Source organism: Spirosoma utsteinense (assembly GCF_014282275.1).
Lineage (GTDB): Bacteria > Bacteroidota > Bacteroidia > Cytophagales > Spirosomataceae > Spirosoma > Spirosoma utsteinense.
Genome location: NZ_VFIA01000013.1, coordinates 1 through 57671 on the forward strand (window position 1 = coordinate 1; position 57671 = coordinate 57671).

Below are 57671 nucleotides of genomic sequence, written 5' to 3' on the forward strand. Positions count from 1 at the left end.
GCAACGTTTGCGGGCTGTTCTTGAAGCGTTATTCACGGGTCGGCAGACAGTCATCGAGTTGACTTGCTTTCCCTACATTCTGAATGCGTCTTTATGATTTTGAATTAGTATTATATAAAGGCTTCTCTCTAATATGAATTACATCTTTTTGTTTGCTTACATCAACTCTAAATTTATCCTTATCTAAGGAAAGTAAATCTAAAATGGGCTCATGATGATCAGACTTTATAAAGGGCATATGCTTATTGACTCTTGTCATCCATCTCTGGAGATCCATGTAACTATAAACCAAATCTTCGAAAGAACTAAATCCTTTTTTAATTATATAATTATCAACATACAATACAAGTTCGGTCGACATTAAATACCTAAAAGTTAGTAGAATCTTTATAAATTTATATGCATCATCCGTCCTATAAAAAAATTCATATTGTCTTATTAAAATTGGCCAAGCCGACCATTGGAATGCTATTTCTTTGTACTGCTCGGGCAATTTAGCATTCATAGTAGGCGCAATATCATTCGCTGTTTGAAGATCAAACCATACATATGCTTTCAATATTATCAGATCCCATAATTCAGGCAAACTTTCACTTTCTACCTTTCTTTCATTATTTAATTCATATGTAATAAAGCGAAAAGTAGTAATCTGTGAAAATACCTTGGGAATGATTCTAGATCCGTTTTTATAGTTAGTTGCATACGATAGAAGTCTTTCAATTATTGGCTTTTTAATTTTTAGATTTTTCAACAACATGTCTAACATTTTAATCTGATCAGCTTCATTACCTAAAACGTATAACAAAAAGTTAATATAACAAAGATGTGGTATTACCGTCTTTTCTGATGGTATACCTTTTAAAATAGTTTCTACATCATCTGGCATAACTTCTTCAAAGAGTTCGCGATATCTAATATTTGAAGCTAAAAGCATTTTCACAATACATTATTTTTTAAGGTGTGAATTTAATAATCCTCTTATAGAACCTTGAGTAGGTACATTAAGTAGACCGACTTGCTGAGCACCCACCGTTGCCAAAGTTATGAATCAATCGGCCACTCTGTTTGGCAAAGATTAACAGGCAACAACCATTACATGCTTATTCACCCACCTAGTAAATCATTGCGTTATCTAAACCACAGGTGTCCGCGCCTGTCCGGTATTCCCCGCGTATGCGCAGGTCGGTGAGGTTTTGCAATACTGTCTGTATGTCTGCTTTGGTAGCCGGGGATGATCCTTTTTTCCAACCGCTGAGTTCATTCATCCGAACGGAATAACTCGTCCAGGTGGTGCCGGGATGGTGGTTCGTGTTGTACCGAAGCGTGTCGATCCCATTCGTCAGCAGGATGTCATTCCCATCGAGCGGGGCATCGGTCGCCAGCTGCTTCAGGTCGAAGCGCAGGGTCCGGTTATAGCTTTTCCGGGCTTCTGTGACGAAGGCCTGGGAGGCAATGAAATACCAGAACGTCGTGAACTGGTCGAAGGCATAAATGTAGCCGTCCCGATTGCCGCCCGCCTTGCTGTGAACAGGAGCGCTACCCACTTCTGGCTGAATAACGTTGACCCGCCACCCCTGATCGTTTACATCGAATCGATTGACGTAGGGCCAGGGCAGCGATTGCTCGTTGTACTCGGAACATCCTGTCAGCATGGCCCCTGCTACCCCAATCGGGAGCAACCATTTATAAAAGGCAAACTTTTCCAGCTTTGAGAACATTGCCATCGCCACCTGTTATTTTTTGGGCCTACTCCTATCAAATATAGCGCGAAGGATGGGGTTTTTTGGCCACGTAGCGGTCAGCTTGTTGCGTACCTACGGCACGCGGGCCGCTCAACGGGGGCCATTTAGCTACCGACGCTACGCTGTGTAAGCCCTACGGGCTAACTCAAACAGCCTCTCAATCGACGGTCTCGAACTCGTGTTCGAACGGGCCGCTACCTGGCTGGCTACCGTTGCGGGGGCCGGAATAAACCCCCATCACGACCGATCCGTACACTCAGTTATACACCATCACGGCTAACTTCTTCCGCGCTGGCGGGTAGTAGTAGTTTGTGTTTATAAACCTAACGGTACGACAAATGAGCGATCAGAAAGGATTGGACGATGTAAGCCTGACCATTCATGCGGTCAATATCAGCGTTGAGGATGATTTCCGGGACAGAGTAGGCCAGGCACTGGTAAAATTACGGCGCTATTACAGCGGAGATGTAATTACGGCCGACGTGTTCCTGCGCGAAGAAGCCCACGGAGGACCTGATTCTAAATCCCTGCGCATCAGTTTCGGTGTTCCCGGCACGATTATGTTTGCTGAAGACAATGGCGAAAACTGGGATGCCCTGCTGAACACGGTGACGGGCAAACTCAAACACCAGCTGGAACGACATTTCACCAACTCCCAGAATAGCTACCGGCAGTCCTAAGTGATAGGGTCGCCAGTAGCCGCAGCCACTCCAGTCGGGGTGGCTTTTTTTGTGTCTGGGCCGTGGCGTTGGTTGGCCTGCTCAGCTACTTCCGGGAGACAGACAATAAGAATGAGTATATTTCCATTTTTCAGAAAGCGATCTTCAGGGCCTACCCATGAAATCCGGCCAGCACCCATCACTGGTGTGGAGCGACCAAAGACCCACTAAACCTCTAGAATAAGGTCTTGAAGCTAAATTTTCCCCTACCCTCGCCGGTGTAACAGCCAAAGCCGACTGAATAACTGCCGGTTACCAAAGCCATTTTAATCCGTATATATGCTTACGTAGGCAGGGTTTCTCAACCAATACCTATATTTACCCGTTGACGGCGGGGAGACCCGCTTCCGGCATCTGGAACTGACCGATTTGAGTGCTGACTACCGTTTTTCTACCCTTTATCTCTATCCCATGTTATGATCAACTATATGGCTCAACGGGCACCCGCGCTTCTGCAAAGCATACTGGACGCATCCCAGCAGGCGGTGACCGTTTACCAGGCCGAGCGCAGTCCGGAAGGAATCCTGATTGATCTACAGTTGCGCATGCTCAACGCATCGGCCGAACGACTTATGGGGTATTCAGCCAGCGAAGCCGTAGGTAAACGTATCGGCAAGCTGCTGCCACACCTGGTCGACACCGATTTGTTCGACCGCTACCAACAGGTCATAGAAACCGGCCAGTCGTCCCACTTCGAATTTGAATACACCCGCCCCGACCGCCCCGGCTCCTGCTGGTGCGATGTGTCGGCCGTACCGATGGAAGACAGTGTCGTGGTGACCTACAACGACATCACCCGCAACAAAGCCAATGCCGCAGCTGCCCGGCTGGTCACGGTCTTTGAGCAGGCTTTCAACGCAGCCCTGCATGGGATCACCGTGCTGGAAGCCATCCACGATGAGCAGGACCAGCTTACCGATTTCCGGTTCATCCTGATCAACCCGGCCGGGCTTCGGATGAGCGGATACACGCGGGAATACCTGTTGCAGCGTACGATATGGGAGGTTTACCCGGCTACCGGCATCAATGGGTTATTTGCGGAATATGCCCGCGTTTACCAGACGGGGCAACCCTATACCACCCAGCATTACTATCCTGAATACGATATCTGGCGGGATGTTCACATTACCCCCGTACCGGGCGGGATCATGCTTACCTACACCGACAGCACCGCCCACCACAAACTCGTTCAGACAAGCCAGCAACAAACTGCGCTGTTGCATTCTCTTCTCGATGGATCAAAGCAGGCCATCCTGGGCTTTGCGTCCGTACGGGAGGCAGGAGGACTGATTTCCGACTTCCGGTGCATCCTCCAGAATAAAACCAGCCGCCAGTGGACAGGACGCCCGGATGCGGAGATCATCGGCCAGACTTTACCGGCCTTTTTCCCCCAGTTGCACGCCGATGGGCTCCTGCCCCACTACGTTGCTGTCGTGGATACCGGCACGCCCTTTCAGCACGAAATGGAAAAAGACTGGGGAAATGGGTTGGGCTGGTATTCCTTTCTGGTCGTTAAACATACCGACGGTATTCTGCTCACGGTAACGGATAAAACAAGCGAGAGACAGGCGCAGCTGCGTTTACAGGAGCAGGCTCTGTTGCTTCAGTCGATTACCGATAATACACCGGCGGGTCTGGTCCTGTGGGAAGCCGTCCGCGATGATACGCCCGAGCGAAACGTGACCGACTTCCGATACCGGCTGAGCAACTTACTCAACACCTACGTGACGGGACACACGGCCAAAGACCTGCTGGGTAATGATTTGCTGGCGTCGTTTCCGCGTTTCAGGGGTACTCCGCTGGAAACCGCCCTCCGTGATACCCTCCGGACGGGACTTACCCAGCGCATGCTTTTCACCGACTATACCGACCCGCCGGGCGGCTGGTACGATGCCCAGTTTAGCCCGGTAGGCGATAAAGGGACCGCCGACTTGGTGTTGATGACGTACATGGATGTAACCCACCAGCACCAGACCCAGCTGATGCAGAAGCAGCAGGCCGATTTGTTTCAGCTGACGCTCAACGCCCAGCCCGCCGGGGTCATTCTCTATAAACCGGTTCGGGAGCCGTCAACGGGTGACGGGCCGGGACCCATCATTGATTTCACCATCGAACTGGTCAACGAAGCGGAGGTCCGCATGACCGGGCTTAGCGTAAATGAACTGGTCGGGCACCGGATGCTGCTGCGCTTTCCAAGTCCGGAAGGCCATGCTTTTTTTGAACAGGTTCGCCAGGTTGCTCAGACCGGGCAGCCCGAAAAATCGGTCATGGCTTATTTCAGCGACGGCATTAAGGGGTGGTTCCAGACGTCGTTAATCCCCCATCTGGATCAGGTTCTATTTACCTTCCTGGATGTATCGGAGCTAAAATACCAGCAGCAGACGCTGGAGATGGCGAATCTGGACCTGAAGCGCAGCAACGAGAACCTCCGCCAGTTCGCCTACATCGCCAGCCATGATCTGCAGGAGCCCCTGCGCAAAATTCAGTCCTTCGGCAGTATACTGGCAGCCAGCCATCAGTCGAGTCTCGACGAAGCGGGTCAGCAGTTGATTAAGCGGATGCAGACCAGCGCCGAACGCATGTCGATGCTGATCAAGGACCTGCTCACCTACTCCCGGCTGCCCACCCATCAGGCCCCGTCCCATCGCCTGCCCCTGGCCGATCTGGTAACCCAGGTGCTCGATGATCTGGCGCTGACGATTGAGGAAACCGGTGCCTGTATCGAAGTCGGTGAGCTGCCGGAAGTGGCCGGGGACCGCACCCAGCTGGAACTGCTGCTGGGCAACCTGCTGGGCAACGCACTCAAATTCCGACGTCCGGGGGAAGCGCCCCATATCCGGGTATCGGCCCGGCTGCTGTCTGCTGCCGCCCTACCCGCCGGTATCATCTCGCCCACCAGCGGCACGAGTCGCCAGTATACAGAGATAGTGGTGGCCGACAACGGCATTGGGTTCGATGAGAAATACCTTGACCGTATTTTTGAGGTCTTCCAGCGGCTTCATAACAAAAAAGAGTATATGGGTTCCGGCATTGGGCTGTCCATCTGCCGCAAAGTCGTTCAAAACCATAACGGCGGGATTATCGCCAGCAGCGAGCCGGGCAAGGGAGCGACCTTCCGGATATACCTGCCCCTCGACAAACGCTGACCTGTCCGTTTCTGCCTGCCACCCCTCCCTATAATGAAACCAACCGCGAATAAGATGGAGCACTCTACCCTACAAACCACCCCGTCCTTTTCCAGCCCGAACTTGCTCGACTGGCTGGAGCAACAAACGAATGAACAACTCAATGAAGCCCCGTTTGGCATTGTACGTATGAGCCGCGAGGGCGTCGTCGTTGCTTACTGCAAATCGGAATCGCACATCACCGGCATTTCGACGGGCTACGCCGTGGGCAAGTATTACTTTACCCAAATTGCTCCCTGCGCCAATAATATGATGGTGGCCGCCCGCTATGGACAGCCCGATCTGGACGAAGAACTCGATTATATCCTGACGTACGTATGTGACCCGGTCAAAGTGCGGCTTCGGCTGCTTAAATCGACGCAGAGCCAGTATCAATATTTTCTGGTCAACCGCAAATCGTTTAGCTGATGGTACCCGACCCCCAACAGCAGGTTCAGAAACTGATGCGGTTCATGCACCACGCCCCGCTGGCCATGGTTGAAACCGATCTCCGGGGCACGCTGCTTCAGGTGAACCCGAAGGCATTACAACTCATGATGCCCATGGCGGCTTACCTGGGCCTACCCGGCGATAACCTGCTCGATACGCTGACCGGCTTTTTACCGGCTGTCGGGCAGGCCGTCGCCCGCTTTGATAAAGATTCCGGGATGATCATCGATCAGGAACCCTACCGGATCGAATTCCAAATGAACGCACTACCCATCGAACGCTTTTTCAGCCTGACGATCGAGAAACTGGGCGCGGAAATCCTGCTGATTTTTTTCGATGACGTGACCGATTTCCTCCTGAAAGCCGACCAGATCCGCCAGCCGTTATGATCTGGACCACCGCCACCATTCAACGCATTATCCTCGACACGGCAGGCGGTATCCTCCAGACGCCCCATGCCGGGCTCGGCTCAGCGGTTCCGGCCGACCTGGACCTGCACCACGACCTGGGCCTGAACTCCCTGCAACGGATGACGCTGGCCGCTTCGCTGAACGAATTTTTCGGTCTTTTCGGCACCACCGACGATAACTACCTGCTAGCCCATACCAGCCTGGCGCACTGGACAGCCTGCATCCTGCGGGCGAGGCAGCAGGACGACACCAGCCTGACCTTCCGCACCTCGGGTACCAGCGGAGCCGCCCGGGCCATACAGCACCCGATGGCGTCGCTGCTGGGCGAAGCGCATTATCTGGCGAAACTCCTCCCCCGCCCCGCCCTGATCGTCAGCACGGTGCCCGCCCAGCATGTATACGGGCTTATCTGGACGGTTCTTTTACCGGCCATCTGGGCGTGCCCGCTGCGGTTACTGGCGGATGTATCGCCATACGATCCGGGCGCTGATACGCTGATCATTGGAACCCCCTTTACCTGGGAATACATGGAGCGGTCCCTGCGGCCGGGCAGCGTCCTGACCTGCCGGGGCGTTTCCTCAACGGCTCCCCTGCCCCCCGGCCTCTTTACCCGGCTCATCGACAGGGGCATACCCCTGACAGAGGTGTACGGATCGTCTGAAACGGGCGGACTGGCCTACCGTCACCACCCGGACCAGCCGTTTACCTTGTTTCCATACCTGAGCCTGTCAGCCGAAAATCCCGCTCAGATCACGCGCAGCGACACTGGCGCGACCTACCTCCTGCCCGACCGGCTGGAGCAGCTATCACCCAGGCAGATCCGGGTGCTGGGTCGGCTGGACGGGGCCGTCCAGATTGCGGGTGTCAACGTATACCCGGCTCACATCCGGCAGACTATACTCGACTGTCCGCTGGTGCTGACGTGCGACATCTATGCAAAGGCCGACGCGGGAGTTGCTCAATTGTATGGAGCCGTTCAGCTGCGTACCCATACCGAAGCAAACCGGGCGGCCTGCCTGCACTGGATTCGGGCCCGGTTCAGTGCGCCCGAGATACCGAAGCACCTGTACATCTACTGACCTGAATCCGGCGCTGCCGGGCCTGACCTCAGCCTGTTGAGCGCCTTTGTCGTAGGTTGGTCCTAAAAAAAGGGGTCGTTGGTCACAGCCTTCGATGCAGCTATAAACACTGTTATCGTGCACCTGCGAAGCCAGTATCCCCTTAAGGAATGAACCCGTTCCGGGACGGGCAGACACAAAAAACCCGGCATTCAGAAAATACCGGGTTTCAGCACCCACCGTAACTAAGAATTAATTGAGATGTACAAATAAATGCTTCGTAAAGGCAGGGCCGCTACGTTCGTATATAGAAACGACGACGAAAGGCATGTAGCTACCCGATAAAAAGGCAGGCATTTTTCGGTGAAATACCCAGCGTGTGTAATGAACAGTTGTCTTATCGAATTCGGTCGTATGCATTGAATTGCCTGTTTTGTTAGCAACCAGCCGTAAGCCTTTTGCATTTTGACCAACTGACCTGGAATTCGTCACATCGCGGCCTGAGTAACGTTCCGGTTAAATCCATACCGAATGGCATCCCGACTATTTCCGGGCCAACGTGATCACGATCGCGCCAATAGCCATCAGCGCAGCGCCCGCAATGACCTGCCAGTTTATTTTCTCCTTCAGAAAGACGACAGACAGGATGATCGTGAACACCAGCGATACCTTATCCAGCGACGATGTACGGGAGGCAGCACCCAGTTTCAGGGCATGAAAGGAGAGCAGCGACGATATGCAGGTGATAACGCCCGCGATCAGCAGGAACGTCCAGTCGCGCCGTTCAATCGTGGCCAGTTCACCCAGACGCCCCTGCCTGAGTACAACCGACCACGATACAATCAGAATACATACCGATTGAATGGCAAAGGCCACCGTCGAATCGACCTGTTTGATACCCGCTTTGGAAAGCGTAACCACCAGCGAAGTGGCCAGAGCGGCCAGCAATGAAAAGAGAACCCACATGGGATAAAGACTACGTTCGTGATGTGTTGACTACCAATTGAGCAGCAATCCGATTTAATTACCGATTAAACGGATTCGAGGCCTGCCGTTGCCTCTCTCCTATTATCCTACTAAATATGTCCGCTAACTTGGTTTAATAAACCAAGGCCGCTTCATCGCGTTACACCCGGTAGCCGGTTGATCACCTCACCGGTATTTATATACTCAAGTTATTATGAAAGCAGCAGTCTTCCACAAAGTCGGCGACATCCGGTATGAAACCATGGATGATCCCAAGATCGAGGAGTCACGGGATGTTGTCCTGCGCGTCACCTCCACCGCCATTTGCGGTTCTGACCTTCATATTTATGACGGTTTTTTACCCCAGCTACGCAACGAAGTACTCGGCCACGAATTCATGGGTATCGTTGAAGAGGTTGGTTCAGGCGTAACCAATTTAAAGAAAGGTGACCGGGTAGTCGTTCCCTTCACCGTTGCCTGCGGAAATTGCTATTTCTGCCAGCATCACCTGGAGATGCACTGTGAGCACTCCAACCCCGAATTTTACGGGCCGGATGGGGGCCTGCTTTCCGAGAAAGGAGGTGGCCTGTTTGGTTACTCGGATATATACGGCGGCTACAACGGCGGGCAGGCCGAATACGTCCGGGTACCCTTTGCCGACTATGGTCTGCGTCACGTACCCGAAGAACTCAAGGATGAACAGGTTCTGTTTTTATCCGACATTTTTCCAACGGGCTGGAGTTCCATTGAATGGGGTGAGTTGAAAGGGGGCGAAACGGTAGCCATTTTTGGTTCCGGGCCTGTAGGGCTTATGGCTCAGAAATCGGCCTGGATTCAGGGGGCCGGACGCGTTATTGCCATCGACCCGGTGAACTACCGCCTGGAGCGGGCGCGACGGGTCAATAACGTTGAAACCCTGAACCCGAACGAAGTGGATGTCATCGAAGCCATTCGGAGCATGACCGAAGGACGCGGGGCCGATCTGTGCGTCGATGCCGTGGGGATGGAAGCCAGCCGGACTATTCTCGACAAAGCCAAAGCCGTTATCAACCTCGAAAAAGGAACGGTCAGTGTGCTGGAACAATGTTTTCAGGCCGTTCGCCGGGGCGGTATCGTGTCGGTGGTGGGTGTGTACGGCACGCCGTTCGACAACTACCCGGTAGGCCGCATCTTCGATAAAGGCCTCACGGTTCGTTACGGACAGTCATTCGTTCACAAAAATATTGACCACCTGCTCGATCTGGTCGTGCAGGGGAAGGTCGTTCTTGACGACATCGTATCGCACGTGCTCCCGCTAACGGAAATTTCACGGGCCTACGACATCTTCAAGAATAAAGAAGATGATTGCACCAAAGTGATTCTGAAACCCTAAGCTGGGGTACTCACCCCAGCCATTTACCTTAACAACCCAACTATGGAAACGCAACCTAATGGAAAAACAGTCCTGATTACGGGAGCCAGCAGTGGCATCGGCCGTGAATTGACCCGGCTTTTTGCCAAAGACGGCTACAGTCTGGTTCTCGTCGGACGTGATGAAGAGACATTGCAGCAGCACGCCAGTAATTTTTATAACCAATATGGTACCCAGACCACGATTCTCTCCAAAGACCTCTCGGACCCCAAAGCGCCCGACGAGATCTATGCGGAGACGGCCGAAAAAGGACTCGTCATCGACGTGCTGGTGAACGACGCCGGTTTTGGTACCTACGGAAAGTTTGCCACTGATACCGACCTACAGACAGAGCTGGATGTGGTGCAGGTCAACGCCGTAGCGCTCATGCACCTGACCAAACTATTCGTCAAAGACATGGTGAGCCGTAACGACGGTAAAATCCTGATGCTTGGCTCGGAAGTGTCGGTCATTCCCAACCCGATGATGGCGGTGTATGGAGCGAGCAAAGCGTTCATCAAATCGTTTTCGGAAGGCATTCGGAATGAGTTGAAAGGTACCAACGTAACCGTGACGGTACTGATGCCGGGCGCCACGAACACGAATTTCTTCAAAGTCGCCGGTGCCGCCGATGTAAAAGGCGCTGACCCTAATAAAACAGCCGATCCAGCCGCAGTAGCCAAGGAAGGTTACGAGGCTCTGATGAGCGGGAAGGACCATGTGGTGGCTGGCTGGATGAACAAAGCACGGGTAGCCATTTCGCACCTCCTGCCCGATCCGCTACTGGCGGCCCAAACCCGCCGGGACATGACGCCGAAGGAAGAAGCCGACCGTCAGCAAAAGCAGACCATAGCCATTGCCGTAGCAGTCGGTGTAGCCGTCATTGGCGGCATACTGCTCCTGTCCCGTAGCCGGTCGGCCTATTTACCTATCAGCACGTATGATAAGGTCCGGTATCGGTACAAAGCAGGAAAAGCCAACCGTAAAGCCAACCAGGCACTGGCCTCGGTAAGCGACTCGGTCAAGGGTGCTTATCATAACGCAAAAACAGCCGTTGAAGAAACACTGGCTTAATTCGCCTATTAGTATAGTAATTAAGAGTAGTAATAATAAAGCCGGATAAATTGGAATACATTCCAATTTATCCGGCTTTATTATTACTGAAAGTTGGGCTGTATATAGTTATTCAGCCCAACCCGAATAAATAATATGCCCTGAAAGTTTCATTATTTCAAACCTCAGGTAATGGGTGAAGTTGCCATTAATAGCATTGGCTATTTAATTAATGAATAAAATATAATGCATTTTGGCGCTAAATTTTTGAAAGAGTTGATTGATAAACGCTCAATTAGAAATTTATCTGTATTAAAAGATAGAATTTATCGTTTAGCTTTGCACTGTTTTTTACATTAAATTGAAATAAGGTAATGAAAGCAACTGCACTCCGTTTTTTTTCTCCAGAAGACAACAGTGAAACGAAAAAGAAAGTTACGCCTAAATCAGTGACGCTCACAGGCTATGTGTCTGCTGCCGGGAAGTTAGTATTTCCGGATAAAGTAGTAAGCCAGCTGAGTATCAATCCTGAGACAACCCGTTTCAAAATCGGCGTTCAGGAAGGCAAGCGTAAGATCAAATCCCTGTACATCGTTGCTGCCGACGACAATTCGTCGGACTCATTTGAAATGACGAAAGCAGCCAAAGGATACACGATTTCACTCGCGTTGATCCTGCAGAAAAGCGGTATCGATTACGCATCGACTAAATATACATTTACTATTAAAGAGTTTACGTACGAGGACGGTGTATCGGGCTACGAATTACAGTTAGGTGATACAGCGCCCAAGCCTGCCTATACAGGAAAACCACGTGGTCGCAAGCCAAAAAACAGCGAAGTCAACGCCTAATATACAGTATGTCGTTAAGGGCTCCCAGCCGGTAAACGTATTATTCGGCGTCAAAGAAAATGACTAGACTGAAACGCTGAATTTAAATTTGAACTAGTCAACTGTACGCTGTTCTAGAACCCTACGTCATTTGAATTTACCCGCCGATCATATTCGCTTGCTGTTTGGGTTGAAACTTCGGCAGCTCCGACTCGATAAAGGATTATCCGTTAGTGAACTTGCCCAGCAATCGGGCTTGTCCATTTCTTACGTTACCGAGATTGAGAAAGGGCGCAAATACCCCAAAGCCGATAAAATATCGGCTTTGGCTAATGCTATGCAGGTCGATTACGATTCGCTGGTATCCTTAAAACTGAGCAAGAAACTAGAGCCTATTTCAGACTTTTTACGCTCTAAATTCCTGACCGAGATCCCTCTCGAACTTTTTGGTATCGACCCCTCGGATTTACTCGAACTACTCGTTGAGGCACCCGCCAAAGTTAGCGCCATGCTCCGTACGTTTATGGACATTGCCCTGACCTATAACATGAGTGTCGAGCGATTATACCTGACGATGTTGCGGTCCTATCAGGAAATGCATGACAACCATTTTCCGGATATCGAAGCGAATGCCGACCGGTTTCTGGGCGAGTTTGCCGTACAGGGAGGAGTTGTCGATGAAAATCTGCTGACCAACCTGCTGAAGACGCGCTACGATGTTCATATCGAGTCGTTCGACCCGTTGACTCAACCGGAACTGACGGCGCTACGGTCGGTTTACCGCCCTGCCAGGAAGACGCTGCACCTGAACGCCGGTCTGTCGGTAGAACAGCGGGCATTTATTCTGGCACGGGAGGTAGGTTTCCAGTTCATGTCCCTCAAAAGCCGGCCTTATACCTATTCATGGGTAGAAGCGGATTCGTTCGAGCAGATCCTCAACAATTACAAAGCATCTTATTTTGCCGGGGCTATCCTGATCCGGCGTGATAAGCTGGTTGATAAACTGACGGACCTGTTCGCCCGGGAAACCTGGAACAACGATGCGTTTCTGGAACTGATCCACGAATTCGGGGCTACCCCGGAGCGTTTCTTTTACCGGCTGAGCAACGTGCTGCCCAGTTATTTCGGCATCGATCAGTTGTTCTTCTATCGGTTCAATCACACCGCCGGACAAACCACTTTTCAGCTGACAAAGGAGATGCACTTGTCGCGTCAGCAGGGGCCACGCGGTATGGTCGATGAGCATTACTGCCGCCGTTGGATTGCGCTCACCATATTACAGGAACTTCAGTTCCTGCAACAGAACAAAGGGTTCGACGGCACCCTCTGCCGGGCGCAGCTTTCCGAATACGCCGACTCGGGACACCAGTATCTGATTATTTCGGTTGCCCATCCGTTTCAGGCAGCTACTCAGCAGAACATGAGCGTGTCGATGTGTTTCGCCGTTAACGACGCCCTCAAGAGTAAAATGAAGTTTTTGACCCATGTTCCCAACGCTGTCCCGTTCCGGGTCGTAAACGAAGCCTGCGAACGCTGCGGCATTTTCGACTGCCGCGAACGGGTTGCGGCCCCTGCCGTACTGCAAAAGAAACGTCAGTTTGCAGGCATGAAACAGGCGATGGAAAAGCTGAAGTAAGTTTTGCCGGTACTAAAAAAGCGAATGCCATTACTGTCGGGTAATGGCATTCGCTTATTTAGTACTGTACTGCGGACTTCAGTCCGTTCGTGTAAACAGCGGACTGAAGTCTGCGGTACGTAAACCGTTACGCGTTCTGTTTCATCCGGATGATGTTCAGCGCGGCACCCGCTTTGAACCACTCGATCTGGCCTTCGTTATAGGTGTGGTTCACCATGAACTCGTCCACCGAGCCATCGGCATGAGTCAGCACGATTTCGAGCGGACGACCGGGGGCAAACTCGGTCAGGCCGTTGATCTCGATCGTGTCGTCTTCCTGCACCTTGTCGTAATCGGCGGGGTTCGCGAACGTCAGCGCCAGCATTCCCTGCTTTTTCAGGTTGGTCTCGTGAATACGGGCAAATGACCGAACCAGAATAGCCCGAACGCCAAGGAAGCGGGGTTCCATAGCCGCGTGTTCGCGGGAGGAGCCCTCACCGTAGTTTTCGTCACCTACCACGATCGAACCGACACCAGCCGCTTTGTATGCCCGCTGTACGGCTGGTACTTCGCCGTATTCGCCGGTCAGCTGATTTTTTACGCTGTTGGTTTTCTCCGTGTAGTAGTTGACCGCACCAATCAGCATATTGTTCGAGATGTTATCCAGGTGACCGCGGTATTTCAACCACGGGCCAGCCATCGAAATATGGTCGGTCGTACACTTGCCTTTCGCTTTGATCAGCAGTTTCAGGCCGCTCAGGTCTGTACCTTCCCAGGCTTGGAAAGGAGCCAGCAGTTGCAGCCGGTCGGATGTGGGCGATACCAGCACGTTCACGCCGGAACCATCTTCGGCCGGGGCCTGATAACCCGCGTCGTCAACAGCGTAGCCGTTTACAGGCTGCTCGATACCCATAGGCTCGTCGAGTTTTACCTGCTCACCCGCTTCGTTAGTCAGCGTGTCGGTCATTGGGTTGAAGGTCAGGTCACCGGCAATGGCGAAAGCCGTCACGATCTCGGGCGAGGCCACGAAGGCGTGTGTACTGGCGTTCCCGTCGTTGCGCTTGGCGAAGTTCCGGTTGAAGGACGTAATGATGGAGTTTTTCCGGCTTGGGTCATCCATATGGCGCGCCCACTGCCCGATGCAGGGACCGCAGGCATTGGCCAGCACAACTCCGCCCATTTCTTCGAACGTATCCAGCAGGCCATCCCGCTCTGCTGTAAAACGAACCAGTTCCGAACCGGGGGTGATGGTAAACTCGGCCTTCACTTTCAGACCTTTGCTGGTTGCCTGGGCAGCAATGGAAGCCGAGCGGGTCATGTCTTCGTAGCTGGAGTTGGTGCAGGAGCCGATCAGACCGACTTCCAGTTTCTCAGGCCAGTTATTGTCACGAACGGCTTTGGCGAAGTTCGACAGCGGCCAGGCCAGATCGGGGGTGAAAGGACCGTTGATGTGCGGCTCCAGCGTGTTCAGATCAATTTCGATCAGCTGATCGTAGTACGTAGCCGGATCGGCATAGACGCCTTCGTCCGAGCGCAGATCGGCTTTCACCGCATCGGCTGCGTCAGCGATCTCGGCCCGGCCGGTTGCCCGCAGGTAATCTGACATCTTCTCGTCATAGCCGAAGATCGACGTCGTCGCGCCTATTTCAGCGCCCATGTTACAGATCGTGCCTTTACCGGCTGCCGACAGGCTTTCGGCTCCTTCGCCAAAATATTCGACGATGCAGCCCGTACCGCCTTTTACGGTCAGGATACCGGCCACGCGAAGAATAACGTCTTTGGCCGAAGCCCAGCCGCTGAGTTTACCCGTCAGTTTCACGCCGATAAGTTTCGGCATTTTCAATTCCCAGGCCAATCCTGCCATTACGTCGCAGGCATCGGCACCGCCAACGCCAATCGCGATCATACCCAGGCCACCGGCCATCGGCGTGTGCGAATCGGTACCGATCATCATGCCACCCGGAAACGCGTAGTTTTCCAGAACGACCTGGTGAATGATACCGGCACCGGGTTTCCAGAAACCAATACCGTATTTATCAGAAACCGACGCCAGAAAGTCGTAAACCTCTTTGTTTTTGTTTTTGGCAATGTCCAAATCGGCAACCGCCCCGACTTCGGCCTGAATCAGGTGGTCGCAGTGAACGGTAGACGGAACAGCGACCTGCGGCCGACCTGCCTGCATGAACTGCAACAGGGCCATTTGAGCCGTTGCATCCTGCATGGCCACGCGGTCTGGGGCGAAGTCGACATACGCTTTTCCCCGCTCAAAGGACTGCGTGGTAGCGCCCGCGAAAAGGTGACTGTATAAAATCTTTTCCGATAAGGTGAGGGGTTTGCCCACTGCCTGACGGGCTGCTTCGACGCGTTCGCCAAGGTTGGCGTATACGCGCTGAATCATTTCTAAGTCAAAAGCCATAATAAAAAGAGATAACGGTTACTGAACAAGGGTATATATATAAACAACCACCGAAATACAGGAATGGATTCCCGTTCACGGCTCAAAAGTAAAGGTTTCTAGATCGTTTTGGAAATCCTGCTGAGTATGAGCCAAAAACAGGGTAATACAGGACTTCTGAAAGGCCCACTGGCTCTTATTCGCTATTTTTTGTACAACAAAAACGCGTTTGGATCATTATAGGATCATAACCGCATCAACATAAGACCTATTCTAACTGTTAGTTTTGAGATTTGTTGATGCATAGACTCCAACTTTATGATTAAGAAAAATGCACTGCTTTCTGTAGCAGCTTTACTGGTTATGGGCCTGACCCTAACGTCTTGCAGCGAGGATGACGACACGAACCCGGTTGTGGTTGCCCCCGATCAGTACACGGCCACCATCGATGGGAAAAGCGAAAAGCCAACCTCAACAACATCGACAGCCATCGGTGCTTTTAACGGCAAACTGGACGAAACGACCCGGACGTTGAGCTATACGGTAACCTATTCGGGTATGACCCCAACAGCGGGCCACCTGCACCGGATTTCCCGTCCTGACAATACTGGGGATCCGGAAATTTTTTTCCCAAGCCTGACTTCGCCCATTACCGGTTCGACAACGCTGACCCAGGCGAAAATGGATAGCCTGAAAAGCGGTTTCTACTATGCGAACCTGCACTCGGCTGCTTACTCGAACGGCGAGATTCGGGGTGATATCAAGAAGTAATTCACTTCATTAGTGCCCTACCCTCAACAGGCGGTTTTCATCTACGGAGGAAGCCGCCTGTTTGCTTATATCATGGACCATACTATACGAACCTTATTAACGACGCAACTTATAAAGGCCGTATTCGAGGGGACATGCAGCCATGAACCGAACCATCGTGTTGATTATGATAAAAAAAACTGACCCAAACCAGGTCAGTTTTTTAATGCACTTTGATTTGCACCATTATAAAGCACGGGATTGAGTCCTGCTTTATGACTTTTACCACCTGATTTATAGTGGTTATTTCGGCACTCAGCCGGTAAATGCCTGCTGTTGGGCTTGCTTTCACCTTCATCTGCCCAATGGCCCTAGACCAGTCGAGGGTTGGAGTAGTATTATCAGCCTGGTATTGACCTCATTGCATGGGAATAGGAGAAATTTGTAGTATGGGCTCGCACTATGATCGCTATAAGCCTGGTTCAATACCTGGAACCTGTTCAAATCATTTTGTTTATTGACCGATAAAAATATAATGTTTAACTAATCAATGCAACCGATTGCAGATTAAAATTATAGTTTTGCGCTGTAGTTCCATTTCTTTGTCGTTCCCATCTGATTTTGCTCAGATCCTCCTGACCCGGGTGTGCTCTATGCGGTTGGTCGTTCTATCCTTTCAAGCCAACAAGTATACCGATACGGCTGTCTGTATTTCGATTCCAAGCTTTGACAATATTGAAAAACATTGGTGCCTCCTAACGGGTTATGCCCCCTCTTTCCGGGTTGCCGTAGCTGCTTAAAAAGTCCATAAAATCGGTCATTATTAGCGGTTTTACGGTTTTCTGCCGAACGTTGACACGTCACTTGCTGTTATAAATATGTACTCAATATCCTGCTTTCGTTTCATCGTACTTACCCTGGCGGTTTGCGCAAGTCAGTCCTTTTGCGTCTATATTTGAGCCGGACCGTCCCGCAGTCAGCGGTAATGTACCACGAAAGCACCACCCAACCTGAATTTAAAACATGTCGAAAAACTTAGTCATTGTAGAGTCGCCAGCGAAGGCAAAGACCATCGAAGGTTACTTGGGCAAAGACTTCACGGTGAAGTCCAGTTTCGGTCACGTCCGTGATTTACCCAAAGATGGACTCGCTGTCGACGTGACCGATGGCTTCCGACCGTCTTACGAAATCTCGCCGGACAAGAAAAAGCTGGTGAGCGAACTGAAGTCGCTGGCAAAAGCGGCCGACGAAGTATGGCTCGCGACGGATGATGACCGCGAAGGGGAAGCTATTTCATGGCACCTCAAAGAAGCCCTTGGGTTACGCGATAACACCAAACGCATCGTTTTTCGGGAGATTACAAAGAATGCTATCCTGAACGCCATCAAGTCGCCCCGGACGATCGACGTTGACCTGGTGAACGCACAGCAGGCCCGGCGTGTGCTCGACCGACTGGTTGGGTATGAACTCTCGCCGGTGTTGTGGCGTAAGATCAAGGGCGGGCAGAGTTTGTCGGCGGGCCGGGTGCAATCGGTAGCGTTACGGCTGGTAGTCGAACGGGAACGGGAAGTTGATAGTCACCAGTCGAAATCGTCGTTCAAAGTAACGGCCCAGTTTATTGTCGACGGCACGAAAGTGCTGAACGCCGAGCTTCCCAAAAACTTTGCCACATCAGGCGAGGCCCGTGCGTTTTTGCAGCAGTGTATCGGGGCGACCTATACCATCAAGAATCTGGAGACGAAGCCCGCCAAAAAATCACCGGCTCCGCCTTTTACCACCTCTACCCTTCAGCAGGAATCGTCGCGCAAACTCGGTTACTCAGTCGACCGGACCATGCGGATTGCCCAGAACCTGTATGAAGCCGGTAAGATTTCCTACATGCGTACCGACTCGCTGAACCTCTCGCAGGAAGCTGTCGACAAGGCGGTAGCCGAGATCTCGACCGAGTTTGGAGAGAAATACATTCAGACCCGTCATTTCAAGAACAAGAACGAGTCGGCTCAGGAAGCCCACGAAGCCATCCGCCCCACGAATTTCAACGATCGGAATGCCGGGGGTGACCGCGACCAGAAGCGCCTGTACGAACTGATTTGGAAGCGGGCTATTGCTTCCCAGATGGCCGATGCCCAGCTCGAACGGACGACCGTCACCATTAATATCAAGTTCGCCAACGGGGCCACGGCCACGGTTATAACCGAAGCATCGGTAGATGACAGCCCGTTTGCTGATGTAATCGATGCACAAGTTGCTCCAGGTAAAACCATTACGTTCCCGTCGGAACTGGTTGCGCAAGGCGAGGTAATTAAATTCGACGGCTTTCTGCGCGTATATCTCGAATCGAAGGATGATGACGACGACGAAGACGCCAAGGGAATGCTGCCTCCGCTTTCCATTGGCCAGGACCTGAACCTCGGTCAGATGAAGGCTACCGAGAAGTTCACCCGCCCGCAACCCCGCTATGCTGAAGCATCGCTGGTGAAGAAACTGGAAGAAATGGGTATTGGACGCCCATCGACCTACGCCCCAACAATCTCGACGATCGTAAACCGGGGGTATGTAGTGAAGCAGGACAAGCCCGGTCAGGAACGTAAGTTTACGGAGTTCACGCTTCAGAAGGATCGGATCAGCGAGACAAGCGGCAAAGAGAATTTCGGCTCGGAGAAAGCTAAACTGTTCCCGACCAACACGGGTATTGTGGTAAACGATTTTCTGGTCGAGTACTTCCCGGATATTGTCGATTTTAAATTCACCGCCACGGTGGAGAAAGACTTCGATGAGATCGCTGATGGAAAGATGAACTGGCAGACAATGCTTCAGGACTTCTACGGCGATTTCCACAAGAACATCGAAGAAATTCAGGGATCATCGATCGTATCGTTCAAAACAGGGGCCCGCGAGTTGGGACTCGACCCGCGTACGGGCAAAAAAGTATCGGCCCGACTGGGTAAATACGGTGCTTATGCGCAGATCGGCGAAGCTACCGACGAAGAGAAACCGCAGTATGCCAATCTCCGGGACGGCATGTTGATCGAAACGATCTCCCTGGACGATGCGCTCAACCTGTTCTCCCTACCCCGCGAGGTTGGTTTCTTCGAAGACCAGGCCATGACCATCGGTATCGGTAAGTTCGGTCCGTATGTAAAGCATGATGGCAAGTACGTATCGCTCACCAAAGAAGACGATCCGTATACGATCTCCGCTGAGCGGACCATCGAGCTGATCCAGCAGAAACGCGCCGAATCGGTCAGTGAAGCGCTGGGTGAATATGAAGGCACGCTGGTGGCGACTGGTAAGGGCCGTTTCGGACCCTACGTCAAGCACAACGATAAATACATTTCGATTCCCCGCAACGAGCAGCTGGCAACGCTGACCCTCGACCGCGCCATCGAACTGATTCTGGCCAAGCGGCAGGCTGAAGCCAACAAGTACATCAAAGAGTTTCCGGAGAACCCGGCGGTGAAAGTTGTCAACGGGCAATACGGACCTTACCTGGCGGTGGGTAAACGCAACGTCAAAATACCTAAAGATGTTGACCCCGCTCTGCTAACCCTGGAACAGTGTCTGGAAATGGCCGGTGGCGACACAACGCCATCGAAAACGCCAGCCAAGAAGACGGCGGCCAAAGCGCCCGCCAAAACCAAAACCGCTACGGCGAAAACGGCTACGGCTACCCGTAAGCCAGCGGCAAAAGAGAAAGCCGTTGCCAGTAAAAAGAAATAAAACCATTGATCACAGCCGTAGTGTTGTGGTGGAGATATTGTTAGCAGGTTAACGCCTGGTACCCTCTCCACCCCAACACGACGGCTGTAGTTTTACCAGGATCTATTTTGTTAACAGTAAACGTCCATTTTCGTATTTTGTCGGTATGAACATTCGTCGGAAGATAGTTGTCCTGTCAGGAGCGGGTATTAGTGCAGAAAGTGGTATTCCCACCTTTCGGGCCTCCGATGGGTTATGGGAAAATCATCGGATCGAAGACGTAGCCACGCCGGAAGCCTGGGAACGCAACCCCGACCTGGTGCAGGATTTTTACAACCAGCGCCGTAAACAGGCGCTGAGCGTTCAGCCAAACGCGGGTCATCTGGCGCTGGTAAAGCTGGAGGAAGCCTTCGACGTGACGGTCATCACGCAGAACGTAGACAACCTGCATGAAAAAGCCGGCTCAACGCATGTCATTCACCTCCATGGTGAACTGTTCAAATCGCGCAGTACCGTCGATGAGTCGCTGGTATACGACATCGACGGGTGGGAGATCCGGAAAGGCGATGTGTGCGAAAAAGGGGCCCAGCTTCGCCCGCACATCGTCTGGTTTGGCGAGGCCGTTCCGATGATGGACGTAGCGCTGGAGGCAACGGCACAGGCCGACATACTGATCGTTGTTGGCACATCACTAAACGTGTATCCGGCCGCTGGTCTGGCGTATGCGGCCCCGGACGGAGTTCCTCTTTACATCGTCGATCCCAATACCCCTACCATGCACAAACGGGCTAACGTTACCTTCATTACCGAACCGGCTACAATAGGATTGACCGCCCTGGCCGAACAGCTTCTCGCAACGACCTAACTTGGTTAGACAATGCCGATGGTCCTGATCCTGGCGGCATTGGGGACCCTCAGGCTCAGTCCTGACCAATCCATTCGATTGCCGTTAGCAGGGCTCTATCCGTTCGGGACAATATATCGTCACAGGAAGGACGTGCTTCGGTATCGATTGGAACGCCCTGCCCCTGCACCGCTATTCCATCTACCGTATAGACGCCGATTCCGGTAAATCGGGTTCGGTAGTTGCCGGGAAAAGTTACGTAACTCACAACGCCATTCGCTCCGGCCGACTGGCTACCAATAATCCTGGCACGGGGTGCCGTTCGCAAGGCCGCACAAGTCGATTCGGCAGCACTTTGCGTATGGGTGTTGCAGAGGATGGCAACTTTCCCCCGATAATAGCTCGTATTGGTTCGGCCCACATACCGGATAGGGCTGATATTGAACAGACCTGGGCGAGATAAGTCTGGCTTTGTGAAGCGGGCAAACCCGGCTGGAGCGGGATTGAGATACCTCGCTAGCCGCTGGTATGTTCCTTTTGAATAGGTCCGTACATCGAAGATTATTCCTTTCCGATCCCGAAACTGCTTCATCAACCGCTTTACCCCACCTGCGCGTAACCGGCCCATATCAACATAGCCAATTGTTGCGGGAATCTCTTTTGGTCGGGTAGTTTCTGCGCTCTTGTAGCGATAACCGAACGTTTGGAATGGATAACGCTGGACTTCCTTTTGCACCCGTTGACCCTGCCTGAGCAGTTCGAGCGTAACCCCGGCTTGTGTGCCTGCCAGTAACGATGCTGAGATCAGCTGTATATCAACTGACCGGTTTGACCCAGTAGCATAGCGACTACGCTCACCGATAAGTTGGGAAAGAGGCTTTCCATCGATCCGAACAATCCGATCCCCTCGTTCGATACCATTCAGCCGACTCAGGGAGTCATTGTAAAAGCCGGTAACCAGCAACGTATCACCGACAATGGTATGTTGGAAGGGTGGAAACAGATAGGATGGCGTCGACAGTAGCTGGTATTTTTTCGGAACGTAGAGCTCGGCATGACTATCCTGTATGGTAGCGATTAGCTCCCGCAGAGCGAGTTGGTAGGTCAACGTATCGGTTGCCTGCTGGAAGGTAGGCACCAGCTCGGTCAGCACCTGGCTCCAGTCTCTGCCAATCAGGTACTTGCCCGGATAAAAATACTCGATGATATTCCAGTAGCGGATGAGGCCAACCAACCGGTATGTTTCGTTGGGGAAAGCCATCGCGCTGTAGGCAGGCACGTTGAATTCGAGTCGGTTCCGTAACGGATTCCAGTGTACATACCGATTGGAGCGCTGGTTGGGATTCATGGCTACCAGATGCAATTGTTCCCGCAGTGGTGCCGTAAAGAGTGTCGTATCAGCCAGCCAGGTCAAATCCAGATTCTGCCGGAAAACAGAAGCGGATGTGTCAGTCTTGTCACAGCTGATGCAGGGCTTGACTGGCCCCAGGTTCTGAACCAATGTCAGTAGAGACGCCGACAGTGTTTCTCTGGAATCGAGCTGTGGGGCCGCTTCCAGCAGCTGAACCAGTTGCTGATCCCAGTCGCGTCTACCCCTGGCTACTTCGGTGTGGTAATAGTTGAGAAAGCCCCATACTTTGCCGATGACCACCCTGGACTGGGTTGGTGTCAGCGTAGGTCCGGACTGACTCAGCCCAGGGATGGCCAGTATCAATAAGTACAAAATCCAGCGAAAACAGAGCATATAAAGAGCGTTATGAAGCAGATGATGACCAACCTGATCATATCCATAAGCCATAACGACCCCATTTCTCGCGGGTAGGTCACGCCGTTTAAGATGTTTTAACAAAATGCGGTAAAAACCCTGCTCTTATTTCTGCCTGGTGAGGGAAAAGACAAAGCGCCGGAGAAGCCACCTGGCGTTACTGGGTCAACTGGCGCATAAAAAACGTCAGCGCTTCGAGGTGAACGTCAATATCGTTGGGGTAGTCGTGCTTGCCCCCTATTACTTTCAAAAGAACAACTTCGGGTTTCCCTTTTTGCCGATACGTGTAGCGTTCGATGGTTTTTCCGTCGGTAGGGTCAACATCGGGCAAGGACTCGCGGGCGGGATCTCCCTTGTAACGGGCCAGGCCAGCCCAGTAGTTTAAGGTACGCTCTGTAGACCGCACAACGCCCATGTTCATGTTCCTGCCCAAAATCACCGGGCCGCCCTGGTATGGGTTGATTGGGTCAAGGGTTCCATTGATAATCATCATGGCGACCGCTTTGCCCGATGGCTGGCAATCCAGGTTTGTTGAGTCAGGAAGATTGGCGATGATAGCCGTTATCGCCCGGAACGTGGTCGGCATCGTTAGCGCTAGTTTATAGGCCATGTGCCCCCCTCCCGATGTACCTGCGGCAAAGACGCGTGATGGATCGATCTGATAGCGTTTCTGGAAATAACGAATCATACCGTCGAAAAAAGCCTGCTCATTGATATTCTCCAGATTGGCCTGTGCGGGCGACAATTTCCGGCATTCATTCCAGTAGCGCTTATACCCGTCCGGGTAAACAACCAGTACCCGACTGGCATTGGCCTGCTGCTCCATCCGCTCAGTCGACTTCATCATACCCTCTCCCGTTCCGCCTGAACCGTGTAAGACGAACATCAGGCTGGATCGATCAGGGAGTGTAGCGGGCGTGTTGTAGTGAAACACACGATAGTGGCCCTCAATCAGCAGGGAGTCGCTAACCAGCTGAGCCCTGGCAAACGAAGCGCTAAGGCCAGCAAGCAGGCAGACCATCATTGACCTTTTCATTCCTGTTACCATAAAACATACAACCGTTATGATGACCCGTATCCGCAGGCCTGACCGGTGCAGATTGACGAATCAATGGCCCAAGATACTGACAGGACGTCACACCCCGTTTGAATGTCTATGAATTTACGTCCCGGCTGATGAGCGCCGATACGTTATTCGTAACCTTTTTCGCCTATTGGGGTTGAAGAGGGACTCTTTACCGTAGCCGTTGGAAACGGCCTGTTTTATGCAATCTGTACCCACACCCGATTTAGCGGCCAAAACCCGGTTGGCCCACGAGCGGCTCAACGACCATTACGGCATCCAGGCTATTTACGGCCGGGCCGACCCCATGCACGAGCTGGTCGGCACGATTCTCTCCCATCGGACTACCCACGCTAACGAGGTGACGGCTTACCGCACGATGCGCGAGCGGTTCCCAACCTGGGAAGGAGTACGCGACGCCCCCCTCGCCGACCTGATCGACGCGATACAAACGGCCAACTACCCTGAAATAAAAGCGCCTTACATACAAAATATGCTGACGCACCTGATTCGGGAGACCGGGGCAGCCAACATTGATTTCTTACGAGACCTGTCGACCGAAGACGCGATGAAGTGGCTCACCGACCTGCCCGGTATCGGACTCAAGACGGCGACGCTTTTGCTGCTGTTCAATTTCCAGAAACCCGTTTTGCCCGTCGATACCCACGTCCACCGCGTTACCCAGCGCATTGGTGCCATTGGTTCCCGGGTAAGCGCCGAGAAAGCCCATGCCCTGCTGCTCGCCAGTCTACCGGCTGACGCCGGGGTGCTGTTCAACTTCCACAAACACTTTTACTGGCACGGCCAGCGCGTCTGCACCTGGTACTCGCCCAGGTGTGGTGAGTGTGTACTGAGGGATATGTGCGACTTCTATGCTGCTGGCGGTACAACGATTCTCAGCAGTACACCCGTGCGGAAAAAGAAGTAACCCCGCCATTGCGACGTGTCCGGGGACAATCATTCGCAGCGACGGGGTTAAGAAAAGAGGACTGGAGCTAGCTTTTTGCTCCGTATTTCCGTTCGTGGAAACCCTGCGACTGCTCGACCCAGTTATCCCGTTCGATACGACCCGGGAAAAACTCGATGATACCATTCACGGTGTCAACATCTTCTTTCGTAAAATTAGCGATCTGGCGGAACGTGTATATGCCAAGGCTATGCAGTTTACGTTCGAGGAAGGGGCCTATGCCAACGATGTCTTTCAGGTCATCGGCTTCGGCAGCCGTGGCCCGACCAATTCGGTCGAAGTTGACCTCACCAGCCCGGGACGCAATACGATTCAGTACAGCCGCTTCGGTGTTGTTGGCACCAGGTGAATCGAATACCAGCGTCGATGCGGCTACCGGCGCGGCAATTGGCTCTTCGATGCGGCCATGTAAATCCAGCGCCAGGGCATCGGGTTCCGTAGCGGACTGAACGGGAACGTCCTCAAAAACAACCCGTTGGCTGATCGAGATCGGCTCTTCATCAGTTAGTTCAGGGGTATCGTCATGAGAATAAGCCGGGAGTAAGGGGTCGGCCGAGACGAAGGTCACGGGGGGGTCGTTCACCGGCTTTGAAACAGCTACTTCATGGGCGGGCGTTAGTAGCGTATCACGGGCGGGAACAGCCGTTTTTACCGACTTGCGGCATTCATTCAATTCTGCTTCTTTATCAGCAATGGACGAACGTAACGCATTGATCCGGCCACTGAGCACCAGTCGGCCAAGCAACCAGCCTACGAAAGCAGCAAAGGCTAATAGCAACAGTATTTCGGCAAGGGCAACGGGCCGACTCAAAGGATCTAATCCAAACATGATTTTGTCGATTTATGAGTTATGATTAGTCGTATGGGGCGTTGCTTTTGACGGGAGACGGCCAGCAGCAACGCTCTTCTACCGTTTTTTTGCCAATTCAATTGACTGACCGACCCAGTTTTCGCGTTCGATACGACCCGGAAAAAATTCGATCACATCGTTGACCAGGTTAATATCCTCCTGATTGAAGTTCGCGATCTGCCGGAATGTATAGATACCAACGGCGTGAAGTTTCCTTTCGAGAAACGGGCCTACACCCACGATCGCCTTAAGATCGTCGGCTTCGTCGGCCGACGCATAGCCAATACGGTCCAGGTTTAGTTCGCCGGACCGCGCAGCAATGCGGTTCAGGACTACGACCTCTTCAGGGCTGCCTGCTACAGCAAGCGGAGCGGGTGAGCGCAGGCAGTCGTCCAGTTCCCGTACCGTGCCGGCCAGCCCCCCTTCGAGGTGACGGATAGTACGCTGACGGGAAACGTAACCAATGATAAAGCCCAGTGTACCCGCAACAAACAGCATAATCCACTGTTGCAGCTGAGCATCGGGTAAGGCAAGGGGATTCATGTCGAACATGACTTTGGGAGTTTTAACGTTAGGGGTCAGTGGTTATGCTGTACTGAAATAGCCAACCACCCATGGATTGAACTGAGCTTACTGTACGACCACCGTCACGCGCCGGTTGGCTTTGCGGCCCTCCCGGGTGTCATTCGACACTTTCGGGGCGGTTTCTCCTTTAGCATCCACCACGATCTGGTCGGAGTCGATTCCTGATTTCCGTAGCCGGCCTTTGACCTGGTTAGCCCGGTCGCGTGAAAGCTGCAGATTCGTAGCATCCGGTCCGGAGTTATCGGTATGACCCGTCAACCGTAGCTTTTTATCCTTGTGCGTTGAGAGGTATTTGATAGCTTCGGAGAAGAACTTCGATGTTTCGGGCGTTTTTATGTAGGTAGCCTCACCCAATGTAAAGTAAAGATCGATCGGTTCGAACACGGAGGTGTATTTCTCGGCAGCTGCTAACCCAGCTTCGGTAGTGGGGGCATCGGGGGCCAGGACCGGTGGTTTGGCATTAACACTGTCTGTCATTCCCGTTACCGGCGTGATACCCGGTGCCACGCCATCGAATGTGAAGTCGATACCACCATAGAGCGAATCCCCTTTAGACGTAAACGTCATGCCTCCACTCCCATCCTTGCCGGAGCGAGTCTCACCAGCGGTAGACAGCGATACGGCAGGAATACCCTGCTGGATCAGGTATTGCTTCACGCCTTCGGCACGGGCCAGGCCCAGGTTGGCAAAAGAGGTCACGTTCGCTTCATCGGCCCCGTAGAAACCCGTTACGGTCAATGTACGGCCGGGGTTCGCTTTCAAATAAGCGGCCAATGAATCGAGCGAGGTGCCAAGCGTATTCATGTTGGCGTTCGACCCGGAACGGGCAAAACTAAAGTTGCCGGGCAGGTCCAGCTGAAAACGATCCCCATCAGCAATAGTCAGCCCATTGGTTGCCACGCTCATTGGCGTCACATCATCCACAATGACATTGTCAGCTGCGGTTACGGCTGGCTCATCGTTGGCACAAAGCTGCTTGATTTTACAGACATGCCACCAGGTCGAGCCCACCATCCACAGGGCAAGCAGGATGATCCAGGGAGTTTTCGAAGAGAACATAAATTTGAAGGTTAAGTGGTCTGATGCGACTCATAAGCCCGGTTACAGGAATGCCCGACAGGTCGAATCGCCAACCCGCCGACCGCCCAAAAATACAAGTAAGCGATACAAATACAAGAGCATCAGCTTTTTTGGGCGGTGAGTGGTTATGGCTTCCTATCCGAAACTCAGGAACTTAGGACGCAGGCTATCTAAACAAGTATCGGTCTGTTTATCTTTGTTTTTTTTAGACCCTTCGGGGCCGATTACTCCTGTGTTTTATGCACCGATACCAGACTGCCCGACTCGTATTCTTTAGCCTGTTACTGGCTGGTAGTTGCTACACCTGTCAATACCGGGAGGCCGTTCGGCCGGGCCTCGAACCATCGATCTCTCCAAGGCCGGGACTGCCGGGGCTCCCGCCTATCAGCCTGCCCTTTACCTACCAGATTCCATCAGCCCAGTCGCCCTGGTCAGGCTACAATGGAACAAGGCTTGCTAACCGGGAAGTGGGCGCAGTCTCCAGTCAGGAATCCGCTGTTCTTCAGGTTGAAGTCCGCAAAGAGTACGGAGCTTCTATCCAGATTTATGATAAAGTGACCAAGCAGTCGCTCATCAATTTTCTGGACCTCGGCCGCGAATCAGGGATGGGTTCATACGGGGGCCCCCGTAGCTTTGCCGACGACTCGCCCAGGTGGAAAGGCATTGGCTATAATCCCCTCCAGGCGGGCGACGATGGGCACAACCCCTCTCCGATCCTGTTCCATGGTTTCGTCGATGGGTGGATATACACCAAAGCGCAGTCCCTGTCATGGCCGCACCAGGATGCCCGCAAATTACCGTTCTTCTATGAACAATGGGTACGGGTAGACAGCAATAAAGTACATGTTCATGTCCGGCTAACCCATCAGCGACCAGACAAAACGTTCTATGCTGCCGAGTCCCAGGAATGGCCGATGATGATGATCAACGGTGCCCGTAAAGTCCATTTCTACAATGGATCGGCACCCTACACCGGCGATGCGGCTACCCTGACCGATGGAATCGAGAGCATAAAAAGTGACGGCAACTACATTACCCACCAGGGCACGCCGTTTGGGTTGACGGAACCGTGGATGGGTGTCGACATCAGTTCAACAACAACGGGGGCCGTTACCACGGGAGAACCCCGCCTGATTGGGTTGTACTGCCCTGGCTTTTTTAAGGCCAATTATAACGTAGCCGCTATTATTGCGCGCGAAAATGGGGAGGGTTCCAATACGCATACCTATATCGCCAACCAGCCCATGGCCCACCTGGACAGCGACAATACCTGGTATAAATCGTACACCTACGTGCTGGGCTCGGAGCGCGAGATACGTAACTACGTGTATGCTCAGGAACGGTTTACCAAACCTGATTTCCTATTCAATACGTTTAACGGGCGTAATGGCTGGATCATCCACGACGGTGGTTTCGATCAGAAAGAGCCCTTTACGACCAATAACTGGCGGGTTACGTTTACGGGTAAAACAGAAAATGGCCAAACCAATGCCCGGGAAGCCAAATTGATATCTCCCTACGGTAGCTGGCCTGCCAGTGGATTTAAGGAGATCTATATCCGCATGGCTTATTCCGGCCCGCCCGGCACACCGGCCCAGATGCCCTTACAACTGGTATGGCTGTTAAATAGCCAGTCCCCCGATGGTACGGACGATCGATATCCAAACCAGAATCGTACCCGGTTTACCCGGCCAACCCGGGTAACCGCGCAGCAGTCGATACCGCTGGTCGTTACGAACGATGGCCAGATGCACACCTATAAGCTTAGTTTTGCCAACAAACCGATGTGGAAAGATATTATCCAGCAATTTGAAATCACGCACGAATACTCGACTTCGGTCATTCCACCGGGCGAAGTACTCGACATTGCCTACTTCGGCACCCGAAATCCGGGCGAATGAAAACAAGGCAGAACGGGAGGAGTAACGAAGAAGGATTGCTTCTGCCTGTCCCTCGCCTACTCCCCCGGCCCCCGCTGCCCTTTAATTCCTTTACGTTCCAACTATGATTATTGACCTGCGTAGCGATACTGTTACACAACCCACGCCTGCCATGCGGGAGGCTATGTTTTCGGCTCCCCTGGGCGACGATGTCCTGGGCGACGACCCTACCGTTAACGCCCTTGAAACCAAGGCAGCCGCCCTGTTCGGCATGGAAGCCGCCCTCTTTTGTGCGTCGGGCACGATGACCAATCAACTGGCGATTCGCACCCACACCCGCCCCGGCGACGATGTAATCTGTGACTATCTGTCGCACGTTTACCAATACGAAGGCGGTGGTATTTCGGTGAATGCGCTGGCGTCGGTAAGTCTGGCTCACGGAAAGGGGGGCAAGCTCACGCCCGACCTTATACGTGAGTACATTTATAATCCGCTGGACTCCCACAAGCCAATATCCCGGCTCGTCGTGCTGGAGAACACCGTTAACAAAGGGGGTGGCTGCTACTATACCGTCCCTGAAATTGCCGCGATACGGCAGCTATGCGATGAACACGGCCTTATTTTACACCTCGATGGAGCACGGCTGTTTAACGCACTGGTCGAAACCGGCGACCCGGTCGAAGCGTACGGACAATTATTCGATTCGATCAGTATCTGTCTTTCGAAGGGCCTCGGCTGTCCGGTAGGGTCGCTCCTGCTGGGGAAGGCCGACATGATCCGGCAGTCCCGGCGTTACCGCAAACTGATGGGTGGCGGCTGGCGACAGGCCGGTTTTCTGGCGGCTGCCGGCATCTACGCCCTCGACCACCACATCGACCGGCTGAAAATGGACCATGCGCGGGCCCGCAAAATAGGTGCCCTGCTCGAACAGCTGCCCGAGGTGGAAGAAATTCTGCCCATTGATACGAATATTGTCATTTTCAGGCTTCCCGAAACCCTTTTAGCTGCCGACTATGTTTCCAGACTAGATGCGAAAGGAATCCGTGGTATTTCGTTTGGTAAACACCTGGTGCGCTTCGTAACGCACCTGGACCTGACCGACGAACATATAGAGTACATGGCGCAGGAATTGAATCACTGAAAAACGATTGACTTAAAAGAGCCGGAATGCATATTCAAACCAGAACGTTACAAAAGGAAGATTACAATGACCTCAAAGAGGCCATGATTGAGGTATACAGCAGTATCGGGGGTGATTACTGGCAGAAAAGTAAAATTACCAAACTGCTTACCATATTTCCGGAAGGCCAGTTCTGCGTTGAAGTCGATGGCAAAGTCGTCGCCTGTGCGCTGGCTATCCGGGTTAAATATGATCAGTTCGGAGACAATCACACCTATCATGAGATTACCGGTGGCTATACGTTCAAGACGCATAGCGACGAGGGTGACTACATGTACGGCATAGAAGTGTTCGTTCACCCCGACTACCGGGATCTTCGCCTGGGCCGACGGCTTTATGACGCCCGGAAGGAATTATGTGAAACGCTCAACCTGAAAGGTATAGTCGCGGGCGGACGCATTCCCAATTATAATAAGTTCGCTCATGAGCTTTCGCCCCGCGAGTACATTGCCAAGGTGAAGCAAAAGGAGATTTACGACCCTACGCTTACCTTCCAGATCTCCAACGACTTCCACGTCAGAAAGGTCTTGCGTGGGTATCTGCCCGGCGATACCGAGTCGAAAGAATATGCGACGCTGCTGGAATGGATCAATATTTATTATGTCGTTGAAAAAGATAAACGCCCGCATACCGACTCGATCATTCGGCTGGGCGTTATCCAGTGGCAGATGCGGCTTTTCAAAAATCTCGACGCCTTTCTGGATCAGGTCGAGTTCTTCGCCAACGCCGTAAGCGACTACCGCGCCGATTTCATGGTGTTGCCGGAGTTTTTCAACACGCCCCTGATGGCCGATTTCAACGACCTGCCTGAGCCGGTAGCCATCCGGAAGCTGGCTGATTTCACCGTGCAGGTCCGCGATAAACTCTGCGAAATGGCCATTTCCTACAACGTCAACATTGTAGGCGGCAGCATGCCTCTGGTCGACGACGACGGCAAGCTCTACAACGTAGCCTACCTCTGTCGGCGCGATGGCTCTTACGAAGAATACCGTAAGATTCATATTACGCCCAATGAGGTGCGGCATTATGGCATGGTAGGCGGCTACGAAATACGCGCCTTCGATACGGACTGCGGTAAAATAGGCATGCTGATTTGCTACGACGTCGAGTTCCCTGAACTGGGTCGGATTCTGGCGCAGCAGGGTATGCAGATTCTGTTTGTCCCGTTCCTGACCGATACGCAGAATGGATATTCCCGGGTACGGCACTGTGCTCAGGCGCGGGCCATTGAGAACGAATGCTACGTAGCGATCTCGGGCTGCGTGGGAAACCTGCCGAAGGTTCACAATATGGATATCAACTTCGCGCAATCGGCCGTCTTTACCCCGTCCGATTTTCAGTTTCCCACCAACGCCGTGAAGGCCGAAGCTACGCCTAACACCGAAATGGTGCTCATTGCCGACGTCGATCTGAGTTTACTGAAAGAACTTCATGAACACGGTTCTGTACAGGTTCTGAAAGACCGCCGAACGGATTTGTACGATGTCACCCTGAAAAAGGCGGCCAAGAAAGCCATTAAACAGAAAAAGGCATCGGCCGACAACGACCCCGAAGAAGTTGCTCCGCTCATTGTCGTATCCGAATAAACTAAAAAGGCCCTTTCTGAACGGAAAGGGCCTTTTTAGTTCTTCCAGGAGTTATTCCCCCTGCTTACAACCTGCCCCCGGTCTGGAAGCGGGCCGGAATTATATACCGTTCAGCGACTACACCAGCCAACACCCCGGCACTGTAGCACACCAGATCGCTCCATATAAAGGAAAAGCCCAGCACCAGTCCGCCCAGCCGCGTAGCCCGCAAACCATCTATCAGGGGCGCGTGATATAACTGGCTGGCCTCAATCCCGTACGAGAAGACCACCGCCGACAGGGCGATGGCGGCAACAGGCCACTGCCTGAACGTAAAGGCCAGACCGAAAAACACCATTAGTGCCCATAACATATCCCCAACATAGGCTTTGATGAAGAAAACCTCTCCGAAAAAGTGTCTCGATGCTACGCCCAGCAGCATAACGGCCACCGTCGATAATCCATAAATCAATCGACTCCGACGGATAGATCGCTTTTCCATAGTTTTCTCTGCCTGTCGTTGCGGTAGTGGTTCATCGCTGGATTAGCTGCCGATTCGTCCGGTACCGGTAGAGCCGACAAAATTACGGTCAGGCAGGGAATTATTCAGCGCCCATAACTGTAACAATAAATACTACACTATGAACGGACGATTCGCCATATCGATGCATATCCTTACACTGCTGGCCAAAGCCGGTAGTGAGTGGCTCACGTCTGATTTTCTGGCGGGCAGTATCAACATCAACCCGGTACTGGTACGTAAGGAAATTGGTAATCTGCGCCGGAATGGGCTGGTCGTTAGTCGGGAAGGCAAAAACGGCGGTAGCCAACTGGCAAAGTCAGCCCGGCAGATTCAGGTATCGGATGTTTTTCTGGCAACGCGTCAGGGTGCCTTTCTGGGAACCTCCCGCAATACACCCAATCCAAATTGCCCGGTGGGTAAAGACATAAACCAGCATCTCGACAACCTGTATCAGGAAGCAGAAGAAGCCCTTATCCAGAAATTGGGCGACTGTACGCTGGAGACTTTCAGCCACCGGTTTGCGTAGTTTTTTTACCCAAAACTGTAATAATTTTCATTACACTATAAAATTAAATTTTAACAAACAGACGTATGAAACTGGCAATTATTGGTGCTTCGGGCTTTGTTGGCTCAGCCCTCCTCGACGAATCACTCAAGCGTGGACATGACGTAACCGCCATCGTTCGCCATCCCGAAAAGATCACGGCTGTCGACTCGAAGCTTACGGTTCAGGCCGGCGATGTTCAGGACACTGACGCGATAGCCAAACTGGTTGCGGGTCATGATGCCGTTTTGAATGCCTTCAATGCGGGCTGGACAAACCCAAATCTGTATGATGATTTTCTGAACGGATCAGCATCTATTGAAAAAAGTACCCAGCAGGCAGGGGTCAGGCGGCTGCTGGTAATTGGCGGAGCAGGAAGTCTGGAAGCCGCTCCGGGCGTTCAGTTGGTTGATACTCCCGAGTTTCCGGCCGACTGGAAGGCAGGCGCAACAGCCGCCCGTGACTACCTGAACATCCTCCGGAAAAACACTACGCTGGACTGGACATTTCTAAGCCCGGCTATTAACCTGGCTCCCGGCGAGCGCACCGGCAAGTTCCGATTGGGCACTGATCAGCCGGTTTTCAACGAAAATGGTGAGTCAGCGATTTCGGTTGCCGATCTGGCCGTGGCTGTCCTGGATGAGATCGAGCGGCCGCAGTTCATCCAGAAACGGTTTACAATAGGGTATTGATGTAAACCTGGGTCCAGCTCTGGCGATCTGGTTTGCCAAAGCAGGGCCCAGGTTCCGGTATACGCTACAGGGCGTTGGCGATTTCGAGAGGCCGGTCAGTACTCATGATATCGGCCCCGTTTTGAGCAAACTTTTTGTAGAGCTGATCCCCTTTGGCCGCTGCCTGCTTGTCTAAGTTACCCAGTGTCCCCAGGATACAGGCGATGCGTTTTTCGTGCAGGAATGTATACAGGTCTGCGTCGGGTTCTTTCACACCAACAAAGGCGACCATGCGGTTATCAGGCACGCCAAGTTCATGCAGGCGATCGTACTCGGCCCGGTTGCGGATGGTTACCGAGATCATCAGGTTTGGGTCGAGGGCATGAACCCTGGCTGCATCCTGCGCATTGTACGTGATGACCGCTACGTAATCACTGGCCCCGGTTTTATGGATCATGTTTACCACATTGGCAAAGGATACGTTTCGTTTGACATCGAGCGTAAACGTCACCTTGCGTTTACCCCAGCGCAGAACATCTTCGAGCGTAGGGATTTTGTAAGGGGTTACCGTACCCATGTTATCTTCCAGCCGGTACTGTGCAAGCTCAGCGTAGGTTTTATCGATGAGTTTGCCTGTGCCTGTTGTGGTTCGATCGAGGGTAGCATCGTGCATCATCACCATGACGCTGTCTTTCGTCAAATCGATATCGCATTCGATGATAACAGGAATTTTTTTAGCCAGATAGTCGAAGGATTCGATGCAATTTTCAGGATAGCCTTTCAGGTCGCCCCCACCCCGGTGCGCGGAGATTCTGGCTTTCTGGTTCGGTTGGTAGCTAAAGAATTCATACGCTTTGCCTGTTTGGACCCTGGTGTAGGTTTTAGGCGAACAGGTAATGAGGCCAGCGCTCAGGCCAAGTACGATAAATTGCTTGATGGTCATTGTTACTGGGGAAGAATGCGGGGGAAGCGGTCGAAAAGCCGGGTATCCGGAACCGTTCCAACGAACCACTTTGTTGATAAAGAAATGAAACGCAGATTTTCAGGAGCTGTCTGATCGCGTGAGGATTTCAAAATTCTTACGATTACCTGACAACCGTACCATCTATCCTTTACTACCCGTCACACAGGGCATCTGTCGCCACAAAAATAAGGTAACAACTAGTACCAACGTATCATGATTCCCTTTTCAATTCTGGATTTATCGCCTATCGTGGAAGGCAACACGGCCACCCAGGCGTTACGCAATACATTGAATCTCGCTCAACATGCTGAACAGCTAGGTTATAACCGCTACTGGGTGGCTGAGCATCACAACATGCCAGGCATTGCCAGTGCTGCTACGTCGGTCGTGATCGGTTATGTGGCCGGAGGTACGCAAACGATTCGGGTCGGCTCGGGCGGCATTATGCTCCCCAACCACTCGCCACTGCTCATCGCCGAACAGTTTGGCACACTGGAATCACTCTACCCTGGCCGGATCGACCTGGGACTGGGCCGCGCGCCGGGTGCCGACCAGGCCACCGCTCGTGCACTGCGTCGGGATATGACCGGAGCCGACACGTTCCCACAGGATGTTGTCGAGTTACAGCGATATTTCCAGCCCGACGATTCGAACCAGTTCATTCAGGCCGTACCCGGTACGGGCCTGAACGTACCGATCTGGATACTGGGGTCAAGTTTGTTTGGTGCCCAACTGGCGGCTATGCTTGGCCTGCCTTACGCCTTCGCGTCCCATTTTGCCCCGGCCGAGCTGCTTCGGGCGCTTCATATGTACCGGACACACTTCAAACCATCCGCTCAGTTGAAAGAACCGTATGCCATGGTTGCGGTGAACGTGGTAGCTGCCGATACCGATGCGGAAGCGGAGCGCCTGTTTACATCGGTCCAACAGCAATTCTTATACATCCGCCGGGGGAAAGCCCGTCAGATGCAGCCCCCTGTAGATAACCTCCGGGCCAACTGGCCAGAGAATGAGCTGGCCGCCATGGACCCCATGCTCCGGTGTTCAGCTGTGGGTTCTCCGGATACAATCCAACGCGGACTGGCCAGTTTCATCGACCAGACTCAGGCAAACGAGTTGATCATCTCGGCCCCTGTTTTTGACCATCAGGCCCGGAAGCATTCGCTCACACTCACCGCCCAGGTGCGCGATGCCCTGGCGGCTCAGGAAACAGAACTGGCTACGGTGTAGGTTTATCGTTGGAATCGTCGAGCGGCTGGCGTATCCTGGACGGCCACGTCCGGGTGTGAAAAGAATTTATTAACCCGGACGTGGCCGTCCAGGATACGCCAGCCGCTCTCAAACTAGTTTTGTATTGACCGTTGACAGTAGAAATGCTGAAGGCCCTAGATTCAAAAATCCAGGGCCTTCAGCATTTCTACTGTCAACGGTCAGATTACGACGTTTACAATTCGTTTCGGCACAACAACGACTTTTTTGGGCGACTTACCTTCCAGCCATTTTTGCACGATCTCGTCGGCCAGCACCTCACGCTCGATCTCGTTAGCGGCACGGTCCACGGCAAAGCTGATCGTCGTTCTGACTTTACCATTGATTTGAATGGGGTATTCGAACGCGTCCTCAACCAGGAAATTCGGGTTGAACGTCGGGAAGGCAGCCTGTGACAGCGTCCCGGGTTCGTGGCCCAAAGCAGCCCAAAGCTCTTCGGTGATATGGGGCGCGTAGGGCGACAGCAGCAAGACCAGTTCCTGCAAGACCGCCCGTTTGTGGCAATTGAGCGTTGCCAGTTCGTTAACGCAGATCATGAACGAGCTCACCGACGTATTGAACGAGTAAGCTTCTATATCGGCTTCGGTCTTCTGAATAGTTTTGTGCAGCACCTTTAGCTCCGCCGGTGTGGGGGCTTCGTCCGTTACGATCCATTGGCTTGCTCCGGCATCCGGAGTCCCGGCAGCGCTATCCTTATAGAACAGCCGCCAGAATTTACGGATGAACCGATACACCCCGTCGATACCGTTGGTATTCCAAGGCTTTGCCTGTTCGAGCGGTCCCAGGAACATTTCATACAACCGCAGCACATCGGCCCCGTAGCGTTCAACGATCATATCGGGATTGACGACGTTGAACTTCGACTTCGACATTTTCTCTACCTCAGCGCCAACGATGTATCGACCGTCTGGTTCAGTAATGAATTCGGCGGCTTCTGTCAAATCCGGACGGGCTTGCCGGAACGCTTCGATGTCCAGCACGTCATTTTCCACGATGTTGACATCGACGTGCAGGGGGGTCACCTCGCGACCGTTCAGCTGGTTCAGCGAAACAAAGACAGCGGGCACCCCTTCCCGGCCCGTGCCTGAAACGCGATACACAAAATTGCTTCGCCCCTGGATCATGCCCTGGTTGATGAGCTTTTTGAACGGCTCGTCCTGCGGCACGTAGCCCCGGTCGTAGAGGAACTTGTTCCAGAAACGGCTGTAGAGCAGGTGACCCGTTGCGTGTTCCGTTCCGCCGATGTAAAGATCGACGTTCTGCCAGTAGTCGATGGTCTGTTTGCTCGCAAACTCCGTCTCGTTCTTCGGGTCCATGTACCGATACCAGTACCAGGACGACCCTGCCCAGCCGGGCATCGTGCTCAGTTCGTACTCGTACTTCCCTTTATACCTCCAGCCTTCAGCCCGGCCCAGTGGCGGTTCGCCGGTTTCGGTGGGGAGGTATTTATCGACCGCGGGCAGTTCCAGCGGCAAATCGGCTTCGTCGATCAGGTAGGGCAAACCGTCTTCGTTGAAATAAACAGGCACCGGCTCTCCCCAGTAACGCTGGCGGCTGAAGACGGCGTCGCGCATCCGGAAATTGATTTTGCCCCGCCCCAGACCGCGCGCTTCCAGCCACGCAATAAGCGTTGTCGTAGCTTCTTTATAGCTCATGCCGTTGACGATACCCGAGTTGATATACTGTCCCTCTTTTGTATTGTCGGCCTGCTTATCTATGTCTTTTTGCCCATCCAGAATCGGTACGATGGGTAAACCGAAATGTGTAGCAAAGGTCCAGTCACGCTGGTCGCCCGACGGAACGGCCATAACGGCACCGGTTCCATACCCTGCCAGCACATAGTCGGCCAGAAAAATAGGCACCTTCTCGTCGTTGAACGGATTAATGCAATAGCTCCCCGTAAATACACCCGATACCGCTTTGGTATCGGCCATACGGTCGCGTTCGGAGCGCAGTTTCGCGGCACTGATATAGGCAGCCACGGCATCCTGCTGATCCGGCGTGGTCAGACCCGGTACAAGTTCATGTTCCGGTGCCAGCACCATAAACGTAACACCGTAAATGGTATCGACGCGGGTCGTAAATACCTCGATAAAAGTTTTTGGGGAGGATGGGGGGATGGACGAAAAGGAGGAAGTATCCGCCGACCAAACTGGAAATTTGACCGATGCGCCTACGCTCTTGCCAATCCAGTTGCGTTGCTGTTCTTTGATGGATTCCGTCCAGTCAATCACGTCCAGCCCCGTCAGCAGACGGTCGGCGTAGGCTGTGATCCGCATCATCCACTGCCGCATGAGCTTTTGCTCGACGGGGTAGCCGCCCCGCTCCGAAACACCATCCTTCACCTCGTCATTGGCCAGCACTGTACCCAGACCCGGACACCAGTTCACGACTGCGTCGGCAAGGTATGTCAGGCGATAGTGGAGGGTAATGGCATAGGACTGCTGTTTGGACATGGCGTTCCATTCGGCCGCTGTAAACGCAGGGGTGTTTTCGTCGCAGACAGCGTTTACGTCGGTCGTGCCGTTCGTGGCGAACTTATCCAGCAGGGTCTCGATGGGTTCTGCCTTGTTGGTATCTTTATTATACCAGGAACGGAACAGCTCCATAAAGACCCACTGCGTCCATTTGTAATACGATGGATCGGATGTACGAACCTCCCGGCTCCAATCGTAGCTGAAGCCAATATTTTTCAACTGCTCGATGTAGCGGGTTAAATTTGCTTCGGTCGTCACCGCCGGATGCTGACCCGTCTGGATCGCATACTGTTCGGCAGGCAGCCCGAAGGAGTCGAACCCCATGGGATGCAGCACGTTAAAGCCTTTCAGCCGTTTGTAACGCGAGACAATATCCGACGCGATATAACCCAGTGGATGACCAACATGTAAGCCAGCCCCCGACGGGTAAGGAAACATATCGAGCGCATAGTACTTGGGGCGGGCTGCACTTAGCTTGTCAGACGGTTCGGCAGGGCGGTAGGTTTGGTTCTTATCCCAGAAATCCTGCCATTTCTTTTCCGTTTCGCGGTGATTGTATTCGGCCATGTTCAGGTTTAACGGGCCAGTTGGCGCGTTTTTTTGAGTATATCGTCAGTCCGGCAGGTTGGCCTGTCGGCCAGACAGGTCGGGCGACTTGTCTTACGGCCTGCAAAAATAGCCGTTTACCGAGACTTTTGCCCGTATCCGTCTTAATGAAGTGGCCGATTGTCGAAAATGAATGGTCCTCATCTTCCGCTACCCGGCAGCTGTGGCGCTGAACGGGCGGTTGCCGGCCCGGTGTTTACCCGATTTCGCTCTGCCTGAAACGGTCTAACTTATAGGGGGAAACGTCACGAATAGCAGCCAATAGTAACCCGAAAAACAGCCGGGTTATCGCACCATAAAATCCGCTTTTACGTTTCATTACTACAGTTATTTCTCACCAGCTGACAATGTATGAATTGACGTTGTACGATCGTTTACCTCTTGTTTCTTCTGTTTCGTACTACTTTTATGCAACGCTTTTTATCGCCTGCAACGCTCTTTCGTTCGGTTCTGCTTGGGCTTGGTTTGATCGGCTGTCAGGCCGACCGTGATCTGACACCCGAATTTTCAGCCGATTGTCTGGTCAAAGCGTCAGCGCTGAATGGACAGGCTATTGCCGGGTCTTATATCGTAACCTATCTACCCGATCAGCCGCTGCCGGTTTCTCCCAATGCCCGCGTCAGTGCGGCCCGTTCAGGAGTCGATCGCCTGCTAACCCGCCACCGCATCAGCGACGATCAGGCAGAACTGCTCGGCACCGATGAACGAACGAGTTTTCTGGCTCACATCTCGGCCACCCAGGCTGCTGATCTTGGGCAGGATCCAACGGTATCGTTGATCGAGCCTGACCGGATCATGTCGATCTGTAACTGTGTCGATGTAGCCACGCCCACCACCCTGCTCTGGAATATTCAGCAGACCGGTTTCGGGCGGGGCGATATTCAGACCAGCAAAACCGTCTGGATCGTCGATACGGGTATCGACCTCGACCACCCCGACCTCAACGTCGACACCGGACGCAGTCGCTCTTTTGTTAATGGTGTGACCTCGGCCGATGATCAGAACGGCCACGGTACCCACGTAGCGGGTATCGTTGGTGCCAGAAATAATGGCATTGGCGTGACAGGGGTAGCGTCGGGAGCACCACTGGTTGCTCTTAAAGTGCTTAACCAGTTGGGCGAAGGGCGATTATCGGGCGTCATCCTGGCCGTGAATTACGTCCGTCTCAACGGCCAGCCCGGCGATGTTGTCAACCTGAGCCTGGGTGGCGAGGGCATCTCGACAACGCTGGAAAATGCGGTCCGGCAGGCAGCCAACGCGGGCATTCTTTTTGCTATTGCGGCTGGCAACGAAGGGCAGAATGCCGACGAATCGACCCCGGCGCGGGTCAACCACCCGAACGTGTTCACGGTCTCGGCCATGGACCGGAGTAATATTTTCGCCAGCTTTTCCAATTTTGGCTCCAGCATCGATGTCTGCGCCTACGGTGTTCGTATCACCTCTACCTACAAGGATGGCCGATACGCCGTACTGAGTGGTACGAGTATGGCTGCTCCCCACGTGGCCGGGCTCCTGTTCATCCGGGGCAGTAACCTCCCTACGCGCGGTTTCGTCACTAGCGATCCCGATGGCACCCCCGACCCTATGGCTGGGGAGTAGGAAACACGTCGAAATTCCTGACGGTTTATCAACAAAAAACGGCCACCAGAACTATTCCGGTGGCCGTTTTGAACATTAATTAACGTGAATAATGGCTTGTAAACCGCTGTAACGTAGGCTAATTTTTGTCATCCCGACGCAAGGAGGGATCTTCGGTAAGTTGGAGTAGTTCGTCTCATCCGAAGATCCCTCCTTGCGTCGGGATGACAAAAAAAATAACCTACACTACTATGTGAAAATCAGATACTTGCTATCAAAATCAGCCATTATTCACGTTAATTAAATTGCCTATGGGTTGAAGACATCCCAGTTCACTTCAGCCACCGGGCGCTCCAGACGCTCCAGTACTTTCATAGTTGGAACGGGCAGGATGATTTCGTTCAGCTTGTTATAGCGACGCATATCGACCCAGCGATGACCTTCGTAAAACAGCGAATACTGACGCTCTTTCAGAATAGCGTTGATCAGCGCATCTTTCGTAGTAGCACCAGCGTAGTTAGGCAGACCGGCGGCCGTCCGAATGATGTTGATCAGCCGGGTCGATTCAGCCGCGTTACCCTGTTGGGCCGCGATTTCAGCCGCAATCAGCACCAGTTCTTCGTTCCGGATAATGGGGATGGGATCACTGCCACTCGTATACATGTTCGTCAGGTATGGCGTGCTGTAGGTAACCCCGGAGGTATACGTCAGCGGAGCCGCCTGCACACGTACCTTTGCCAATCGCTTATCACCGGGTTCGGCTCTATCGAATACTTCCTTGACGCCTACAATCTGGCTCGACGATGTGTTGAGCAAGGGATTCTGGATATCCGGAGGTGTAGCATTATAGGTATTGCGGGGGCCAACGTTCAGATCGCCGGTTGCGTTATAAAACGTCTGTGGCAGCAGCGTTGCCGCCTTTGCCCAATCAGCCTGATAGATCGCAACCCGCAGGGCAATAGCCCGATTGAAACGCTTAAACGTAGCCGGTGTGTTGAATCCGGCAAAACCGCTGGGCAGAGTATACGAGAATGCAGCGCCCGCCTGGTCCAGTTGGGCCGCACCATCATCCAGAAATTTAGCGATACCAGCCAACGACTCGGCGTAGGTAGCCGGTTTGCTGGGGTTAAAGGGATCTTCCACATTAAGCCGGACACCATTCGTCCCCTGAGCATTCAGCATCTGAAGATAGGCGAGGCCTTTGAACGTATTGGCAATACCGCGATAGCCATTTTTTTCGGCATCACTAACCGAACTGGTATTACCCACCGCAGCCAGCGTAATGTTGGCCTGGCGTACAGGTAACCCGAATCCGGTTGTTGCCGTATTGTAGAACGCCGAGTTGTCGATCAGCCGCACGCCGTTCAGTTCCGTCATCCAGCGCGACTCCGTGCCGTTGAAGTTAAACAGTTCTTTACCTATCGTACCTGTTACGAGCAGGTAAGTAGCGAGGCCATTCCGCGCCAGCGAAAACTGACCGACTGACAGGGCATCCAGCTGCGCTTTTGACGCGTTATTGGTAACGGCTCCGACACTGGGGAAGTTAGGGTCAATAACCTCTTCCGTTTGTAGTGGGTTACAGGCCGTAAAAGAGCCAGCCAGCAGAGTGGCGAGCAAAAATGATGTATGTTTCTTCATGAGTTTCATTATTTATCGGACCGGGATTATGTCTACAGGTGTTTCAGCTGTTTTTAAAAATCTACAGCTATATGGAACATCATCCGACGAACGGCTGGCGTAGAACCCAGATCAACCCCGGCACCCAGTGCCAGCGAGCCAAAGTTTGAGTTCTCCGGGTCGTAACCCGCCGTGTAATCAGTCCAGCGGAGCAGGTTGTTTCCCGATATACCAACCCGAACATTACTTACAACACTACCAAAAGCCCGCTTGAGAACGGGTGTTGGCACCCGATAGTACAGGGCGGCTTCGCGTAGTTTCAAGAAGCTGTAAATGTTGGGGTTAGCACCCGGCTTAGGCTTGCCACTACCTTCATCGATGCCATTGGCTCCCTGCCGGTAGATGCCGTTGGGCGTACTGCCGTCATTACCCAAATCGTCGGTCTCGCTCCAGTCTGATGTATTGCCACCCTCGTCCCACAGCAACCGCGTCAACGATACGACTGTAAACTTGTGGCGATAGTTAAGCAATGCCGAAAATTCGAAGTTCTTAAGGAATGTGATCCGGTTGTTCAGCGACAGTTCATACTTGGGTTGTGCGTCCCCATAGCTGGTCCATGACCTTGCGAAGTTAGGATCGGTCGCGGGTAATGTCCGGGGCTGACCCACGATTTCCGTTGGCGAGTAGGTAGTGCCATCAGCATCAGGACCTTTCACACGCCACTGACCGAAGGTAGCACCAAAACCACCCGTCAGGCGCTCCGGAATTTCCAGACGCGTGATCTTGGAGCGGTTATACCAGAATATTGGCTGGATAAACCACTTGAAGTTTTCGCTCCGGACGACATCAGCGCCAAGCGAAAATTCAAGGCCACGGTTAGTCAGGTCGGCTGCGTTGATCTGTGTCGATGTCACGCCCGTTGTTGGTGCCGTTGTCAATGGCTGGATCAGGTCAAACACTTTCTTGTTATAGAGTGTAAATTCGCCTGTGATCCGGTTGTTGAACAGACCGAAATCGATACCGTATTCAAGCTCGGTAGCCCGTTCGGGTTGTATCGTAACATTCCCCAGAACGGTAGATGGAACCAGGCCACCTAGCCCGCCAACCCCAACCACCTGAAGCTGTGAGTAGGTCGTACCGAATGTAGGCAAACCAGCTGTCTGACCGTAGGCGACCCGAAATTTCAACTGGCTTATTTTGGAACCGGCCCAGGTACCGAAGCGGGCCGCGTTTACGGCCAGTGCTGCCCGTGGGAAAGCATAGAACCGATCGAACTCACTGTTCAGGGTTGATTTATCGAAGCGAATACCAACCGAACCGATAATTTTATCCTCGTAGTTGGCATCCTGCTGCGCGAACACACCAACATCGGTGTTATTCTGGTATTCAACGAATCCGTCGATTACCTTGCCCCGCGATGGGTTAGAAACACCGGCCGGTAAACCTGTTCCCCGCACATAGTTCGAACGCAGGTATTTGTAAAGACGAACGGCACCCGCCGACGATGTCAGGTTTAAACGACCGTCCATAAGTGCATGCGTGTAAATAGCCGATACCTGTACGTTCGAGTTAAACACTTCGGTACGCGTGTCCTGCGCGAAGCCGGGATTAGCCTCCTGCCGTTGCGATTGCAGATCAGCTGGAAGCAACACCGTAGCAAAACCATTCTGATAATCCAGTCCACCGTTGATCCGGAAGGTCAGCGACGATTTTGCGGTGTTAATTGCCCGGGCGTTCACCGTGAATCCCTGTAACACCCGGTTGTTTTTCTGGTTATTGACAGCCCGGTCGCGAATAGCCAGTGGATTTTCGCCTACGCCCGAGATATTGTCCGGGTAGTTACCATTGGCGTCAGGATAGAGGTTAGCGTATGGTTTGGTGTACGGCAGTGAGTAGCCGTAGTTGACATACGAATTGTCGTTACCTGTCCAGCCACGGTCGTTGTTGCTGACGATGTAGTTCGAGTTGATGCTAAAGTCAAGCCAGTTGGTCAATTTATGATCAACATTGGCCCGGATCGAATACCGCTGAAAGCCTGTGTTTTTGATAATGCCCGTCTCGTCGGAGATACTACCGTTGACGTAAAACTTGGTTTTTTCATTACCACCTGTTATCCCTAACCGGCTATTACGGATAGCACCCGTTCCACCATACATAACTTTCTCCCAGTTTGTATACGTACCATTGGCTCTGGCAGCCCGTAGCAGTGGAATGTCACCAGGAGCGAAGTAGTCCGTTAGCTTTTGTTCCGTCCAGTCGGCCCCGCCGTAGTAGCTGAGCGCTTTGCTGAAACCGATATCCTGACCGAACGAAACGGTTGTTTTTCCGCCCTTACCGCGCTTGGTTGTGATAATAACGACACCAGCGTTTGCACGGGTACCGTAGATAGCCGCTGCCGAGGAACCTTTCAGCACTTCAACACTTTCGATATCGTCCGGGTTAAGATCGGCCAGGCGATTGGCGTTGTTGTCCTGCGGGCTTGCCGATGAACCAGCTGCTGCTTTGTTGGCGGCCGAACGGCCGTTACCATACTGGCCATTATCAATGTAAACGCCATCGACAATGAACAGAGGCTGCGACGCCGAAGCGCCCAGTGTCGATACGCCCCGAAACTGAAGGTTAAACCCACCACCGGGTACCGAACTATTGGCTACGATGTTGGCGCCGGCGATTTTACCCTGCAAGGCACCATCCGTAGTAACAGGTGTGGTTGTTCCGGTCAGGTCTTTGCTGTCGAGCCGGGTTACGGCGTTGGCCAAGTTAGATCGTTTTACCGTAGTAGCCAACCCGGATACAACAACTTCTTCGAGTTGCCGCGTATCTTCAGACAGCGTAACATTGAGCGTCGACCGATTCCCGACCGTAATTTCCTGACTAAGAAAGCCAATGTAACTAATTCCGATTTTGGCATTCGCTGGTGCCGTTATCCGGAAGGTACCGTCAGCCTCGGTTGTGGCCCCCTGCCCTGTTCCTTTGACCAGTACCGAAACACCCGGTAATGGGGTCCCATTACTATCGGTCACTTTACCGGTGAGCGTCGAGCTTTGCGCTGTTGCTGTGCCTATAAGGCCAATCAGCAAACAAAGACAAATGAGTAGTTTTCCTTTCATCTGGTTTCGTAGAAGTTAAAAAACACATTAAAATTTGCCACAAATTAAGTGTTTATCCTGCTTATCTAATACAAACCTTTATGAAATTTTATTATTCTAACGTATATAGATATATTATTTTGTCAGGCTATAGAAACTAAAATCAATTTATACTCATCAAATTCGCCGTTTATGCCTAGCTTGTCCGGACGATTTAAAGTTACCTATGTTCGATACAGTATTTATACTCTTTGTGCTTTGCCTTAACGTTGTCATCTGCGAATGGCTCGCTAAAAAACCAGGTTTCAGTCAAATTGGGACGGCCTTACTCGTTATTTTGGTGACCGCAATCGAGGCTAATGTCGGCATTATACCCACAACCGAAACACCGGCTTATGAAGGCATATTTGGCTATCTGGCTCCCTTCGCGCTGTTTTTATTGCTGCTGAGTGTCAATCTGAAAGACCTGCGCCAGGCAGGTTTGCCCATGTTGACCATGTACCTGATTGGATCGGTGAGTACGATCATCGGCGTTCTTACCAGCGTCTGGTTGTTCTCGGCACCCGAAACGGTGGGCAACCTGTATTATGCCCTGGCCGGTATGTTCACGGGAACCTACATTGGGGGCAGCATAAATTTTCATGCGGTGGCACTGCATTATGGCGTCTCTAAAGCGGGCAACCTGTTCATTGCCGCCACGGCTGCCGACAACATTATGACCACCCTCTGGATGGTACTGACGCTGGCGATTCCCCGTTTTCTGCAACGCCGGTTTCCCCGTCAGTTACCCACGGCGGCACCGGTAAACGGGGCGGTAGCCACGACCTATACGGACGCTGAAACCATGAATCCTGGCGATCTGGGGACGTTACTGGCTATGGGACTGGGCGCTATCTTTGTGTCCAAACAGCTGGCGACCCTTGTCCCTGCTATTCCTTTTGTATTGATCCTGACAACCGTGGCGCTGGTGCTGGCGCAATTTCGACGGGTCAATAACCTGCGCGGCAGCCGATTACTTGGCCTTTTCTGTATCTATATCTTTCTGGCTGTCATTGGAGCCTATTGCGATGTGGCAGCCCTGGTTCGTGATGGCCGGCTGGCTGTCATCTTATTTGGTATGATTCTCGTTCTGGTGTTGATCCATTCGTTTATTCTCTTCGGGATTGGCGCTTTGTTCAAACAGGATTGGGCCCTGCTCGGTATTGCCTCCCAGGCCAACATTGGCGGAGCCACCTCTGCTCTGGCCCTCGCCAAAAGCCTTAACCGCCCGGATTTACAGCTTCCGGCTGTGCTGGTCGGTACGCTGGGAAACGCCATTGGTACTTACCTGGGCATTTTGGTGGCCGAGATGCTGAAGGCGAGCTAAAACCAGCACCACTATACTTTGTAAGTTTGCAGCACATTTCCGTACCTTTGTCCCACTTCTAACCTGAATATCTGGTAAAAGCAGCGGCACTTCAGTGTGCCGCTTTTCATAAGTAAAATAATCTATTAAGTCGATAGAATTTAGGCACTATGCAACAAGACGAGGCAGTTTCGGCCAATTCGGTAGGTCCGCCCCCTCCAGAAGCCGCCTTACCCTTTGATCTGAATGGTCTGACCATCAGCCTCCACGGCAACGAAGGTATCTCCCCCGAGCAGGTGGCGGCTATCCAGTCTACATTTCCGCAGGTCAGGATCATCACACCCGACGCAGCAACCAACCCATTACTTCGGCGTCGTACCCGCACCGAGATAGCTATCTACGTCTTTGCGTCCCTGGCGCTGATGGTTGTCGGGCATCTTGTATTTAGTTACGTTACGCTGGAACGACTGACGGTGTTAGCGGGCACAATGGACCTGACGCCCGACATATTTTACTTCATCATGGCGGGTTTCGTCGCTCAGATGATCGACGGGGCGCTGGGCATGGCCTACGGGGTAACGGCTACCACGTTCCTGACAAGCGTGGGAATAAGTCCGCTCTTTGCTACGGCCAGTGTACATAGTTCCGAAATTTTCACCTCTGGCGTGTCGGGGTACATGCACCTCAAGTTTGGCAACATCAACAGCAAACTGTTTAAGGCGGTGCTGATTCCCGGTGTCATTGGAGCCGCACTGGGTGCTTATCTGATTACGGAAATTTCTGATCTGGATATTGTAGCCAAGTACCTGTCGCCCGCTATTTCGGTGTACACGGCCATCCTGGGTATTTTGATTCTCAGAAAAGCGTTAACAAAGCGGATTAAAAAAAGACCGGTCCGCAATATAGGCCTGCTGGCCTGGTTTGGCGGGTTTGTCGATGCCATTGGCGGGGGTGGCTGGGGCCCTATCGTGAATTCTACGCTGATCGCTGCAGGCCGGCATCCGCGCTATACCATCGGGTCGGTCAATCTGGCCGAATTTTTCGTGTCGTTTGCGTCGTCGGTGGTGTTTGCTATGTTTGCAGGACTGGGTAACTACGGGCTGGTGATCGTCGGGTTGATTCTGGGCGGTATGATTGCCGCTCCCATTGCCGCCCACTTAGCCCAGAAGCTACCCGTCAAGACCATGATGGTACTGGTCGGGCTGGTTGTCATCCTGGTCAGTTTGCGGAAGATTATTCTATTCTTTTAGTTTCTGTTGGCAGCGTTGCTATAGACTATCGACGTTCCTTTATATACGCTACTTTACCCGAACCGGGCGGTTCGGTAATACTCTATGAAAAAACAGACCAAAGCCATCCGTACCCAGGCGAAGAAATCGCAGAACCGGGAGCATTCCGTACCCTTATACCTAACGTCCAGTTTTGCGTTTGAAAGTGCCGAACAGGGTAAAGCGCTATTCGAAGAGAGTGAAGAAGGCAACATTTATTCGCGCTTCTCCAACCCCAACGTGTCGGAGTTCGTCGATAAAGTGTGCATGCTGGAAAATGCCGAGGATGGTATCGCCACCGGTACGGGCATGGCGGCCGTTTTTGCCAGTATGGCGGGCCTGCTGAAGTCGGGCGATCACCTCGTTGCCTGCCGGGCCCTGTTTGGATCGGCGCATCAGATTATTACGCAGATTTTAAGTAAGTGGGGTATCACGCATACCTATGTCGACGCTACGGCTACGGAGGCTGAGTGGGAAGCGGCTATTCAGCCCAACACCGGAAGACCGGTCGCCCGTATGGTCTACCTAGAAACCCCTTCCAACCCCGGCCTTGAACTGGTCGATCTGGCAATGCTGGGGCGGTTGAAGGAAAAGTACGGCTTTATCCTGAACGTCGACAACTGCTTCGCCACGCCGATTCTGCAAACGCCCATCGACTTTGGTGCGGACCTTTCGATTCACTCGGCCACCAAATTTATGGATGGTCAGGGACGTGTATTGGGTGGCATTGTTGTTGGTCGGGCCGACCTGATCCAGCCCATCCGGTTCTTTGCCCGGCATACGGGCCCATCCCTTTCGCCCTTCAATGCCTGGGTGCTGTCGAAAAGCCTGGAAACGCTCGATCTGCGGATGGAACGCCATTGCCGGAATGCCCAGCAACTGGCCGAAGCGCTGGAAGCGCACGAAGATGTGGCGCGGGTACTGTATCCGTTCCTCCCCTCTCACCCGCAATTTGAACTTGCGAAGGCCCAGATGTCGGCGGGAGGAGCTATTATTACGATCGAGTTAGAGGGTGGGTTCGAACGCATCAAAGCGTTTTTCGACGCACTGGAAATTGCCACGCTATCGTCCAACCTGGGCGATTCCCGAACCATCGTTACCAACCCCAACACAACGACCCACGCCAAGCTGAAACCCGATGAGAAAGCCGCCCTCGGCATTACGCCCGGTCTGGTCCGTATTTCAGTGGGTCTGGAAGCCATCGACGATTTGATCAGCGATTTCACGCAGGCAGTAGAAAAATCGGCAGATGCCTTAAAAGAACAGGTTTAAACTACCATTCTTATGCGCATCGGCCTCGCCATTCTTTTCGTTGCCAGTCTATTTGTTCAGCGTGCAACCGCTCAAAGCACGAAAAAACCACTCCGGGTGGGCGTGGTAGGGTTGGTTCATACGCACGTTCATGGCATTCTGTCGAAAGCGTTTCGGCGGTCGGGCCAGACGGATATTGAAATCGTTGGTATTGCCGAGCCTGACCGCGCGCTGGCCGAACGCTACGCCAAACAGTATGGCTTTCCACTGAGTCTGGTTTACCCGTCTATTGACCAGATGCTGGACAAAGCAAAGCCCGAAGCTGTTACAGATTTCGGTCGTATCGTCGACCACCTGAAAACGGTTCAGATTTGTGCTCCGCGCGGCATCCATGTGATGGTTGAGAAGCCGCTGTCGGTTAGTTTCGATCAGGCAAAGCAGATGGAAAAGTTAGCCAGGAAGCATTCCATTCAGTTGCTAACCAACTACGAAACTACCTGGTACGGCAGTAACCATAAAGCATATGCGATGGTCAATACCGAAAAAGCCATTGGTGATCTTCGCAAGATTGTGGTTCATGACGGTCATCAGGGGCCCAAGGAAATTGGCGTGACGAATGAGTTCCTGGACTGGCTGACAGACCCGGTCGCCAACGGAGCGGGAGCGCTGTTTGACTTTGGCTGCTACGGTGCCAACCTGTCGACCTGGCTGATGCACAACCAGCGTCCGCTGTCAGTACTGGCAGTGACCCAGCAGATCAAGCCGGACATCTACCCAAAAGTCGACGATGAAGGGACGATCATCCTGACGTACCCAAAAACACAGACGATCATACAGGCGTCCTGGAACTGGCCTTTTGCCCGCAAGGATATGGAAGTTTATGGGCAAACGGGTTATGTCTTTACCGTCGATGGCACCCGGATGCGCGTACGGCTTAACGAGGACAAAAGCGAGCGCGCAGCGGAAGCGGCCCTGACCGACGCCCCTGCTACTGACCCCTTTGCCTACTTTGCCCGACTGATTCATGGAGAAACTAAACCCGATGAATTAACGTCATTAGAAAATAACATGATCGTCATGGAGATTCTGGATGCTGCCCGCCAATCGGCCAAAACAGGCAAGGTGGTACCTCTATCCCAACGGCCTTCTGTCCGTTAATCAGACCAAAACGAGCCGGCAATTTCCCGGCTCCTCATCCATATGATTGCTGAACCGACTCATACACTCGAAAGCCTGACCGAACAACTCCATGGTCTGAGCAATGTTGATGCCCTGCGGACACTGGCTGAGTTATTCCCCGGCGAGGTCATTTTCTCGACCAGCCTGGGCTACGAAGATCAGGTGATTACCGACCTCATTCTGGCGAATGACATCCCTATCAAGATTTTCACCCTCGATACAGGTCGGATGTTTGCAGAGACGTATTCGGTCTGGAAAAAGACGAACGACCGATACGCCACGAAGATCGAAGCGTATTTTCCCGACAGAGCCGCCGAGGAAACACTGATGACCACCAAAGGCCCCTACAGTTTCTACGACTCGGTCGAGAACCGGAAAGAGTGCTGCGGTATCCGTAAAGTAGAACCGCTGAACCGGGCCCTGAAGGGGCAGAAGATCTGGATTACCGGCATTCGCGCGGAGCAGTCGGCCAACCGGCAACGTATGCCCCAACTCGAATGGGACGCGGCCCACACCCTCTACAAATTTCACCCTTTGATGGACTGGACGTTCGACGAGGTGAAGCAGTATATAAGCGACAACAACGTGCCCTATAATCCGCTCCACGACCGGGGGTTTGTCAGTATTGGCTGTCAACCCTGCACGCGTGCTATCCAGGCTGGCGAAGATTTCCGGGCGGGCCGCTGGTGGTGGGAGGACAACTCGAAAAAAGAATGCGGATTGCATAGTCACGAAGAAGCATTCAAACCATAACCAGTGAAATCGAACCACCGAAGCGGAGCAACTACGTGTGAGGGCGAAGCCATCAGGCCAGCTCATACACTTATTCACTCTTTTCACTCATTAAGAAAATGAAGTTAGATTATTTAGATCAGCTCGAATCCGAAGCCATCCACATTATGCGGGAGGTAGCCGGACAGTTTGAACGGCCCGCGCTTTTGTTTTCGGGCGGTAAAGATTCCATTACCCTGGTGCATCTGGCCCTGAAAGCCTTCCGTCCGGGCAAATTTCCGTTTCCGCTGGTACACATCGACACGGGCCATAATTTCCAGGAGGCCATCGACTACCGGGATCATCTGGCCGACAAGATTGGCGAGAAGCTCATCGTTCGTTATGTGGAAGATACCATTCGCGAAAAAAAATTAAAGGAACCCACCGGCCGCAACGCAACCCGTAATGGGTTACAAACCTTTACCCTGCTCGACGCTATTGAAGAGTTTGAGTTCGATGCCTGCATTGGCGGGGCCCGGCGCGACGAAGAGAAAGCGCGGGCTAAAGAACGGGTATTCTCGGTACGTGACGAGTTTGGCTCGTGGGACCCCAAACGTCAGCGTCCCGAACTCTGGAATCTGTATAACGGCCGGATTCATAAAGGCGAGAATGTGCGGGTATTCCCTATCTCCAACTGGACCGAGCTCGACGTCTGGAATTACATCCGGCGGGAGAAAATCGAACTTCCCAGCATCTACTTCGCCCACGACCGCGAGCTGATCGTACGCGATGGCAAGCTGATGGCTACCGCCGGTGGCGTAATCAAACCCGAAGCTGACGACCAGATCGTGACGCGCCGGGTCCGGTTCCGCACCGTTGGCGACATCTCCTGCACAGCCGCTTCGGAATCGCAGGCCGACACACTTGAAGCGGTCATCGGCGAAATTCAGGCAACGCGTATCTCCGAACGGGGCGAAACCCGTATGGATGACCAGCTCAGCGAAGCCGCTATGGAAGACCGCAAAAAAGGCGGGTATTTTTGAGTTATTCTACTTACATTCATAAAAAAGACCAAGGGTATGGATGCAATTACGCTTGAGACCCAGGAGGACCGTTTCTTGATCAGTATCGGGCGGGATTACCTGGACAAGGATACCATTACTCGCCTGATTGATCGAATTAAGCTGGAGCATTTAGTTATAAAGGCTGATTTTGACCAACCCATTGAAGACATGGGCGAACGCATAAAGGCTGATTGGTGGGTTAAGAATAAGGATCGCTATCTACGGGGAGAAGCATGACCTCTGTAGTGATTGACACCAATTTATTCTTTGCCGCACTTCGAACACCTAATAACTTTGTCCGCGATACGCTGGACCGTTCCGACCTCCGTTTCATTGCTCCGAATTTCCTGGTTGTTGAATTGTTTAAGTACAAAGATGAACTTGTTACTAAGTCTAAAGTGACCGAAGATGAGGTGTACGAGCTTCTATCATTGCTCCTGCATCGTATTACGTTTATTAATGAGAGTGCTGTTTCACTTGGAAATATTATTCACGCCTTTCGCCTGTGTTCGGGCGTTGACGAAAAAGACACGCCGTTTGTAGCGTTGGCTTTAGAGTATGACGCTCAACTATGGACGCGTGACCGAGAATTAAAAGATGGGTTGTCGGCAAAAGGTTTTTTTCACTTTTTCGATGCCTGACTACTAGCTATGGACCTTCTACGCTTTATAACCGCCGGATCGGTTGACGACGGCAAGAGTACGCTCATCGGGCGGCTCCTCTACGATTCCAAATCCATCCTCGCCGATCAGCTTGAAGCGATCGAGCGCGCGACCAAAGGCCGCGACGATGGTGAAATCGACCTCGCTTTGCTAACGGACGGTCTCCGCTCCGAACGGGAGCAGGGAATCACCATCGATGTAGCCTATCGCTATTTCCAGACGCCCGCCCGTAAATTCATCATCGTCGATGCGCCGGGTCACATTCAGTATACCCGGAACATGGTAACGGGGGCCTCGAACTGCCAGTTGGCGGTTGTGCTGGTCGATGCACGGCATGGCGTCGTAGAACAAACCCGTCGGCACTCGCTGATTGCCAGTCTGCTTGGCATTCCGCACATTGTCGTGGCCGTCAATAAGATGGACCTGATGGGTTACTCGCAGGACGTGTTCTCTGATATCTGCATCCAGTATGCAGAGCTGGCCAAAAACCTGAACGTACCCAACGTCACCTACATTCCGCTGAGCGCCCTCAATGGCGACAACGTGGTTGACAAATCCAGCGCCATGCCCTGGTATGAAGGACCAACCTTGCTGGAACACCTGGAAACGGTGGAGATTACCGACGTTATTTCGGACGAAGGGAAAGAAAAACCAGGCCGTTTCCCGGTGCAGTACGTTATTCGCCCTCAAACCGCCGACCTGCCTGATTATCGCGGCTATGCCGGTAAAATCACCAGCGGCACACTCCGAAAAGGCGACTCGATAACGGTTCTGCCGTCGGGCGAAACCTCCACCATCGACGCTATAGAAATTGCCGATGAGCACTTCGACGAAGCCTCAGCCCCCATGTCGGTGGTGCTGCACCTGGCCGACGACCGTGATATCAGCCGGGGCGACCTGATCGTTCGTTCCGACAGTCTGCCGGTCAGTAGCCAAACGGTGGAAGCGATGCTGTGCTGGATGGATACAAAAGAGTTTAAAGTCGGCAATAAGTACGTGCTTCAGGTAGGCACCGCCCGGACGCGCTGCTCGGTGCGCGAGATTGCTTATCAACTGAACGTCAACACCTACGAGCAAAAAGAAGGGGTTGATAATCTGGTGCTTAATGATCTGGCTAAAGTGGTCCTGCGTACAGCCCAGCCCGTTAGCTTCGATCCATATACCCAGAACCGCACAACGGGTGGCGCTATTCTCATCGACGAAACATCCAACGTAACTGTCGGTGCCCTGATGCTGGTTGGTGAAGCATAGCGTGACGTGATACACCGTATTTCCCCGGACTTTTGAGGTGAAACAATGCAACAAAAAACACCGCCTGATTATTGGGCGGTGTTTTTTGTTGCAGCTATTACGCTAAGCGACTAAAGCCCTACAGCAGTCGGTCCAGCTGGATCGGCAGATCATAGACGCGCTTCCCGGTAGCGTGAAAAACAGCGTTGGCAATGGCGGCTGGCATAGCCACCAGACCGATCTCGCCCAACCCTTTTACGCCCAGTGGATTGACGATTTCGTCATGCTCCTCAACGAATAGTACGTCCAGATCATGAATATCGGCAAACACAGGCACGTGATATTCGGCCAGGTTGTGGTTCATGAACCGACCGTACCGGTGATCCATAGCGCTGTCTTCCTGTAGGGCGCTGCCGATGCCCCATACCATACCGCCAATGATCTGGCTCCGGGCCGTCCGGGGGTTCAGGATACGCCCGCCCGCAATAGCACTCACCGCCCGCGTAACCTTGATCGTGTTCAGCTCTTCATCCACCTGCACCTCCACAAAAGCCGCCGAGTGGGTATGGCGCGAGTACTTCTTCTGGTTCAGCATATCAGGCAGCGACGTCGACGTTTCGGAAATAGCCCGCCCGCCATTCTGGCCAACGATATCGATAAACGAAACCGCTACCGATGGATCATTTTTAAGCTTGATCGATCCATCGTCAAACAACACGTCCTCCAGCTTGGCTTTGGCGAGCGGTGAGCCAGCCATCTTCCGCGCGGTTTTAAAGAGTGTCTTTTTCAGATCGTCACATACCGTCTTCACCGCCGAACCCACGGTAGAGGCTGTCCAGGATCCCCCCTGAATTGGAGCCAGTGGCATATCAGTATCGCCCAACCGGAAGATGACATCCTCTATCGGCATACCCATCGTTTCGGCAGCAATCTGGGCCATGATCGTATAGGTACCGGTGCCTATATCGGCCGTAGCACTGCTTACCCGTAACTTGCCGTTCACCGTTAAGACGGCTTCGGCCCGGGCGGGCATCTGGCTCGCATCCCAGATACCAGTGGCCATGCCATAGCCGATCAGGTTATGCCCCTCGCCCCGCATGGAGCGTGGGGTTGGATTCCGCTTATCCCAACCAAACCGTTCGGCCCCCTGCCGGAAACACTCCCGAAGCTCTTTGCTCGAAAACGGCTTGTCCTTATCGGTCTGGTCAATTTCCGAGTAGTTCTTCAGCCGAAACTCGACGGGGTCCATACCCAGTTTGTAACATAATTCATCGATGGCCGATTCGATGGCGTGGTCACCGGTTACGCCCCCTGGCGCGCGCATGTCCAGCGGAGAATAAATATCCAGCGACTTCAACTTGTATTCGAGCGTCACATCGTCGCAGGGATACAGCACGTTCGACCAGTTAACAACCGTCTCCGTATAGTCTTCGAACTGCGAGGTAGCGGCAATAGCTTTGTGGTTGAGGGCGGTCAGTTTACCCTCCGACGAAGCGCCGAGGGCAACTGTCTGTACGGTAGCAGGCCGGTGCCCGAACGTCCACATCTGCTGGCGGGTGAGCGTAAGCCGAACCGACCGTTTGAGTTCACGGGCTGCCATCACGGCCAGAAATAACTGGTACTGTGGCCGCAATCCTGATCCAAACCCGCCCCCCACATAGGGTGAAACGACCCGTACATCGCTGGATGACATCCCGAAAATCTGCGTGACATACAACTGGCTGTTTGGAGCCCCCTGCGTTTTGTCATAGATCGTTAGCCGGGCTTTATCCTCATTACCGTAGGACTCGTACTGGACCATAGTGGCAAACATTTCCAGCGGGTTATGGTGCTGTACGCCATGAACATAATGGGCGGCCATTTGCACCGGTGCATCAAGAAATGCCTGTTTTGAATCGCCACGCGGTTTAGGTGGTAAGGGTTTAAGAAAGTTGGTAGGTGCCCACTGCGGGTCCCGTGCTTCAGACAGGTGGGCTTCCAGGTCCGTATGCGAGGGTTTGGCATCATAGACCACCTTCACCAGCGAAGCCGCATACCGGGCCAGTTCGAACGTTTCGGCCACGACCAGCGCAATGGGCTGACCGCTGTAGGTAACATCGGCGTTGTGTAAGGGCCGAAACGGCGAGCCAGCCGGGGCGTCCTGATCTTTATAACTGATATCGAACCAGGCCGTATGGGGCCGGTTTTCGTGCGTAAATACCTGCAACACACCCGCCAGCGCCAGGGCTTCGGTGGTGTCGATATGGGTTATTTTCCCTTTTGCAATCCCACTCGAAACGACATACCCATAGGTTAAATCAGGGACGTTGAATTCAGCGGCATATTTTGCTTTACCCGTTACTTTCTCGGGACCATCGACGCGGGTGATGGGTTTTCCAATGACGTTGTTCATAAGGTTTACCTGTATAATGCTCGTTATGCCGTTGGTTCAAGTTTAGCCGCCTGCCCCAGGGCGCGGATAATAGCGCGGTGAGCCAGTTCGATTTTAAACGTATTATGTCCGTATCCGACTGCCCCTTCCAGCAAGCTGTCGGCCACGGGCCGGAAGTTTTCTTTGGTAGCCGTCTTTCCCACCAGCAGGGCTTCGGCTTCGGGTTTGCGCCATGGCTTATGGGCCACGCCACCCAGGGCGATCCGAACATCTTTCACCACATCGCCTTCCATCTCCAGGCCTACCGCCACCGACACCAGGGCAAAGGCATACGAGGCCCGGTCCCGAAGCTTGAGGTACATATGGTTGTCAACAAAGCGGGGTGCGGGCAAATCGATGGCCGTCACGATTTCGCCGGGCTCCAGCGTATTATCCCGCTGGGGCTCCTGGCCGGGTAGCCGGTGAAATTCGCCAATCGGTATGGTTCGTTCGCCATTGGGACCTGTTACCCGTATGACTGCTTCGAGCGCTGCCAGAGCTACCGCCATATCGGATGGATAGGTGGCAATGCACTGTGACTGTCCGTCCTCCGTTCCTTCGGTCGTCCCCAGAATAGCGTGAATACGGTTATAGCCGCCAATGGCTCCGCAGCCCGAGGGCCCGGCGTTCTGACCGGGTTCGCGTTTGTTACACGGCATAGCGGTGTCGTAGAAATAATAACAGCGGGTGCGCTGAAACAGGTTTCCGCCGTTGGTAGCCATATTGCGTAGCTGGGGCGACGCACCGGCCAGAATTGTTTGCGAGAGTAAGGGGTAGCGCTGCTCAACCAGGGGATGATAAGCGGTATCGGCATTGGAAACCAGGGCATCAAGCCGTAGGCCGCCATCCTCAATTTCCTCGATCGTATTAAGGGGCAGGTGGTTGATATCGACCAGACGACCTGGCCGTTCGACGTTTTCCTTCATCAGATCGATGAGGTTAGTACCACCGGCAATGAATTTAGCGCCTGCTGAATCGAGACTCTTTTCTGTCGTTAATTCGCCAACGGCCTCCATTACATCGGAGGGGCGGGCGTAGGAAAATGGATGCATACGAAGTGGGTTAGGCAGGCTGGTTCGTGCGGAGTTGCAGGACGTCTTCGATGGCGTCGACGATGTGTGTATACGCGCCACAACGGCAGATATTACCGCTCATGAGTTCCTTGATATCGGCGGTGGTCCGTACTTTGCCTT

General features: G+C 52.9%; 46 protein-coding genes (1 of these 46 running past the window's edge). 29 read left to right on the top strand and 17 right to left on the bottom strand.

The window, feature by feature from the left end; genetic code table 11:
• Window positions 1-91 precede the first annotated feature (91 nt).
• Window positions 92-940, bottom strand: coding sequence for a hypothetical protein (locus FH603_RS12070; protein WP_186737778.1), 849 nt, complete (start codon window positions 938-940; stop codon window positions 92-94).
• A gap of 172 nt (window positions 941-1112) precedes the next feature.
• Entirely contained in the window at window positions 1113-1724 is a 612-nt protein-coding gene (locus FH603_RS12075; RefSeq protein WP_235985382.1) for a laminin B domain-containing protein, read from the bottom strand.
• 356 nt (window positions 1725-2080) lie between these two features.
• Between FH603_RS12075 and FH603_RS12080 the strand changes: the two genes are divergently transcribed.
• From FH603_RS12080 to FH603_RS12100, 5 genes are all read left to right on the top strand, one after another.
• Complete coding sequence (locus FH603_RS12080) at window positions 2081-2422, top strand: HPF/RaiA family ribosome-associated protein (protein WP_186737779.1); 342 nt, start codon at window positions 2081-2083, stop codon at window positions 2420-2422.
• Between the two features lie 455 nt (window positions 2423-2877).
• Window positions 2878-5607, top strand: a complete 2730-nt coding sequence (locus FH603_RS12085; protein WP_186737780.1) for a PAS domain-containing protein — start codon at window positions 2878-2880, stop codon at window positions 5605-5607.
• Between the two features lie 33 nt (window positions 5608-5640).
• Window positions 5641-6054, top strand: a complete 414-nt coding sequence (locus tag FH603_RS12090; RefSeq protein WP_235985383.1) for a photoactive yellow protein — start codon at window positions 5641-5643, stop codon at window positions 6052-6054.
• Entirely contained in the window at window positions 6054-6464 is a 411-nt protein-coding gene (locus tag FH603_RS12095) for a hypothetical protein (RefSeq protein ID WP_186737781.1), read from the top strand. Before FH603_RS12090 ends, FH603_RS12095 begins: the two co-directional genes overlap by 1 nt.
• Entirely contained in the window at window positions 6461-7564 is a 1104-nt protein-coding gene (locus FH603_RS12100) for an AMP-binding protein (RefSeq protein ID WP_186737782.1), read from the top strand. The genes FH603_RS12095 and FH603_RS12100 overlap by 4 nt, the downstream gene beginning before the upstream one ends.
• A gap of 522 nt (window positions 7565-8086) precedes the next feature.
• On the opposite strand, the gene FH603_RS12105 is transcribed toward FH603_RS12100, so the two are convergent.
• The gene (locus FH603_RS12105; protein ID WP_186737783.1) at window positions 8087-8509 is read right to left on the bottom strand and encodes an EamA family transporter; all 423 of its coding nucleotides are present in this window, start codon (window positions 8507-8509) and stop codon (window positions 8087-8089) included.
• 214 nt (window positions 8510-8723) lie between these two features.
• Between FH603_RS12105 and FH603_RS12110 the strand changes: the two genes are divergently transcribed.
• The 4 genes from FH603_RS12110 (at window position 8724) to FH603_RS12125 (ending at window position 13418) form a co-directional block, all read left to right on the top strand.
• The gene (locus tag FH603_RS12110; protein WP_186737784.1) at window positions 8724-9881 is read left to right on the top strand and encodes a zinc-dependent alcohol dehydrogenase; all 1158 of its coding nucleotides are present in this window, start codon (window positions 8724-8726) and stop codon (window positions 9879-9881) included.
• A gap of 42 nt (window positions 9882-9923) precedes the next feature.
• Window positions 9924-10973: an SDR family NAD(P)-dependent oxidoreductase gene (locus FH603_RS12115; protein ID WP_186737785.1), complete on the top strand. Its 1050-nt coding sequence runs from the start codon at window positions 9924-9926 to the stop codon at window positions 10971-10973.
• A gap of 353 nt (window positions 10974-11326) precedes the next feature.
• On the top strand, window positions 11327-11803 hold the full coding sequence (locus tag FH603_RS12120) for a hypothetical protein (protein WP_186737786.1): 477 nt from the start codon (window positions 11327-11329) through the stop codon (window positions 11801-11803).
• A gap of 130 nt (window positions 11804-11933) precedes the next feature.
• Window positions 11934-13418 carry a helix-turn-helix domain-containing protein gene (locus tag FH603_RS12125; RefSeq protein WP_186737787.1) on the top strand — a complete coding sequence of 495 codons (1485 nt, stop codon included), beginning with the start codon at window positions 11934-11936 and terminating at the stop codon, window positions 13416-13418.
• 127 nt (window positions 13419-13545) lie between these two features.
• On the opposite strand, the gene FH603_RS12130 is transcribed toward FH603_RS12125, so the two are convergent.
• On the bottom strand, window positions 13546-15813 hold the full coding sequence (locus FH603_RS12130; RefSeq protein WP_186737788.1) for an aconitate hydratase: 2268 nt from the start codon (window positions 15811-15813) through the stop codon (window positions 13546-13548).
• Between the two features lie 297 nt (window positions 15814-16110).
• Here FH603_RS12130 and FH603_RS12135 point away from each other — a divergent pair, with 297 nt between their 5' ends.
• The 3 genes from FH603_RS12135 (at window position 16111) to FH603_RS12145 (ending at window position 21106) form a co-directional block, all read left to right on the top strand.
• On the top strand, window positions 16111-16563 hold the full coding sequence (locus FH603_RS12135; RefSeq protein WP_186737789.1) for a CHRD domain-containing protein: 453 nt from the start codon (window positions 16111-16113) through the stop codon (window positions 16561-16563).
• A gap of 1002 nt (window positions 16564-17565) precedes the next feature.
• Window positions 17566-20262: a type I DNA topoisomerase gene (gene topA / locus FH603_RS12140; RefSeq protein WP_186737790.1), complete on the top strand. Its 2697-nt coding sequence runs from the start codon at window positions 17566-17568 to the stop codon at window positions 20260-20262.
• 145 nt (window positions 20263-20407) lie between these two features.
• Window positions 20408-21106: an SIR2 family NAD-dependent protein deacylase gene (locus FH603_RS12145; protein ID WP_186737791.1), complete on the top strand. Its 699-nt coding sequence runs from the start codon at window positions 20408-20410 to the stop codon at window positions 21104-21106.
• Between the two features lie 55 nt (window positions 21107-21161).
• Here FH603_RS12145 and FH603_RS12150 read toward each other — a convergent pair whose 3' ends face one another.
• Together FH603_RS12150 and FH603_RS12155 are read right to left on the bottom strand one after the other, a co-directional pair.
• Window positions 21162-22829 (bottom strand): S41 family peptidase, encoded by a 1668-nt coding sequence (locus FH603_RS12150; RefSeq protein ID WP_186737792.1) that lies wholly within the window; start codon window positions 22827-22829, stop codon window positions 21162-21164.
• 178 nt (window positions 22830-23007) lie between these two features.
• Complete coding sequence (locus FH603_RS12155) at window positions 23008-23886, bottom strand: CE1 family esterase (RefSeq protein ID WP_186737793.1); 879 nt, start codon at window positions 23884-23886, stop codon at window positions 23008-23010.
• Between the two features lie 229 nt (window positions 23887-24115).
• Here FH603_RS12155 and FH603_RS12160 point away from each other — a divergent pair, with 229 nt between their 5' ends.
• Entirely contained in the window at window positions 24116-24841 is a 726-nt protein-coding gene (locus FH603_RS12160; RefSeq protein ID WP_186737794.1) for an endonuclease III domain-containing protein, read from the top strand.
• Window positions 24842-24908: 67 nt separating this feature from the next.
• On the opposite strand, the gene FH603_RS12165 is transcribed toward FH603_RS12160, so the two are convergent.
• The 3 genes from FH603_RS12165 to FH603_RS12175 form a co-directional block, all read right to left on the bottom strand.
• Window positions 24909-25709: a hypothetical protein gene (locus FH603_RS12165; protein WP_186737795.1), complete on the bottom strand. Its 801-nt coding sequence runs from the start codon at window positions 25707-25709 to the stop codon at window positions 24909-24911.
• Window positions 25710-25787: 78 nt separating this feature from the next.
• The gene (locus FH603_RS12170; RefSeq protein ID WP_186737796.1) at window positions 25788-26282 is read right to left on the bottom strand and encodes a hypothetical protein; all 495 of its coding nucleotides are present in this window, start codon (window positions 26280-26282) and stop codon (window positions 25788-25790) included.
• 78 nt (window positions 26283-26360) lie between these two features.
• Complete coding sequence (locus tag FH603_RS12175) at window positions 26361-27374, bottom strand: OmpA family protein (protein ID WP_186737797.1); 1014 nt, start codon at window positions 27372-27374, stop codon at window positions 26361-26363.
• Between the two features lie 260 nt (window positions 27375-27634).
• Between FH603_RS12175 and FH603_RS12180 the strand changes: the two genes are divergently transcribed.
• The 3 genes from FH603_RS12180 to FH603_RS12190 all read left to right on the top strand — a co-directional run bounded on the left by FH603_RS12180 (window position 27635) and on the right by FH603_RS12190 (window position 32041).
• A complete protein-coding gene (locus FH603_RS12180; RefSeq protein WP_186737798.1) occupies window positions 27635-29296 on the top strand; it encodes a hypothetical protein in 1662 nt (553 codons plus the stop codon).
• Between the two features lie 103 nt (window positions 29297-29399).
• A complete protein-coding gene (locus FH603_RS12185; protein ID WP_186737799.1) occupies window positions 29400-30416 on the top strand; it encodes a threonine aldolase family protein in 1017 nt (338 codons plus the stop codon).
• 26 nt (window positions 30417-30442) lie between these two features.
• Window positions 30443-32041: a carbon-nitrogen hydrolase family protein gene (locus FH603_RS12190; RefSeq protein ID WP_186737800.1), complete on the top strand. Its 1599-nt coding sequence runs from the start codon at window positions 30443-30445 to the stop codon at window positions 32039-32041.
• A 64-nt stretch (window positions 32042-32105) separates the two neighbouring features.
• Here FH603_RS12190 and FH603_RS12195 read toward each other — a convergent pair whose 3' ends face one another.
• On the bottom strand, window positions 32106-32522 hold the full coding sequence (locus tag FH603_RS12195; protein ID WP_186737801.1) for a ribosomal maturation YjgA family protein: 417 nt from the start codon (window positions 32520-32522) through the stop codon (window positions 32106-32108).
• A 139-nt stretch (window positions 32523-32661) separates the two neighbouring features.
• Between FH603_RS12195 and FH603_RS12200 the strand changes: the two genes are divergently transcribed.
• Window positions 32662-33069 carry an RrF2 family transcriptional regulator gene (locus FH603_RS12200; RefSeq protein WP_186737802.1) on the top strand — a complete coding sequence of 136 codons (408 nt, stop codon included), beginning with the start codon at window positions 32662-32664 and terminating at the stop codon, window positions 33067-33069.
• 65 nt (window positions 33070-33134) lie between these two features.
• On the top strand, window positions 33135-33779 hold the full coding sequence (locus FH603_RS12205) for an NAD(P)-dependent oxidoreductase (RefSeq protein WP_186737803.1): 645 nt from the start codon (window positions 33135-33137) through the stop codon (window positions 33777-33779).
• Between the two features lie 64 nt (window positions 33780-33843).
• On the opposite strand, the gene FH603_RS12210 is transcribed toward FH603_RS12205, so the two are convergent.
• Window positions 33844-34701 (bottom strand): glycerophosphodiester phosphodiesterase family protein, encoded by an 858-nt coding sequence (locus FH603_RS12210; protein WP_186737804.1) that lies wholly within the window; start codon window positions 34699-34701, stop codon window positions 33844-33846.
• A 234-nt stretch (window positions 34702-34935) separates the two neighbouring features.
• Here FH603_RS12210 and FH603_RS12215 point away from each other — a divergent pair, with 234 nt between their 5' ends.
• Entirely contained in the window at window positions 34936-35952 is a 1017-nt protein-coding gene (locus FH603_RS12215) for an LLM class flavin-dependent oxidoreductase (protein ID WP_186737805.1), read from the top strand.
• Between the two features lie 200 nt (window positions 35953-36152).
• Here FH603_RS12215 and leuS read toward each other — a convergent pair whose 3' ends face one another.
• Window positions 36153-39035: a leucine--tRNA ligase gene (gene leuS / locus FH603_RS12220; RefSeq protein WP_186737806.1), complete on the bottom strand. Its 2883-nt coding sequence runs from the start codon at window positions 39033-39035 to the stop codon at window positions 36153-36155.
• A gap of 447 nt (window positions 39036-39482) precedes the next feature.
• Here leuS and FH603_RS12225 point away from each other — a divergent pair, with 447 nt between their 5' ends.
• Window positions 39483-40673: a S8 family serine peptidase gene (locus FH603_RS12225; protein ID WP_186737807.1), complete on the top strand. Its 1191-nt coding sequence runs from the start codon at window positions 39483-39485 to the stop codon at window positions 40671-40673.
• 288 nt (window positions 40674-40961) lie between these two features.
• Here the strand turns inward: FH603_RS12225 and FH603_RS12230 are convergent, their stop codons facing one another.
• Together FH603_RS12230 and FH603_RS12235 are read right to left on the bottom strand one after the other, a co-directional pair.
• Entirely contained in the window at window positions 40962-42290 is a 1329-nt protein-coding gene (locus tag FH603_RS12230) for a RagB/SusD family nutrient uptake outer membrane protein (protein ID WP_186737808.1), read from the bottom strand.
• A 53-nt stretch (window positions 42291-42343) separates the two neighbouring features.
• A complete protein-coding gene (locus FH603_RS12235) occupies window positions 42344-45379 on the bottom strand; it encodes a SusC/RagA family TonB-linked outer membrane protein (RefSeq protein WP_186737809.1) in 3036 nt (1011 codons plus the stop codon).
• A gap of 205 nt (window positions 45380-45584) precedes the next feature.
• Between FH603_RS12235 and FH603_RS12240 the strand changes: the two genes are divergently transcribed.
• From FH603_RS12240 to FH603_RS12280, 9 genes are all read left to right on the top strand, one after another.
• Entirely contained in the window at window positions 45585-46724 is a 1140-nt protein-coding gene (locus FH603_RS12240; RefSeq protein WP_186737810.1) for a DUF819 family protein, read from the top strand.
• A 149-nt stretch (window positions 46725-46873) separates the two neighbouring features.
• Complete coding sequence (locus tag FH603_RS12245) at window positions 46874-47953, top strand: sulfite exporter TauE/SafE family protein (protein WP_186737811.1); 1080 nt, start codon at window positions 46874-46876, stop codon at window positions 47951-47953.
• Between the two features lie 84 nt (window positions 47954-48037).
• Complete coding sequence (locus tag FH603_RS12250; protein WP_186737812.1) at window positions 48038-49243, top strand: trans-sulfuration enzyme family protein; 1206 nt, start codon at window positions 48038-48040, stop codon at window positions 49241-49243.
• A 12-nt stretch (window positions 49244-49255) separates the two neighbouring features.
• Entirely contained in the window at window positions 49256-50380 is a 1125-nt protein-coding gene (locus tag FH603_RS12255) for a Gfo/Idh/MocA family protein (protein WP_186737813.1), read from the top strand.
• A gap of 42 nt (window positions 50381-50422) precedes the next feature.
• Window positions 50423-51154 carry a phosphoadenylyl-sulfate reductase gene (locus FH603_RS12260; protein WP_186737814.1) on the top strand — a complete coding sequence of 244 codons (732 nt, stop codon included), beginning with the start codon at window positions 50423-50425 and terminating at the stop codon, window positions 51152-51154.
• Window positions 51155-51252: 98 nt separating this feature from the next.
• Window positions 51253-52155, top strand: coding sequence for a sulfate adenylyltransferase subunit CysD (gene cysD, locus FH603_RS12265; protein ID WP_186737815.1), 903 nt, complete (start codon window positions 51253-51255; stop codon window positions 52153-52155).
• Between the two features lie 36 nt (window positions 52156-52191).
• Window positions 52192-52413, top strand: coding sequence for a hypothetical protein (locus tag FH603_RS12270; protein WP_186737816.1), 222 nt, complete (start codon window positions 52192-52194; stop codon window positions 52411-52413).
• Window positions 52410-52817 (top strand): PIN domain-containing protein, encoded by a 408-nt coding sequence (locus FH603_RS12275; RefSeq protein WP_186737817.1) that lies wholly within the window; start codon window positions 52410-52412, stop codon window positions 52815-52817. Before FH603_RS12270 ends, FH603_RS12275 begins: the two co-directional genes overlap by 4 nt.
• A gap of 9 nt (window positions 52818-52826) precedes the next feature.
• Window positions 52827-54089 carry a sulfate adenylyltransferase subunit 1 gene (locus FH603_RS12280; RefSeq protein ID WP_186737818.1) on the top strand — a complete coding sequence of 421 codons (1263 nt, stop codon included), beginning with the start codon at window positions 52827-52829 and terminating at the stop codon, window positions 54087-54089.
• 118 nt (window positions 54090-54207) lie between these two features.
• Here FH603_RS12280 and FH603_RS12285 read toward each other — a convergent pair whose 3' ends face one another.
• The 3 genes in view from FH603_RS12285 to FH603_RS12295 are tightly spaced (at most 23 nt apart) and all read right to left on the bottom strand, a layout consistent with a single transcriptional unit that may run on beyond the window.
• On the bottom strand, window positions 54208-56460 hold the full coding sequence (locus FH603_RS12285; RefSeq protein ID WP_186737819.1) for a xanthine dehydrogenase family protein molybdopterin-binding subunit: 2253 nt from the start codon (window positions 56458-56460) through the stop codon (window positions 54208-54210).
• Window positions 56461-56483: 23 nt separating this feature from the next.
• The gene (locus FH603_RS12290) at window positions 56484-57530 is read right to left on the bottom strand and encodes an FAD binding domain-containing protein (protein ID WP_186737820.1); all 1047 of its coding nucleotides are present in this window, start codon (window positions 57528-57530) and stop codon (window positions 56484-56486) included.
• A gap of 10 nt (window positions 57531-57540) precedes the next feature.
• Window positions 57541-57671, bottom strand: the 3' end of a protein-coding gene (locus FH603_RS12295; protein WP_186737821.1) for a (2Fe-2S)-binding protein. Its footprint extends 418 nt past the window's final position; only the last 131 of its 549 coding nucleotides appear in the window; its start codon lies beyond the right edge, outside the window — the gene reads right to left on this strand; it ends in the stop codon at window positions 57541-57543.

Coding starts and splice junctions, on each gene's coding strand:
- FH603_RS12160 (WP_186737794.1), top strand. CDS start 24,116: ATGCAATCTGTACCCACACCCGATTTAGCGGCCAAAACCCGGTTGGCC.
- FH603_RS12235 (WP_186737809.1), bottom strand. CDS start 45,379: ATGAAAGGAAAACTACTCATTTGTCTTTGTTTGCTGATTGGCCTTATA.
- FH603_RS12080 (WP_186737779.1), top strand. CDS start 2,081: ATGAGCGATCAGAAAGGATTGGACGATGTAAGCCTGACCATTCATGCG.
- FH603_RS12085 (WP_186737780.1), top strand. CDS start 2,878: ATGATCAACTATATGGCTCAACGGGCACCCGCGCTTCTGCAAAGCATA.
- FH603_RS12240 (WP_186737810.1), top strand. CDS start 45,585: ATGTTCGATACAGTATTTATACTCTTTGTGCTTTGCCTTAACGTTGTC.
- FH603_RS12180 (WP_186737798.1), top strand. CDS start 27,635: ATGCACCGATACCAGACTGCCCGACTCGTATTCTTTAGCCTGTTACTG.
- FH603_RS12215 (WP_186737805.1), top strand. CDS start 34,936: ATGATTCCCTTTTCAATTCTGGATTTATCGCCTATCGTGGAAGGCAAC.
- FH603_RS12250 (WP_186737812.1), top strand. CDS start 48,038: ATGAAAAAACAGACCAAAGCCATCCGTACCCAGGCGAAGAAATCGCAG.
- FH603_RS12185 (WP_186737799.1), top strand. CDS start 29,400: ATGATTATTGACCTGCGTAGCGATACTGTTACACAACCCACGCCTGCC.
- FH603_RS12130 (WP_186737788.1), bottom strand. CDS start 15,813: ATGGCTTTTGACTTAGAAATGATTCAGCGCGTATACGCCAACCTTGGC.
- FH603_RS12200 (WP_186737802.1), top strand. CDS start 32,662: ATGAACGGACGATTCGCCATATCGATGCATATCCTTACACTGCTGGCC.
- FH603_RS12275 (WP_186737817.1), top strand. CDS start 52,410: ATGACCTCTGTAGTGATTGACACCAATTTATTCTTTGCCGCACTTCGA.
- FH603_RS12205 (WP_186737803.1), top strand. CDS start 33,135: ATGAAACTGGCAATTATTGGTGCTTCGGGCTTTGTTGGCTCAGCCCTC.
- FH603_RS12210 (WP_186737804.1), bottom strand. CDS start 34,701: ATGACCATCAAGCAATTTATCGTACTTGGCCTGAGCGCTGGCCTCATT.
- topA (WP_186737790.1), top strand. CDS start 17,566: ATGTCGAAAAACTTAGTCATTGTAGAGTCGCCAGCGAAGGCAAAGACC.
- leuS (WP_186737806.1), bottom strand. CDS start 39,035: ATGGCCGAATACAATCACCGCGAAACGGAAAAGAAATGGCAGGATTTC.
- FH603_RS12255 (WP_186737813.1), top strand. CDS start 49,256: ATGCGCATCGGCCTCGCCATTCTTTTCGTTGCCAGTCTATTTGTTCAG.
- FH603_RS12260 (WP_186737814.1), top strand. CDS start 50,423: ATGATTGCTGAACCGACTCATACACTCGAAAGCCTGACCGAACAACTC.
- FH603_RS12190 (WP_186737800.1), top strand. CDS start 30,443: ATGCATATTCAAACCAGAACGTTACAAAAGGAAGATTACAATGACCTC.
- FH603_RS12120 (WP_186737786.1), top strand. CDS start 11,327: ATGAAAGCAACTGCACTCCGTTTTTTTTCTCCAGAAGACAACAGTGAA.
- FH603_RS12225 (WP_186737807.1), top strand. CDS start 39,483: ATGCAACGCTTTTTATCGCCTGCAACGCTCTTTCGTTCGGTTCTGCTT.
- FH603_RS12105 (WP_186737783.1), bottom strand. CDS start 8,509: ATGTGGGTTCTCTTTTCATTGCTGGCCGCTCTGGCCACTTCGCTGGTG.
- FH603_RS12175 (WP_186737797.1), bottom strand. CDS start 27,374: ATGTTCTCTTCGAAAACTCCCTGGATCATCCTGCTTGCCCTGTGGATG.
- FH603_RS12095 (WP_186737781.1), top strand. CDS start 6,054: ATGGTACCCGACCCCCAACAGCAGGTTCAGAAACTGATGCGGTTCATG.
- FH603_RS12145 (WP_186737791.1), top strand. CDS start 20,408: ATGAACATTCGTCGGAAGATAGTTGTCCTGTCAGGAGCGGGTATTAGT.
- FH603_RS12110 (WP_186737784.1), top strand. CDS start 8,724: ATGAAAGCAGCAGTCTTCCACAAAGTCGGCGACATCCGGTATGAAACC.
- FH603_RS12270 (WP_186737816.1), top strand. CDS start 52,192: ATGGATGCAATTACGCTTGAGACCCAGGAGGACCGTTTCTTGATCAGT.
- FH603_RS12195 (WP_186737801.1), bottom strand. CDS start 32,522: ATGGAAAAGCGATCTATCCGTCGGAGTCGATTGATTTATGGATTATCG.
- FH603_RS12280 (WP_186737818.1), top strand. CDS start 52,827: ATGGACCTTCTACGCTTTATAACCGCCGGATCGGTTGACGACGGCAAG.
- FH603_RS12075 (WP_235985382.1), bottom strand. CDS start 1,724: ATGGCAATGTTCTCAAAGCTGGAAAAGTTTGCCTTTTATAAATGGTTG.
- FH603_RS12100 (WP_186737782.1), top strand. CDS start 6,461: ATGATCTGGACCACCGCCACCATTCAACGCATTATCCTCGACACGGCA.
- FH603_RS12115 (WP_186737785.1), top strand. CDS start 9,924: ATGGAAACGCAACCTAATGGAAAAACAGTCCTGATTACGGGAGCCAGC.
- FH603_RS12245 (WP_186737811.1), top strand. CDS start 46,874: ATGCAACAAGACGAGGCAGTTTCGGCCAATTCGGTAGGTCCGCCCCCT.
- cysD (WP_186737815.1), top strand. CDS start 51,253: ATGAAGTTAGATTATTTAGATCAGCTCGAATCCGAAGCCATCCACATT.
- FH603_RS12285 (WP_186737819.1), bottom strand. CDS start 56,460: ATGAACAACGTCATTGGAAAACCCATCACCCGCGTCGATGGTCCCGAG.
- FH603_RS12150 (WP_186737792.1), bottom strand. CDS start 22,829: ATGCTCTGTTTTCGCTGGATTTTGTACTTATTGATACTGGCCATCCCT.
- FH603_RS12135 (WP_186737789.1), top strand. CDS start 16,111: ATGATTAAGAAAAATGCACTGCTTTCTGTAGCAGCTTTACTGGTTATG.
- FH603_RS12155 (WP_186737793.1), bottom strand. CDS start 23,886: ATGAAAAGGTCAATGATGGTCTGCCTGCTTGCTGGCCTTAGCGCTTCG.
- FH603_RS12230 (WP_186737808.1), bottom strand. CDS start 42,290: ATGAAGAAACATACATCATTTTTGCTCGCCACTCTGCTGGCTGGCTCT.
- FH603_RS12165 (WP_186737795.1), bottom strand. CDS start 25,709: ATGTTTGGATTAGATCCTTTGAGTCGGCCCGTTGCCCTTGCCGAAATA.
- FH603_RS12090 (WP_235985383.1), top strand. CDS start 5,641: ATGAAACCAACCGCGAATAAGATGGAGCACTCTACCCTACAAACCACC.
- FH603_RS12290 (WP_186737820.1), bottom strand. CDS start 57,530: ATGCATCCATTTTCCTACGCCCGCCCCTCCGATGTAATGGAGGCCGTT.
- FH603_RS12170 (WP_186737796.1), bottom strand. CDS start 26,282: ATGTTCGACATGAATCCCCTTGCCTTACCCGATGCTCAGCTGCAACAG.